At 58.6% G+C, this 57,671-nt stretch carries 54 protein-coding genes and 4 tRNA genes (1 of these 58 running past the window's edge); 29 read left to right on the forward strand and 29 right to left on the reverse strand.

What is annotated here, in order from left to right; all coding sequences use genetic code 11:
• Both EOS_RS31470 and EOS_RS31475 read right to left on the reverse strand, forming a co-directional pair.
• Positions 1–1,362, reverse strand: a 1,362-nt coding sequence (locus tag EOS_RS31470; protein WP_047896117.1) for a chloride channel protein, incomplete at its 3' end; no start/stop codon positions are given.
• 312 nt (positions 1,363–1,674) lie between these two features.
• A complete protein-coding gene (locus EOS_RS31475) occupies positions 1,675–1,854 on the reverse strand; it encodes a hypothetical protein (protein ID WP_047896118.1) in 180 nt (59 codons plus the stop codon).
• A gap of 196 nt (positions 1,855–2,050) precedes the next feature.
• Between EOS_RS31475 and EOS_RS31480 the strand changes: the two genes are divergently transcribed.
• Entirely contained in the window at positions 2,051–3,184 is a 1,134-nt protein-coding gene (locus EOS_RS31480; RefSeq protein ID WP_047896119.1) for an OpgC domain-containing protein, read from the forward strand.
• Positions 3,185–3,237: 53 nt separating this feature from the next.
• Here the strand turns inward: EOS_RS31480 and EOS_RS31485 are convergent, their stop codons facing one another.
• The 8 genes from EOS_RS31485 to drt3a all read right to left on the reverse strand — a co-directional run bounded on the left by EOS_RS31485 (position 3,238) and on the right by drt3a (position 12,215).
• Positions 3,238–4,554 carry an MFS transporter gene (locus EOS_RS31485; RefSeq protein WP_047896120.1) on the reverse strand — a complete coding sequence of 439 codons (1,317 nt, stop codon included), beginning with the start codon at positions 4,552–4,554 and terminating at the stop codon, positions 3,238–3,240.
• 297 nt (positions 4,555–4,851) lie between these two features.
• The gene (locus tag EOS_RS31490) at positions 4,852–5,334 is read right to left on the reverse strand and encodes an energy transducer TonB family protein (RefSeq protein WP_047896121.1); all 483 of its coding nucleotides are present in this window, start codon (positions 5,332–5,334) and stop codon (positions 4,852–4,854) included.
• 716 nt (positions 5,335–6,050) lie between these two features.
• Positions 6,051–6,425: a type II toxin-antitoxin system death-on-curing family toxin gene (locus EOS_RS31495; RefSeq protein WP_047896122.1), complete on the reverse strand. Its 375-nt coding sequence runs from the start codon at positions 6,423–6,425 to the stop codon at positions 6,051–6,053.
• Positions 6,426–6,605 carry a hypothetical protein gene (locus EOS_RS31500; protein ID WP_047896123.1) on the reverse strand — a complete coding sequence of 60 codons (180 nt, stop codon included), beginning with the start codon at positions 6,603–6,605 and terminating at the stop codon, positions 6,426–6,428.
• Between the two features lie 454 nt (positions 6,606–7,059).
• Positions 7,060–7,392, reverse strand: a complete 333-nt coding sequence (locus tag EOS_RS47790) for a hypothetical protein (protein ID WP_200908725.1) — start codon at positions 7,390–7,392, stop codon at positions 7,060–7,062.
• Complete coding sequence (locus EOS_RS31510) at positions 7,389–7,583, reverse strand: hypothetical protein (protein ID WP_047896124.1); 195 nt, start codon at positions 7,581–7,583, stop codon at positions 7,389–7,391. The genes EOS_RS47790 and EOS_RS31510 overlap by 4 nt, the downstream gene beginning before the upstream one ends.
• Positions 7,584–8,986: 1,403 nt before the next feature.
• Complete coding sequence (drt3b, locus tag EOS_RS31515; protein WP_235443023.1) at positions 8,987–10,912, reverse strand: antiviral reverse transcriptase Drt3b; 1,926 nt, start codon at positions 10,910–10,912, stop codon at positions 8,987–8,989.
• A 43-nt stretch (positions 10,913–10,955) separates the two neighbouring features.
• A complete protein-coding gene (drt3a, locus tag EOS_RS31520) occupies positions 10,956–12,215 on the reverse strand; it encodes an antiviral reverse transcriptase Drt3a (protein WP_047896125.1) in 1,260 nt (419 codons plus the stop codon).
• Positions 12,216–12,636: 421 nt separating this feature from the next.
• Here drt3a and EOS_RS31525 point away from each other — a divergent pair, with 421 nt between their 5' ends.
• The 13 genes from EOS_RS31525 (at position 12,637) to EOS_RS31585 (ending at position 22,512) form a co-directional block, all read left to right on the forward strand.
• Complete coding sequence (locus EOS_RS31525) at positions 12,637–12,936, forward strand: hypothetical protein (protein ID WP_047896126.1); 300 nt, start codon at positions 12,637–12,639, stop codon at positions 12,934–12,936.
• Positions 12,933–14,051: a HigA family addiction module antitoxin gene (locus EOS_RS31530; protein ID WP_047896127.1), complete on the forward strand. Its 1,119-nt coding sequence runs from the start codon at positions 12,933–12,935 to the stop codon at positions 14,049–14,051. Before EOS_RS31525 ends, EOS_RS31530 begins: the two co-directional genes overlap by 4 nt.
• 9 nt (positions 14,052–14,060) lie before the next feature.
• The gene (locus EOS_RS31535; RefSeq protein WP_047896128.1) at positions 14,061–14,555 is read left to right on the forward strand and encodes a hypothetical protein; all 495 of its coding nucleotides are present in this window, start codon (positions 14,061–14,063) and stop codon (positions 14,553–14,555) included.
• 126 nt (positions 14,556–14,681) lie between these two features.
• Entirely contained in the window at positions 14,682–15,020 is a 339-nt protein-coding gene (locus EOS_RS31540) for a hypothetical protein (RefSeq protein WP_047896129.1), read from the forward strand.
• A gap of 126 nt (positions 15,021–15,146) precedes the next feature.
• Positions 15,147–16,016 (forward strand): hypothetical protein, encoded by an 870-nt coding sequence (locus EOS_RS31545; protein ID WP_047896130.1) that lies wholly within the window; start codon positions 15,147–15,149, stop codon positions 16,014–16,016.
• A gap of 142 nt (positions 16,017–16,158) precedes the next feature.
• Positions 16,159–16,377 carry a helix-turn-helix transcriptional regulator gene (locus EOS_RS31550; RefSeq protein ID WP_047896131.1) on the forward strand — a complete coding sequence of 73 codons (219 nt, stop codon included), beginning with the start codon at positions 16,159–16,161 and terminating at the stop codon, positions 16,375–16,377.
• Positions 16,374–16,841, forward strand: a complete 468-nt coding sequence (locus EOS_RS43740) for a hypothetical protein (protein WP_053064094.1) — start codon at positions 16,374–16,376, stop codon at positions 16,839–16,841. Before EOS_RS31550 ends, EOS_RS43740 begins: the two co-directional genes overlap by 4 nt.
• Positions 16,838–17,149 (forward strand): hypothetical protein, encoded by a 312-nt coding sequence (locus EOS_RS31560; RefSeq protein WP_235443024.1) that lies wholly within the window; start codon positions 16,838–16,840, stop codon positions 17,147–17,149. The genes EOS_RS43740 and EOS_RS31560 overlap by 4 nt, the downstream gene beginning before the upstream one ends.
• Positions 17,150–17,547: 398 nt before the next feature.
• Positions 17,548–17,823 (forward strand): hypothetical protein, encoded by a 276-nt coding sequence (locus EOS_RS47230; RefSeq protein ID WP_047896132.1) that lies wholly within the window; start codon positions 17,548–17,550, stop codon positions 17,821–17,823.
• A complete protein-coding gene (locus EOS_RS31570; protein WP_047896133.1) occupies positions 17,816–18,163 on the forward strand; it encodes a hypothetical protein in 348 nt (115 codons plus the stop codon). The genes EOS_RS47230 and EOS_RS31570 overlap by 8 nt, the downstream gene beginning before the upstream one ends.
• 12 nt (positions 18,164–18,175) lie before the next feature.
• Positions 18,176–18,718 carry a hypothetical protein gene (locus EOS_RS31575; protein ID WP_047896134.1) on the forward strand — a complete coding sequence of 181 codons (543 nt, stop codon included), beginning with the start codon at positions 18,176–18,178 and terminating at the stop codon, positions 18,716–18,718.
• Between the two features lie 158 nt (positions 18,719–18,876).
• A complete protein-coding gene (locus tag EOS_RS31580; protein WP_200908726.1) occupies positions 18,877–21,720 on the forward strand; it encodes a DUF927 domain-containing protein in 2,844 nt (947 codons plus the stop codon).
• 120 nt (positions 21,721–21,840) lie between these two features.
• Positions 21,841–22,512 carry a hypothetical protein gene (locus EOS_RS31585; RefSeq protein WP_047896136.1) on the forward strand — a complete coding sequence of 224 codons (672 nt, stop codon included), beginning with the start codon at positions 21,841–21,843 and terminating at the stop codon, positions 22,510–22,512.
• Positions 22,513–23,830: 1,318 nt separating this feature from the next.
• Here EOS_RS31585 and EOS_RS31590 read toward each other — a convergent pair.
• The 6 genes from EOS_RS31590 to rph all read right to left on the reverse strand — a co-directional run bounded on the left by EOS_RS31590 (position 23,831) and on the right by rph (position 29,282).
• The gene (locus EOS_RS31590) at positions 23,831–25,093 is read right to left on the reverse strand and encodes a tyrosine-type recombinase/integrase (protein ID WP_047896137.1); all 1,263 of its coding nucleotides are present in this window, start codon (positions 25,091–25,093) and stop codon (positions 23,831–23,833) included.
• Between the two features lie 156 nt (positions 25,094–25,249).
• Positions 25,250–25,339: transfer RNA gene (locus EOS_RS31595), tRNA-Ser, on the reverse strand.
• A 112-nt stretch (positions 25,340–25,451) separates the two neighbouring features.
• Positions 25,452–26,642 carry an MFS transporter gene (locus tag EOS_RS31600; protein WP_047896138.1) on the reverse strand — a complete coding sequence of 397 codons (1,191 nt, stop codon included), beginning with the start codon at positions 26,640–26,642 and terminating at the stop codon, positions 25,452–25,454.
• 39 nt (positions 26,643–26,681) lie between these two features.
• A complete protein-coding gene (hemW, locus tag EOS_RS31605; protein ID WP_047896139.1) occupies positions 26,682–27,929 on the reverse strand; it encodes a radical SAM family heme chaperone HemW in 1,248 nt (415 codons plus the stop codon).
• Positions 27,926–28,543, reverse strand: coding sequence for an RdgB/HAM1 family non-canonical purine NTP pyrophosphatase (gene rdgB, locus EOS_RS31610; protein WP_047896140.1), 618 nt, complete (start codon positions 28,541–28,543; stop codon positions 27,926–27,928). The genes hemW and rdgB overlap by 4 nt, the downstream gene beginning before the upstream one ends.
• Complete coding sequence (rph, locus tag EOS_RS31615; protein ID WP_326972958.1) at positions 28,536–29,282, reverse strand: ribonuclease PH; 747 nt, start codon at positions 29,280–29,282, stop codon at positions 28,536–28,538. Before rph ends, rdgB begins: the two co-directional genes overlap by 8 nt.
• A gap of 325 nt (positions 29,283–29,607) precedes the next feature.
• Between rph and EOS_RS31620 the strand changes: the two genes are divergently transcribed.
• The 5 genes from EOS_RS31620 to EOS_RS31640 all read left to right on the forward strand — a co-directional run bounded on the left by EOS_RS31620 (position 29,608) and on the right by EOS_RS31640 (position 34,589).
• Complete coding sequence (locus EOS_RS31620; RefSeq protein WP_047896142.1) at positions 29,608–30,540, forward strand: YicC/YloC family endoribonuclease; 933 nt, start codon at positions 29,608–29,610, stop codon at positions 30,538–30,540.
• 7 nt (positions 30,541–30,547) lie between these two features.
• Positions 30,548–31,213, forward strand: a complete 666-nt coding sequence (gmk, locus tag EOS_RS31625; protein WP_047896143.1) for a guanylate kinase — start codon at positions 30,548–30,550, stop codon at positions 31,211–31,213.
• A 57-nt stretch (positions 31,214–31,270) separates the two neighbouring features.
• Entirely contained in the window at positions 31,271–31,474 is a 204-nt protein-coding gene (gene rpoZ / locus EOS_RS31630) for a DNA-directed RNA polymerase subunit omega (protein ID WP_047896144.1), read from the forward strand.
• A gap of 75 nt (positions 31,475–31,549) precedes the next feature.
• On the forward strand, positions 31,550–33,970 hold the full coding sequence (locus EOS_RS31635; RefSeq protein ID WP_087882025.1) for a RelA/SpoT family protein: 2,421 nt from the start codon (positions 31,550–31,552) through the stop codon (positions 33,968–33,970).
• A 127-nt stretch (positions 33,971–34,097) separates the two neighbouring features.
• Positions 34,098–34,589: a phage protein NinX family protein gene (locus EOS_RS31640; protein WP_047896145.1), complete on the forward strand. Its 492-nt coding sequence runs from the start codon at positions 34,098–34,100 to the stop codon at positions 34,587–34,589.
• 133 nt (positions 34,590–34,722) lie between these two features.
• Here the strand turns inward: EOS_RS31640 and EOS_RS31645 are convergent.
• A tRNA-Arg gene (locus EOS_RS31645) sits at positions 34,723–34,799 on the reverse strand.
• Between the two features lie 77 nt (positions 34,800–34,876).
• Positions 34,877–34,953, reverse strand: a tRNA-Arg gene (locus tag EOS_RS31650).
• A 139-nt stretch (positions 34,954–35,092) separates the two neighbouring features.
• On the opposite strand from EOS_RS31650, the gene greB reads away from it, so the two are divergent.
• Positions 35,093–35,653, forward strand: a complete 561-nt coding sequence (greB, locus tag EOS_RS31655) for a transcription elongation factor GreB (protein WP_047896146.1) — start codon at positions 35,093–35,095, stop codon at positions 35,651–35,653.
• A 95-nt stretch (positions 35,654–35,748) separates the two neighbouring features.
• Here greB and EOS_RS31660 read toward each other — a convergent pair whose 3' ends face one another.
• Together EOS_RS31660 and EOS_RS31665 are read right to left on the reverse strand one after the other, a co-directional pair.
• Positions 35,749–36,903 (reverse strand): porin, encoded by a 1,155-nt coding sequence (locus EOS_RS31660; RefSeq protein WP_047896147.1) that lies wholly within the window; start codon positions 36,901–36,903, stop codon positions 35,749–35,751.
• 549 nt (positions 36,904–37,452) lie between these two features.
• Positions 37,453–37,707: a hypothetical protein gene (locus EOS_RS31665; protein WP_047896168.1), complete on the reverse strand. Its 255-nt coding sequence runs from the start codon at positions 37,705–37,707 to the stop codon at positions 37,453–37,455.
• A gap of 404 nt (positions 37,708–38,111) precedes the next feature.
• Here EOS_RS31665 and EOS_RS31670 point away from each other — a divergent pair, with 404 nt between their 5' ends.
• Positions 38,112–39,257 carry a 3'-5' exonuclease family protein gene (locus EOS_RS31670; RefSeq protein ID WP_047896148.1) on the forward strand — a complete coding sequence of 382 codons (1,146 nt, stop codon included), beginning with the start codon at positions 38,112–38,114 and terminating at the stop codon, positions 39,255–39,257.
• On the opposite strand, the gene EOS_RS31675 is transcribed toward EOS_RS31670, so the two are convergent.
• The 5 genes from EOS_RS31675 to pepN form a co-directional block, all read right to left on the reverse strand.
• The gene (locus tag EOS_RS31675) at positions 39,254–39,871 is read right to left on the reverse strand and encodes a chorismate mutase (protein WP_075645420.1); all 618 of its coding nucleotides are present in this window, start codon (positions 39,869–39,871) and stop codon (positions 39,254–39,256) included. The two genes, EOS_RS31670 and EOS_RS31675, sit on opposite strands and share 4 nt — an antisense overlap.
• A 226-nt stretch (positions 39,872–40,097) precedes the next feature.
• On the reverse strand, positions 40,098–40,247 hold the full coding sequence (locus tag EOS_RS47235; protein WP_160312545.1) for a hypothetical protein: 150 nt from the start codon (positions 40,245–40,247) through the stop codon (positions 40,098–40,100).
• Positions 40,248–40,878: 631 nt separating this feature from the next.
• Positions 40,879–40,954 (reverse strand) — tRNA-Thr (locus tag EOS_RS31685).
• Positions 40,955–41,008: 54 nt separating this feature from the next.
• The gene (locus tag EOS_RS31690) at positions 41,009–42,034 is read right to left on the reverse strand and encodes a class 1 fructose-bisphosphatase (protein ID WP_047896149.1); all 1,026 of its coding nucleotides are present in this window, start codon (positions 42,032–42,034) and stop codon (positions 41,009–41,011) included.
• Positions 42,035–42,210: 176 nt separating this feature from the next.
• Entirely contained in the window at positions 42,211–44,919 is a 2,709-nt protein-coding gene (gene pepN / locus EOS_RS31695; RefSeq protein ID WP_047896150.1) for an aminopeptidase N, read from the reverse strand.
• Positions 44,920–45,172: 253 nt separating this feature from the next.
• Here pepN and EOS_RS31700 point away from each other — a divergent pair, with 253 nt between their 5' ends.
• The 8 genes from EOS_RS31700 to EOS_RS31735 all read left to right on the forward strand — a co-directional run bounded on the left by EOS_RS31700 (position 45,173) and on the right by EOS_RS31735 (position 53,355).
• Complete coding sequence (locus tag EOS_RS31700; protein ID WP_082163581.1) at positions 45,173–45,916, forward strand: DUF4136 domain-containing protein; 744 nt, start codon at positions 45,173–45,175, stop codon at positions 45,914–45,916.
• Between the two features lie 205 nt (positions 45,917–46,121).
• A complete protein-coding gene (locus EOS_RS31705; protein ID WP_047896151.1) occupies positions 46,122–46,820 on the forward strand; it encodes a CDP-alcohol phosphatidyltransferase family protein in 699 nt (232 codons plus the stop codon).
• Positions 46,817–47,635, forward strand: a complete 819-nt coding sequence (locus EOS_RS31710; protein ID WP_167348976.1) for a 2OG-Fe(II) oxygenase — start codon at positions 46,817–46,819, stop codon at positions 47,633–47,635. Before EOS_RS31705 ends, EOS_RS31710 begins: the two co-directional genes overlap by 4 nt.
• Positions 47,632–48,639 carry a flippase-like domain-containing protein gene (locus EOS_RS31715; RefSeq protein WP_047896152.1) on the forward strand — a complete coding sequence of 336 codons (1,008 nt, stop codon included), beginning with the start codon at positions 47,632–47,634 and terminating at the stop codon, positions 48,637–48,639. Before EOS_RS31710 ends, EOS_RS31715 begins: the two co-directional genes overlap by 4 nt.
• Before the next feature lie 21 nt (positions 48,640–48,660).
• Positions 48,661–49,428, forward strand: a complete 768-nt coding sequence (locus EOS_RS31720) for a phosphocholine cytidylyltransferase family protein (RefSeq protein WP_047896153.1) — start codon at positions 48,661–48,663, stop codon at positions 49,426–49,428.
• Positions 49,425–51,125 carry a phosphoenolpyruvate mutase gene (gene aepX / locus EOS_RS31725; protein ID WP_047896154.1) on the forward strand — a complete coding sequence of 567 codons (1,701 nt, stop codon included), beginning with the start codon at positions 49,425–49,427 and terminating at the stop codon, positions 51,123–51,125. Before EOS_RS31720 ends, aepX begins: the two co-directional genes overlap by 4 nt.
• Positions 51,122–52,291, forward strand: a complete 1,170-nt coding sequence (aepY, locus tag EOS_RS31730) for a phosphonopyruvate decarboxylase (RefSeq protein WP_047896155.1) — start codon at positions 51,122–51,124, stop codon at positions 52,289–52,291. Before aepX ends, aepY begins: the two co-directional genes overlap by 4 nt.
• 5 nt (positions 52,292–52,296) lie before the next feature.
• Positions 52,297–53,355, forward strand: a complete 1,059-nt coding sequence (locus EOS_RS31735; RefSeq protein WP_047896156.1) for an aminotransferase class V-fold PLP-dependent enzyme — start codon at positions 52,297–52,299, stop codon at positions 53,353–53,355.
• Positions 53,356–53,430: 75 nt separating this feature from the next.
• Here the strand turns inward: EOS_RS31735 and EOS_RS31740 are convergent, their stop codons facing one another.
• From EOS_RS31740 to EOS_RS31755, 4 genes are all read right to left on the reverse strand, one after another.
• A complete protein-coding gene (locus EOS_RS31740) occupies positions 53,431–53,871 on the reverse strand; it encodes a hypothetical protein (RefSeq protein WP_047896157.1) in 441 nt (146 codons plus the stop codon).
• A 335-nt stretch (positions 53,872–54,206) separates the two neighbouring features.
• Positions 54,207–55,538 (reverse strand): guanine deaminase, encoded by a 1,332-nt coding sequence (gene guaD, locus EOS_RS31745; protein ID WP_047896158.1) that lies wholly within the window; start codon positions 55,536–55,538, stop codon positions 54,207–54,209.
• Positions 55,539–55,565: 27 nt separating this feature from the next.
• Positions 55,566–56,927: an NCS2 family permease gene (locus tag EOS_RS31750; RefSeq protein WP_047896159.1), complete on the reverse strand. Its 1,362-nt coding sequence runs from the start codon at positions 56,925–56,927 to the stop codon at positions 55,566–55,568.
• 11 nt (positions 56,928–56,938) lie between these two features.
• Positions 56,939–57,671, reverse strand: the 3' portion of a protein-coding gene (locus EOS_RS31755; protein ID WP_047896160.1) for an adenosine deaminase. 296 nt of this gene lie beyond the right edge of the window; the window shows 733 of its 1,029 coding nt (coding positions 297–1,029); the start codon falls outside the window, past its right edge; it ends in the stop codon at positions 56,939–56,941.

Below are 57,671 nucleotides of genomic sequence, written 5' to 3' on the forward strand. Positions count from 1 at the left end.
CACTGGCGCTTCGTTCTCGGCGGGCGTTTCGGGCACTTCCGGCGATGCCCTGGGCACAGGCAACGGCAGCGGTGTCATGTAGCGCTCGGCCAGTGCCTCATAAAGCGGCGGCGCGAAGAAGCGCGACACCCGGCTCGCAATCAACGCCGTCGCCATGAGCGAAATCACCAGCGCGTGGCCGTTGATCATTTCCATCACGATCACAAACGACATGATCGGCGACTGCGTGACGGCCGCGAGATAACCGACCATGCCGAGCGCGATCAGCATCGACAACTGCATATGGCTGAAGACCATGTGCAGCACGTTGCCGAAGCCGGCACCAATCGATAGCGACGGCGCGAAGATCCCGCCGGGAATGCCGGGCAGATACGAGCCGATCATCGAGACCATCTTGAGCAGCGGATAAAAGAGCGAGAGTTGCTCATGTCCTTCGAGCAGGCCGCGCGCCTCGGCGTAGCCGCTGCCAAAGGTGGTGCCGCCCGACACAAGCCCGACCACGGCGATGATCAGCCCGCAGAGCATGGCGAACACGACCGGCCGCGACGCATGCATTTCGCGCAATCGCGCCGGAATCCACCTGGACGTATTGAGCAGCAACCAGCAAAACAGGCCGCCTGCGATGCCCGTTACGACGGCCGTGAGCACCACCGCAATGGCAAGCAGACTGGGGAAGTGCGTGCCGATTTCGATCGTGCCGAAATAGGTGTAGTTGCCGTTCAACCCGAGCGCGACGATCCCCGCGAGGATGATGCCCGTGATCAGCACGCCGCTTGTGCGCGCTTCGAAACTGCGCGTGAGCTCTTCGATTGCAAACACGATGCCGGCAAGCGGCGTGTTGAACGCCGCCGATAACCCCGCCGCCGCGCCAGCCAGCACGAGTTGCCGTTCGATACGGGCGTTCGAGCGCGGGAACAGGCGCCGCAGGTTGTACATCAGCGCTGCACCGACCTGGACAGTCGGACCTTCGCGGCCGATGGTGAAGCCGCCCAGGATCGCGAGAAACGAGATGCCCATCTTGGCGATCAGAATGCCCGGCGACAGCAGTCGCGCGCCGAGTCCCGGCGGACTGTGCAATACGGCGATGACTTGTGGAATACCGCTGCCTTCCGAGCCGCGAAAGAACGTTCGCGTGAGCCAGACAGATAAGGCGGCGACGGCCGGCGTCAGGATCAGCGGCAACCAGACGTGCTCGTGCTGAACCGAGCGAAACGCGTTATAGCCCCAGTCGATGAGCCTCGCGTACAACACCGCGACCAGCCCGACCGCAATTGCGCCTACCCAGAAAATACCGTAGCGATGCCAGAGGCTGCGCGCACGTCGAAGCGTAAATCGGGGAAGAGAGCGTAGCGCGCGAATCATGTGCAGTGAGCCATGCGACCGGCCGTCGGCAAAGGCGTGATTATACCGATTCGGCTTAATAATTAATCTGATCAGGCGCGCATTAACGTACCTCGAACCCGCCCCCGAAAAAGAAAACGGGGCGCGGCTTATTGAGCCGGCGCCCCAAAACACTCTCGTCGGGGTGGCGAGAGCGGAGAGAAGAACGTAATGAATGAGTAATATTTTATTCAGCATTTTGAATGACGCGCAAACGTTTCAACGATAGTCCAGGGAGAATGAAAGTTTTATCGACTACTGTGATTAGTTGTGACGTGGAGCGCTTACTGAAGATCAGGTTGTTATTACTTCGAAAGCGACTACGGCGGCAATGGCGCCAGCATTTGCAATCAGCGCCTGGAACACAATCCCGCGCCAGCTCGTTGTCCGGAAACGCACGGCCAGCATGAGCGCGGTGAATAACGCAATGGCGATTATGGCAACGACATCGGCACTTTGAAGATGAATGCGCATGACGCTCGCCTCACGATTGTTCACTGTTTGTTGAGTATAGACAGGACGTACCGGTACGCAAGTTGCACAAAAATCGGCAATGGCGTTGTTGTCACGATTATTGAATGATCTGACGGGAATTTTCCAAACGCTGCTAGTACTAACCCGATCTGGTGTTTTCCCGAGCAGGGCACGCTTTATCCACGGAGCTGCATCTATGAATTCCCCGAATCGCCGTTCTCTGGAAGTGGATTTCTTTCGGGGAGTCGTGCTGCTGGTGATTGCCGTAGATCACATTTCGGGAAGCGTCTTATCCAGATTTACACTCCACAGTTACGCGTTCTGCGATTCCGCAGAGGTTTTCGTGTTCCTGGGTGGATATGCGTCGGCGGCCGCTTATACAACGCTGGAAGCGAACCGGAGCCACGCGGCCGCGTGTCGTCGCTTTCTGAAACGCAGTTGGGAAATCTATCGCGCTTATCTCTTCACGGCCGTCATGATGCTGCTGGGCGGGGCGTTGTTGATGTGGCTGCGTATCGATACCCCCATGCTGCAGGTGACCGAATGGCCGTCGTTCCTGGCCCGGCCGATCGGCCTGACGCTTGATATCGCGACCTTGCGGCATCAGCCGTATTTGTCGGCGGTATTGCCCATGTACGCCATGTTCGCGCTCGCTGTGCCGTTCGCCGTGCCGTTGGCCGAACGTAAGCCGGTTGTCGTGCTGTTCGGCAGTCTCGGCATATGGCTGTTCGCTTCGCAGCTCGCGCAATGGTTGCCGTCGGCTTATGCGGAAGGGTGGTCGTTCAACCCGTTCGCGTGGCAATTGATGTTCGCGCTCGGCATGCTGGCGCGCGTGCAGCCGATCAGCGCCGAATTCCACAATTCGAAAACCGCCCGCTGGTTGACGCGCGGCGCGATTGTCGTGTTCCTGACGTTCGCGTTCGCGAAGCTTTTCCTCGAGACGCAGGCGCCCCCGGGATACATGAAGCAGAACCTCGCGAGCCTGCGCATTGTGAGTTTTGTCGTGATCGCGTGGTTGTTTGCGCAAGCGGTGCACGCCGGCTGGATCAGAGAGCTGGCGAAGAGCCTGCCGAGCGTGGTCAACATCGGCAAGCAGGGTCTGGTCTGTTTTATCGCGGGCGCGTGCATGTCGCTGGTCATCGATACCACCTTGCGGGTCGTTTCGCTCGGACACTACCAGTGGATAGCGGGGCTGACCGGGGACGCCATCGCGATCGGTGGCCTGATCCTGCTTGCAGCGTTCTGGCGCGATCGCAAGGAAGCGCAGCGGGCGCGGCTGCCGAAACGGCCACCGGTACCGGCGCATGCGGCTAACCAGCGCGATAGATGAAGGGAAACAATGTGCCACGCGTGCGCCTCACCGGCGCGCGTGGCACGTAAGCGCTAAGAAAGCTTGATGTTCCGCGTTTCTCGCATGCACAGCACGCCGATCAGACTGATCGCCGCCGCGATCGACACGTACCCGCCAACCCACGCCAGACCGCCGCGATTCGCCAGTAATTGCGCGATGTACGGCGCCACCGACGCTCCCAGGATCCCGCCCATGTTGTACGCCACGCCAGCTCCGGTATAACGCACGTTGGTCGGGAACAACTCGGGCAGCAGCGCGCCCATCGGGGCAAAGGTCACGCCCATCAGGAATAGTTCGATGGTGAGAAACAGCGCGACCGCATAGGTGTTGCCGCTGCCGAGCAGAGGCGCCATCGTGAAGCCGGACAGGATCGCCGCGATGCAACCGACGATCAGCACCGGCCGGCGGCCGAATTTATCGCTGGCCAGCGCGGAAATCGGCGTCGCGATAGCCATGAAAAGCACCGCAAAACACAGCAAGCCGAGAAATTTTTCGCGCGTGAAATGCAGCGTCGAGACGCCGTACGACAGCGAGAAAACCGTGGAGATGTAGAAGAGCGTGTAGCAGACAATCATCGCGATCGCGCCAAGCAGCGTGGGCTTGAGATATTGGCTGAGCAGCGTTGCGATCGGCACCCGCACGCGCTCCTTTTTCTCCAGAGCCGCGCGGAACGCCGGCGTCTCCGCAATCTTCAGGCGCACGTAAAGTCCGAGCGCCACCAGCACGGCACTCACGATGAACGGCACGCGCCAGCCCCAGCTGCGGAACTGTTCGTCGGTCAGAGAGAGCGCCAGGCCGAAGAACAATCCATTCGATGCCAGGAATCCGACCGACGGCCCGAGTTGCGGGAACATGCCGAACCAGCCGCGCTTGCCTTGCGGCGCGTATTCGGTGGCGAGCAGCGCTGCGCCTCCCCATTCACCGCCGAGCCCGATGCCCTGGCCGAAGCGCAGGATGCACAGCAGCACCGGCGCGAGGCTGCCGATGGACGCGTAGCCGGGCACGAAGCCGATCAGCGTGGTGGAGACGCCCATCACGAGCAGCGACGCGACGAGCGTCGATTTACGGCCGATCCGGTCGCCGAAATGGCCAAAGATGAACGAGCCGATCGGCCGCGCGATGAACGCGATGCCAAACGTGACAAACGCCGACAACGCCTGCGCCGCGGGCGAGCTGTGCGGGAAAAAGACCGGGCCGATGACCAGCGCGGCGGCCGTGGCATAGACATAGAAATCGTAGAACTCGATCGCCGTGCCGATAAAACTCGCAAAGATCACGCGGGAAGTGCTCATTTTCGCGTCGCTTGCGGGCGAGGCGGGTAATGAGCCCGATGGTGAGGCTGATGACATGGCATCTCCGGGTTCGCCCTTTGGACGCGTTTAAACGCGTGTCAGGACACTTTGTATTGAACGTGCAATGTGCAACGGGCGTCGGCCGCTCGAGGCGGTGTACGGCGTAGAAAACGAACGGCGTCCGACTGCGCGGGTGTGTCGCGGCGTTGACCGGTCAGGCGCGTTGCGCCAGGCGCTGGGTGGGCGACGGCGACGGCCTTGCCGGCATGGCCGGCGCGGGGTGTCGAAAATTATAACGACCGTGCGCTGCGGCCAGCAAGGAAACCATGCCGACAAAAGCACCAATCGTTCCGTTCAATCGATGGTGGTTGCCTGTGGCGAGTGGACGCTGCGCAGCTGGAACCGGCCGTTGTCGTTGAAGAGCCAGTCTTCGAACAGTTCGAGCTGACCGTTGCCGTCGAGCAGGCGTGCAGGCGGCGTGGGCAACGGCGACGCGTGCCGCAGCGACGCGAGGGCGGTGGCTTCGGCTTCATCGTCGCCATTGGTGCGGTACACCGACGAATGGATCACGCGGCCGCTGCGGTCCACCGTGAACGCGACCACGACTAGTGAGCGCAGCATCGCTTGCGGCGTGCCTTTGAGCACCAGCGACGGATTGCGATCGAAGATTTGCTGCGCGACGCGCACCTTGTACTGATCGAGCGTCGCGCTGTTTAGGGCGGCGGCCGGCTTCGGCGTTTCCAGCGCGCTGGGCGGCGGGGTGATCGTGCAGGCGGCGATGGTTGCTGCGATCGATAAGGCCAGCGCGATGCGCGAAATTTTAAGGTTGGAGGTCATGGTCGACGAGGCTCCGCGAATTCATTGAACTCATGCTTAACAATACGCGGCTGGTCCAGGTCTTGCTGTGACTTTTTGCAAGTTCAACTGCATTTTGACGCGCAAGGAGAGGACCATGAGCAACGATCCGACTGACCTGAAAAACCCGAAGCGGGCCGAACATAGCGATAACTAGGCAAGCAAGATGCCGGATCGCGCCGATGACGACCGTAAGCAGGCCCCCAAGCGATAAACCCGAGAAGAAGCCGGCAGAGGGCGAACCGGACGTCGGATGAGGTTTGGGCGACGGCACTTGGCAAGATGAAACCCGCATAGCAGACGATGTGGGTTTTTTATCGCGGTGGATGCTTAAGACCCGCTCGCCGGAGGACTTGCCAGGTAGTGCTGCGTTACCCGCGTCGTTGCGGGCGAAGACGGGCGTTCGCGGTCCTCAAAAAGCGCCAACGAAGAGCCCGACGAACTGACGGTATGAATGGCCTGCTAGGCTGGACGGGGAATTTGAAGTGGAAGGTTGCAGGCAAGCCGGGGTGCCGTTATTGGTGGAAGCGGTGTCCCCCCGAGGATGCCCGTGCGACAATGGTTTCAGGGGAATTATTTGCGTTAATCCACCTAAGGACCCACCTTAGAGGCATTGGTGACTGGTGGAATGGATTGAGGTTTAAGGGCACTTGATATGAAAAAGCCCGCGCTCGGCGGGCTTTGGCTTTCGGGCTCAGTTAGGTGAGCCAGATCCCGTACAAGAAGGATGCGAAAGTCTCGTGGTCGATAGCACCTTTGGCAACGTCAACGACGGCATCCTCTAACTCCGGTGTGCGCGGAATTGTGATGTTTTCGCGTTCGAGGTAGGTAAGCGCGCAGGTTAGTCCCGTCCGCTTATTTGCATCATTGAAGACGTGACCTCGCGCGATGGCGACGGTGTACATCGCTGCAATGCCGAAAACGTCATTTATGCCGTTGTAATGCGCATGATTGTCGACTCGGACCAAGGCAGCTTCGACGCCGCCCTTCCCACCCGAGGCAAACCCTGGAAGACCGCCAAAATCCGCGAGAATTTCGTCATGGATTGTGATCACGTAGTCCAGGTCCAGCATTTAGCGATTTTTGAGCGCAGTAAGCACATCCCGGTGCTCGGAAATAACCTTCCGAGCAGCACGTAAAACCTCAGATTTTTGGGCAGGCGTTGCCACACTCACCGACGACTTCGGATGAATGATCTCGCGCGCCCTAAGCTGGACGCCGTACAACTCGGTGATCCGCTTTTGTTGGGTCATGATCGCACTCCATTGCGTGTTACTTCTCACTGCACTTGCTACCTTTAACGGCAATTATACGCACATGTTTAGGTTTGACTAAAACCCCCATATGTGGTGTAGGTCTCCCAGTTTGGGTCAACACGTGCGATTACAAGATTCGTGACTGCTGCTCCGAACTTTGCCCAAAAAATGCTCACTACTGCAAGGCGGCGCCCCTAGCGCCGCCTTGCAGTGAGGGTACAGTTCGCTACGAGCCTGGTCAATAAGAGTAAATTTGCCTCGTCCGAACTCGACCGTCGGATACAGGAAGACGAGGTGCCGGCAGCGGGTTATGAAGAATGTAGGCGTTGGACGGTGCCCGTGGTTGAGGACCTTGACAGTCCTCGCATCAAAAAAGGATCGAAGGGTTGACCGTTTCAGCCACCCCCCTTTGGGCTCGCCACCCCGGTAGATTTCTACCGTCACCACGTGGTCAATTGCGCTGAACACACTTGAACTGCACCTCGGCTTTCGGGGAGTTGCCAAGCAAGAAGGGCGGTTCCCCTTCGTGGGCGCTAATAACCTTCATGTCCTTCATCTGATCGGTACAGTACTGGTTTGCTTCGCGAAAGGCGTCAGCCTTAAGATTTCCAGATCCGCTGAATCCTGTTGCGGCTTGGCGCGATACCATGAAATTGTCCTGCCCCATCGAGACCACGCCTGAGTTTGCGGCGCACCCATAAATCACGGTGCAAATCGAAACGACCCATAGGGACTGGCCAGCGGCAAGTAATCGCGTTCGTTCGAAGATGTTTTTGCGGTTCACTGCTTCACCCAGCCCATGCGAGTGTATGCGTCGGAGCACGTGTCGATTTCGTGCTGCGCGATGATCGGAAAGACGCCCGGTGTCGAGGCGTTGCATTGAGCGACCTGACCTGTTTTCGGATCTTTGAACACAGCGGGTGAGGCGCATGCTGCCAGGAGGATGGCGGAGAGGACGACGAGCGCTCTCTTCATATATCGGTATCGGTCCTGTTAGATGTAGCGTGGGGCCATCTTCCGACTGCAACGCGGGTTAGCTACGGTGGATAAGGTCCAGAAAGATAGGTTTCATCTCTAATCGCCTTGAGTTGTTCGAGGATGGCGACGGCCTGACCCGACAGGGGCACCATCCGCTAAACTCACTTGGGGATATACCCCGAGAGATAGGCCCTTTTCCTTGCCGTCGCTCCAGTAGCGCATGCGCTAGTATTTGCGCCCGTCAAGGTACACCCAAAGGTATAGCCCCTCGCCATCGTGCAGCTTGCGCAGGGCCTTGCCGTCGCTGGTGGCTTTCTTTACTTCAGTTGCGGAAAGTAGGTTGGTTGCCATCGTGGTAAGTCCCGTAGTGGAACTTCAAGTTACCACGATTTTCTACCACGGTTCTGAGCTTGATTGGTTTGGAGTGGTTTGGATTCGCTTGGAGCGGTAATCCTCGCAGAGCCCTATACTTATTGAGTTTGTTGGCTCTGGAACCCTTGCTGAATATGGTGAACTGGCGGAAGCGGTGTCCGCCAACACTGCCGTATTTAAAGGGTTTACAGCGATATTTTTAGAAAAAGTACCCGATGAAGTACCCGGAAACTCAAGGCATTTCGTCAGGCAAGGGTTTGCGGGCTTCGAATCCCTCGACTCCGCCCAAATCTCCGCCTTACTCCTTATGTACTAAGGCTTTAAGGCCGGTCCACCCAGAAAGTAACCGAAAAAATACCCACCTTCCAGTCTCTCATTACATGCTCGGTTTAACGCTTTAACTACCATCCATGTGGCAGTTCGCGAGCCGCCGAAGACAAAAACCTCTGGAGACATGGAGACAGAATGCATTAGTTGGCTGAAAGCCTTGCTGCATAAGGATTCCCCTGTCTCCAAGTGTGTCTTCAAAACAACCATTTCTTGGAGACACATTTGAAGACAAAGAATCGACCACACCGTTCGATTCCTCCCGGGTGGCGTTCGCGTGCATAGATAGTTAGTTCTGACGCTTCGTCAGATCCCAGCTCTGGAACTTCCGCGCGCAAAGATTATTCTGCGCCGCCTCTCGCCGCCAAGATGCGTGCCGCCGCACCCTAATTGTTGAGCTTAGCTGTCGAGAGTACTGACGAGCACCCGCTGTAACCGCGAAATCGATCGCAGGTCTTCGAAGCCTGTTTTGGTAGCGTTGCCGTTAGGAAACTTGGCGGCCACGCAGCGAGTGCGCTCTAAGAGGAAGGTGAAGGGTGGCCGAGCCCGCTGAGTGTGTGCGGTTTTCACCGCTCATATACCGGTCTGCTTAGCGCTTCCGTATTGGAGCGGCTATATGTACCCGGTATAGAAGTACAGTTGCCCTGAACGAGCGGCTTCTGTGGAGGAGCTGGCCGCCCTTCGGCGCTGAGTCTACAGGGTTAGTAAGCACGCTTCAATTCTTTCTTTTCAAGTGAATTGAGCAGATCCACTTCCGTCCAGTTAACAAACCAATACTGTGTCGCGGCCCGCGCAATAAAATCTGCTAATTCGTCGGCCGTTGGCGCGTCGAGTTTCATCTGAGCGTAAAAGCCCTCAATCCAGCGACGCCTTTGGGTGTGATAGATGTAAGGGCAAGTTATCATATCGAGGAATAAATGTGCCTTCTCGGAATTGACAAATATATCCGTTAAATTCCTAAGTCTCGCATCAGCCGCTTTAACCAAACTTCTGCGCAATGTTCGATAGGCTGGATCTTTCCGAACGTAAAACAAACCACAAACAATATCAAAATAGGAAAATTTCCCGGTGCCCTCGAATAGACTTTTTACTGTGCTTTCGGGCAGGAGATAGTTAGCACCCAGCTCACGGACCGCTAGCAATACATTGCTTGCTTCTAACCATGTGAAACCCTCAATCGCTGCCCTACTGCCCTCGTTTCCCCGAGAAAGGAATGCATTCGCGAGATCAAATATCCGCTGCTTCACCGTTTCCTTATGAACGCCCAGATTCTTTTCGGCGAATCGTATCAGTACGATGATCGACGTCGCTAGCTTATAGGAAGAGCTTACTGAGGGTGCAACAGAATAGAGGAAAAAGAGAACATCAAGCAAGACCAGACTACTGTCTCTATAGTTAAAAAGGGTCTCCTCGTCTGACGTGGCAAGGTTGATATTAGCGAGCTTCTTAACGCGCTCGGTAAAAGTAGATATCAGGTATGACGATACATCATCATAGGTAACATCGTTATATGAGCAAACCGATTTAACGATATCAACGAAGCTTCGCGTAAGTCGCCATTGATAGTAAATTTTCTTTGGAATTAATCTGGATGCATCATCAACATCTTCGAGAAATTTATCAAAAAATTCATTGGCTTTATTGCTTACATCGCGAGTGATACGTGATTTTTTTGTAAAAAATGGGCGTGCCAGTCGAAGGGATTTGGCGGCATTTGTGTGCAGATTAAACGTTGTAAGCGTATCGCTATAGCACTCGTAGATGGTTTTTGCATCGCCTTCGTTCCGTGCGAATATAAATACGTCATCTACATATCTGCGAACTTCGTAATGGATTCCGAAAATAAGCTTATAGGACTGACTCAGACGTAAAAATGCGCGTCGATCGACGGCTTGAAATATTATTTCTGCAAAAATTCGACTTACTTCCGGGCCGATAACGATTCCATTTGTTTCATTGTGATTCGCGTTTCTCATTACTGAATCGAACGCCTGACCGAACGTTGAATCTATATCAACATGCGCTTTCGTAAACTCCTTGTCCTTTACAGCCCAAGACATACAGTGGGTGTATATGCTATCAAAGCACTTCGAGACATCTAAAGTCCACAGGAATCCGTAAGCCTTTTCTAGCTCAAGAAAATCACGTGAATCGAAAAATTTATACAGGCGATCGTGTCCGCGATATGCGAAGAAGGAGGGGCTGTACTTTGTAAATCGATCAGTTTCAGTCTCAGCAACGCTGCCGTTCTTGTATTGATTAATGTTCTCCCACGAGCTTTTTGTGTAAAAGGTTGCGGCGACTTTGTTTGGAGCGCGGATCGATGCAGGGCTAAGGGAGCAAAAGTGCAGAATAAGATTTTCGTATTTTTCATAGAACGCCTTAATTCTCCACTGAGAAGTAGGGTGTACTAACGCAAGACGTCTAAATTCAAAGGCGTTTTTTCGTATTTTGTATGAATGAGGATTGGTAGGGGAAAATTTAGGCGCAGACTCCCCGGTTATTATCCCGTCTATTAGACTCCGCATAATCCCTGTAGCCCGCTCAGCGCGCAGGACGTTATTATACAGTCCTTCGTTCGAAAAGATGATGGGCGTTTCATAGGGCAGAGTTTCGGTCGCGAGCACGCGGCAGTAATCTCGTTTGTTTATTCTTTTAGGCTTGCTCCCTTTACTCATGTGCCCAGCACCCCTGTATCGCGTGAATGTGTGTCGGATGAAAATATGCGAACGTCCGTTTTTCATGCCCTCGTTTAAAGCTCAAGGTCAAAAGCTCGCGTTTTTGCTGGACGGTTAAAAGTCCCGAGCTACGCGAGAATAACCGTCCGTTGCTTCCCCGTATGGCATCGTGCAGAAATTTATCAAGTTGATGGAGGCTGCCACCTACCTCGGTCGAGAGATGGGGGTAGTTATAGAATATTCCGGCAAGCTTGCGCCTACCTGTATTGATATCTCGAATACTGAAATTCGTTGTCAAAAATTTTAGTCGATCATAGAGCAAACTGAAGTCAGCGGTTTTCGAGAAATCTAGGAAAGCGCGGCAAATCCTCGTTTTATAGCGAGTTTTTTTATTGCTTGAGATATCTACTTTTACATCACGAAATTGCCGTTGAACACGCACCCTCTTGTCTTTGAACGGTTCTTTCACTGAAAACTCATAACCCAGGTAACTGAATGAGAATAAAATCTTCTCGATCGCGCTCGGAGTTACGCGCTCTCTGGCACATTTAACGTGTTGCTTTCCTTCATTGAGGACAAGGCCCTCGGGCAGGTTCTTAACCAACGCCTTTAAGAAACTCCGCTCGTTCTCGACTGCGTTTGTTACAACAACAATATCATCGACATATCGTGCATAAAAATACACACCGAGAGCATTGGTCGTGCTTTCGTCGAAAGCATCCATCATAAGTTCAGCCAATACGGCGCTCAACGCCAAGCCACGCGGGATTCCAGTTCCCCCTGCGGCCTCAAAGAACGCGAGAACTTTACCGATAAGGCGTTTCGTTTGAGGGCTTAACGTTTTGAAGTCGTTTATTTTTTTTATAATGTCGGCCGTTATAAACGATTCATAGAAGGCACTTATGTCCAGTCGGTATACTCTGAACGGGGTTCCTTCCGCCAAAAGATGTTTCAAGTTGGAGATAATCGATTGCCGGTCCGGCTGTCGCACCCTAGTAACGCGCCTCAGATTCAAAGTCACTTTGCGCAGAACCAGTTCGTCGGGTAGGTTCAACGTGTGATAGATGTTTTTTCCCCCTTTTGTGAACGACATCAGCGGATTGCGCCCATCGAAATCGCTATGAGCTATGTTAGACGCGGCTTGAATCCGCGCTTGCTTGACGCTGTCATCGTAGATTGTGGGGAAATCACGAAAGTCAGACTTTCGAACTAGCCGAGCGAGAGTAGCCGGACTGAAGGATTGATCGTACACCGCGTTAATTCCTCTCTGTGCGTGCTACTGCGCGATTGCGTTCCAGAAGATAGCGAAGCGATTATGCCTCGTCCGTTGGAGTGCCGCGTCGCGATAGCCGGATGGCGGTAAACGCAAGCTCAGTCGTTAGCGACCTGCGAACTCTTAACTGAACTCTTAACTTTCAACCCAACGCGTGTAAGCACGCCGCCTTCTTCGACCCGATCGAACAGCTTGGCGAACCTTGGCCTCCGATCCGCGCTCACGCGGCCCCATGTGCTCGCCGTTGCGATCCGCCGCATATCAACAGCGAACCAACGGCCTCACTTTCGCACGCTCTCAGAACACCATGTGCCAGGCGAAACGGGTCGCTATTAAAATATGCAAATATGTGTCAGGTACATATTTGCATATTTATGTTTGAGCGTTATACTTCACCGCCATGGACCTGAAATTTTTGCATGAAGCACTGGATCGCCTAGAGACCGACGCCGGGTTCGACCACGACCTGCCGCAGGCGGTTGTCCGCGCTTATAGAAAGCGACTGGCGGTTTTTCGCAGCGCCACCAGCAGACACGATTTGCTTGCGTCCCGGTCACTCGGCATGACTTGCCAAGCGGGCGGGGGCCGCTGCCGTGCGTCGCTTATAGATAATTTTGCATTGGTATTTGAAATTGTGGACGACGATAGCTTGGTCACCGTCGTTTCCATCAATTCTGTTGAATCGGAGATGTCTATATGAACACTCGCGTCCCAGCAGAGGTGTTTCCACCCGGCGAATTCCTCAAGGAGGAACTCGATGCGCGCAATTGGTCGCAAGTCGAGTTTGCCGAAATCATCGGCAAGGATACGCGCTCGGTTTATGAAATTGTCAACGGCAAACGGTCCATTACTCCCGAGACTGCTGTCATCTTCGCAGAGGCTCTCGGCACGAGCGCGCAACTGTGGATGAATTTGGAGAGCCAATTTCAGCTATCGCGGATTCGCCCAAGCTCGGATGCGATCTCGCGAAAAGCACAGTTGCACGGGAAGTTTCCTATTCGCGAAATGGCGAAGCGCGGATGGATACGGGCCACGAAAGATATCGATTCGCTCGAAAAAGCCGTGCTTGGCTTCTTTGCGGTGGATTCAATTGAAGCAGCCCCACAATTTGTGCACTCCGCCAAAAAAACCAGCTACGACGAAGCGTCTGTGCAGCAACTTGCTTGGCTATTCAGATGCAGGGAGATCGCGAGGACGTTGCTAATCGAAGCGTTTACACCGGCGAAGCTTCGCTCTTCGCTGGAACGACTGCGGGCTTTGACTAGCGCGCCGGAAGAGATTCGCCACGTTCCACGAATATTGGCGGAATGTGGAGTGCGTCTTGTCTTCGTTGAAACGCTACCGGGTTCGCGCATCGACGGCGCTTGCTTCTGGCTCGATAGCAAACGGCCGGTCGTCGCTATGTCTTTGCGGCATGACCGTATCGACAATTTTTGGTTCGTACTACGCCATGAACTTGAACACGTCCTTGAAGGTCATGGCAAAGGTGATTTCTGCATCGATCACGACATGGACTCCCGAGAGGCGGGTGCATTGTCAATCGAAGAGGAAGTGGCGAACGCTGCCGCAGCAGAATTCTGCGTACCGAAGAAGCAAATGGACGACTTCGTCGCTCGCGTATCTCCGTTCTTTTCAGATCAAAAAGTAACTTTGTTTGCTCGGCGAATTGCTGTGCATCCCGGGTTGGTTGTCGGCCAACTTCAACGGCGCTTGAACAGATACGACTTATTTAAAAAGCACTTAGTGAAGATTCGCTCGATTGCTGTATCCACTGGCGCTACCGATGGGTGGGGCCTTCAATATCCTCTCGATTAAGGATTAAACGTGTCCGCCTATTCGAACGCAGTAAAAGACTATGTTGAGCGCTACAAAAAGGAAGTGCGCAACGATGGATTGGTCGATCCCCATGATGTTGCGGCCTGGGCTTATAAAAATGGCTTGCACAAACCGAACATCAAAACCGTGATCGACGCTATCGCGGCCGACATCTCCCAAGTGTTTCGCGAAGAATATCGGACGGATCCGAGTGGAAAGCGATATCGGGCAAAACATGCGGTCAACTCGAAGGGTAAAGACAATCGGACCTTGGCCCTATGGGCGGACATTGATGACGTGAATGCTCCGCACGGTCATTTCGTGAGATCGTTTGGTCAGCGTCGGATACAGATCGTTGGCGATTGCTTCCAGTTGAAGAATGACGTGGATGTTTACAACGAAAAAGATCCGGCAAGGGAGCAGATCAATCTGGTGCTCGACTTCACTAACGACGTCGAAGAGCTCCAGCTACCGATCAAAGATAGTGGTGGGAAGGCGGCATAAATGGAATTCGCTCCTGCATGGCGATGCATGAGCGGACATCAGCTCAAGTACGAAGATCGTAAAGCGCGGTCGTCAGCCGCGCCTTGACCAACGTTGCATTTTGAGTTTTCAAGATAAGGGAAAACAATGGCGATCACTGTCAACGCTTCTAAGCCCAGTCAACTCCTAGCAGCAATAAAGAAAGCAATTGACGATAAGGAAATCGAAACCTGGAGTTACGATGGCGACGGTGATTTCACCCACACGCCGGATCAATGGAAAAACAAGGCGTGGCTTCGCCCGGTTGTTGTATCCAGTAGTCTTCGGTTTGGTCTACTCGGGCAGAAGGATATCGATATGACAAAGGTTGTGTACGGTGTGTATCACGGACGCTTCAACGAAATGCTTTTGACTCATTTCGACGAAGACTTCTCCTCGACCGTCGCAAGCGCGCAAAAGGACGCGAGCGTTGATCAATTCAACTGATTAAACGGCCTCCTTAGATCAAGCGGACAGCGACGTGCATAGTCGTCATTGTTTCGCCGATGGCGGTTACGTTCCCTCACCGGCTGTGCAGATTCCTGCCTCGAAGGGCGCATTGGAAGGCTGCGCATGAAAACCGAATTCCCCGAGTGGGTGCCGGCGACCATAACCAACGAATTGGTCCGGATCGAAGGCGCTCCCGGTATCTACACTCAAAGTGACTTGGCATGCGCGCGTCGTCTCGTGTTTAGCGAGCAGATGCGCGGCTTCTACGCGGATAGCTGGTTTCGCTGTTGGCGATCACCGGAATGCTGGAGCATTTGGTTTAACTATGCATGGCACGCTGCCAGTTATGAATACGATGCCGGTCGAGAAGCCAAGCGAAAACACATAGACGCCATGAACGCGCTTCGACAGCATTTACAAGCTGCCGCGAGAGCTATGGATGCGGTCGATGCGGCAAGAGAGGACTCTCCGCTAACGGCTCCGCTCGAATTCGCTGATGTATTTCGACTCGTGCCCATCGCAGCGCAGGAGTCTGCGCGTCGAGGCGTGGCTTACCGGTACGATTCCCATATCCGACAACGGATCGAGCGGGCTACTTCCGGCTACGATCTGCGATATGTGCCAAACGCGTCAGACCTGTTGCACGCACTTTCGTCACTCACCGAATCGTGGCTTGACAATACCGACTCCAATTGGGGTGACTCGGTTGAGCGTGCCGCCATGACCTCCCGACAAGCCATGCCCGTTCCGCAATATGTTCGATGGTTCGATGAGCAAATGGCCGGGTATGGGTGGACGCTCGAAGAGCAGCTAGCCGACGATCAATTTCCGCTCGCATCTCCCGTATTTGAAACGAACCACAAGGTACCGGATCGATTGATGGCCATTCAATACTGCGTGGCCACCGGCCTTCCGCCGATGGAAGGCTTTGTTGATCGCATCCGAAAAGCGCGCGAGGGAAGTGGTCGAGGCGCGGCCGATAACGATGTTTGACCCCGAAGTGGCTACCTCATGGCTACCGGCGGAAACTTCGAGTGACGAGCGCGGATTGAAGACTCCGTGGACCGCATGGCATAAAAATTAAAGAATGCGCCTGACTCCACAAGCCTGTTTGTGGAGGTTTACGGAGGCGCTAATGCCAGCAAAAACCGAATCTCCCGTATCACCGCAAAAGCGCATGGAGCGCATGCCGTCCGTCCTGGCGCGTGTTCAACTGAGCGAAAGCGAAGTTCGTCGGCGGATTAAGGCGGGCACATTTCCGAAGCCGGTGAAGCTCGGCCCGCGTGCTATTGCATTCAACTCGGCGCAGATCGACGCGTGGCTGGACTCCCTGACGAGCGGGAGCGACGCATGAACGCAAACGCTCTTCTGTTCGTGCTCAATCGCGGCGGCCCATACGGGCGTCGCATGGCGGATGCATCCGCTATCCGCGAAGCTGCGTACGCCGCGTGCCCGGATCAACAAGCCCGCGAGATGGCCGACAGCTTGGAGTCGGTCGAAGGCATCCTGTGGAATCGCGGCGACGCAGCCAGCCAGGTCGCAGCGCTCAGTGCAACGCTGATTGCTTGCCTGCTGCTCAGGCCTGTGAAGCTCTCCTCTCGCTCCCACGCGAGCGTTGCCAGCGCATGGGTTCAGGCGTGCGACGATGCGTTGGCGGCAGAGGACGCGCACGGCTGCGAGCGCAGCATCACGCTCGTTGACCGACTGGACAAAATCAGCGCATTGCTGTGGTGGAGGGGTGACGACAAACACGGCCGGGCCGCGATTCAGGTTCAACGCATCGCCGCACGGCTGATTGCGTTGGGAGGTGCGCAATGACGGAAAACACTTTGTCAGTTGCGCAGTCCGCTATCGAGCGCACGCAAAGCGAACGTGAAGCAGCACGCGTCGCCAAGCACGCAGCGGAATCTCGGCACTACGCTGCCGTGATTGCACGCCAGCGCGAGCGCTATAGCGCAGCCTATGGGCGCACTCACGATATGGAGGCACGCGAGGCGGCTCGCGCGATGTTCGTGGCGGCGGCCATTTTCGAGCGTGATGCAAATCGGATTCCCTCCCGCGCGAAGAAGGCCATTGATGCGCTCAAGCTCGCCGTCTTCATGCTCGACCCCAAGGCCCCGGCATGACACGCGTCCAAAGTCACTTTGCGAGCGCAGCACATTCACGCATGCGGACATTCCGCCATGCCGCTGTCGGGCTTGTTTTTGGATGCGTGTTCGCCGCGATTCCGCGTGTTGCCTCGCCTTCTGGCACGGTTTCAACGCGCCTTACGTCGCTCGTACATGCTTGCGCTGTATTGCCAATCGTCTATACTTTGAACACGGCGCTCAAAACGCCACAAACAGCGGTAAAGCCACCCCGAAAGTCAGTGGCTATTATTACGTCTATTGGTTTTGCTCCAATGGGCGGGAGTGCGGCTAATAAAAGACCCGTAAGGGGAATATGCCCGCCGTCTGTTTGCGGTTTTGAGCTCCTGCCCGCCCGTCTCAAAAACGGGTTTAGTCTCTCAAACAGGAGCAAAGCTATGCAGGCATTGTCGCGTCACGCCCGTACCGGGCAAAACCCCCTCGATCAACGTTTTCCCGCTTTTTCTTACGCCGGCAGCAGTGCGGCGGAACTGTGGCTCGCACATGCGCCGCTCAGTGCGGGCGAGTTCCGCGACCTACGCTTTCGCAACCTGATGTCAGGCTCCTTGCCTGACTTTCCGGGTGACGAATACCGCCGCCAAGCGTTCAACGACGCCTTCGCCCGCCGCATTGCCGCCGCTATCGTCGACGGGGAGGTGAGCCGTCATGGTTGATACGACGACGCGTACCGCCATTCTCGAAGGATTCGACAACGCACCTCCGTTGGATACAGGAGCACCTATCGAACTGCAATTTGCCGTCAATCTCGGCGCGATTTGCGCGGACGCGTGGCTCGAACTGAGGGGTGCGGTACGGCTGCACGAATACGCCGCGCATCAGACCGACGCGTTCTCACGCGGCATGCAAGCGGGCATGAAAGACGACGATACGTTCGACTCGCACAGACTCGCTATCAGCCGACAAGCGTTCGCGGCCGGACTCATGGGGCGCGTGCAACAGTACTTGCTCGCGGCGCTCAACATCGTCACGCGCGACGTGCGCACCACACACTAAGGGGCGCACGCCATGAACGAATCGAATAAAAGCGCAGACGGGAATGCCATTGAGGCCGAGCAGCACAACAAGCTGGAGTCAGCCAAGGCCCTCTCCGCTGATGTGCATGAGTTACGAATCGAAATTTGGGCCGGCTTGGCCGCGCGATACGAGGGAACACGCGCTCAGCTTGAGGCGGAGGGTGTCATTCCAGAAGGAACCGTGTGGCCGACCGGCACTAACCGGGTCTCGTGGGAGTCAGCCGGATGCGGATTCGTATTGCGCCGGTGTCGTGCCCCCGGTATCAGAGGGCCAAAAAAGATTTGGAGCGACGGCGATTGGTGGTGTCTCGATATTGACGATTGCATGGGCCACGACGGCATTGTCCAGCGTGAAATCACCCGCCGAACGAGGGAGCTTGAGCGGTTTAAATACCTGCAAACAGCGCGTGGCGGTGCCGAGTTCAAGGAGCAATATTCCCGCTTCCTTAAAGCCCGTCACGACAAACGCTTTCAGGCATTTAAAGCGTTGATTCCAGCCCTTGCACCACGTCGCGGCGCTCGAAAAGCGACATAACCGGGATCGTTTAGCGAATTGCACAGAGCCGCATGATTGACGTGCCGTGCTGACTGTCATGCGTTCTGTACTACTAATCGTATGAGAGCGGCGCGCGCGTCGCGGCTCGCAATGTGGAAGCGGCTCGATTACACAGAGAATCTATGAGCGATACACCAATATCGGAATTTGAGCGTGCACGAATCGCGCTCGCGTACGTCCCGCCTGATGACCGCGATACGTGGGTCAAGATGGCGATGGCGCTTAAAACGGAGTTCGGTGAAGACGGCTTCACGCTCTGGAACGATTGGGGCGCACAGGCTAAGGGTTATAACGAAAAGGATGCCCGCGACGTCTGGAAGTCCGTGAAGCTCGGCAAAACGAAGCTCGCCACGTTGTTTTTTGAAGCCAAGCGCTACGGATTTAACCCCGCTGAGCATAAGGCAACGCCGGTTGATGCAACTGAATTAGAGCGGCGACGCGCGCAACGGGCCGCGCGTGAAGTCGAGGAGCAAGCGGGTGACGCCAGCCGCCATGCCAGCGCGGCAGATTCCGCCGAGCGCATTTGGTCGGCCGCCGCTCCAGCGCCGCTCGATCATCCGTATCTTGTTCGCAAACGGATTGGTGCCGATCAGCTTCGCGTTTATCGCGGCGAGCTGGTGATCGGCAAAGTAACTTGCGACGGCGCTCTGCTCGTTCCAGCGCGTGACGAATCCGGCAAGCTCTGGACGCTTGAATTCATTCTCCTTGACGGTCAAAAGCGGTTCCTGCCGGATGGACGCAAATCGGGGTGCTTCGCATGGATTGGCGGCCCCGTGACGACCACGATACTTGTAGGCGAGGGATATGCAACGTGTGCCACGCTCACGGGCGCGACCGGCTTCCCGTCCGCCGTCGCGTTCGATGCAGGCAACCTACTCGCAGTCGCCACGCTCCTACGTGGCCGCTTTCCCGATGCCCGCATCGTTTTGTGTGCCGACGACGATTATCGAACCAAAGGTAATCCCGGCATCACGAAGGCACGTGCGGCAGCCGACGCGGTCGCGGGGTTCGTTGCGGTGCCGGACTTCGGGGACAAACGTCCTTCCTCGGGCACGGATTTCAACGATCTCGCTGCGCACCTGAATGTCGAAGCAGTGGCAGCCGCCGTGTTCGCTGCGCTGGCCGTGGGCGGCGCACAGACCGCGAGCAAGGGCAAGGTACTGCCCATCACGCCCAAGCCCGCCAAGCGCCCTAAAACGTCCCGAGCGGCCGATGGTAAGTCGCGCTTTGAGGTCGATGCAAAGGGCGTCTGGTTTTACGGCTTCAACAACCAAGGCGAAGCACTCCCGGCGCACTGGGTCAGTTCGCGTATTGACGTGATTGCGGAGACACGCAACGAAGTCAACAGCGAGTGGGGCTACCTGCTCGAATTCACCGACCCGGACGGGATCTTGAAGCGCTGGGCCGCACCTGCGGGTCTCTTTGCCGGTGACGGCGCGGAACTGCGCAAGACCTTGCTCGAAATGGGCGTAAAGGTGGGCGTGACGCAAATTGCAAAGACGCAGATTGCGAACTACATCCAGACCGCACAGCCGGACGAACGCGTGCGGTGTGTGCCTCGCGTCGGCTGGCATCACGGCGCGTTTGTATTGCCCGACCGCGTGATCGGCTCCGGCAAGGAAGCGATGATCTATCAGGCCGATACGCCGATCCACAGCCAGTTTAAAGAGAACGGCACGCTCGAAGACTGGCAACGCGAGGTTGCCGCCTACTGTGTAGGAAATAGCCGTCTCGTGTTCTGTGTATCGACGGCGTTCGCCGGGCCGCTGCTGCACTTCTCAGGCCTTCAGTCGGGCGGCTTTCACCTGCTCGGCACGACATCAAAGGGCAAATCGACGGGCGGTTTAATCGCAGCGTCAGTGTTCGGCTCAAAAGACTACGTGCGCGGCTGGAAGGCAACAGATAACGCGCTCGAAGCCGTCGCCACACAGCACAGCGATGCATTGCTCATTCTCGATGAAATCGGGCAGGTCGAACCGCGCCTTGTGGGCGATGTCATCTACATGCTCGCGAACGAATCAGGCAAGGCACGCGCGACGCGCACGGGATCAGCCAAACCGGTCATGACCTGGCGCTTGCTGTTCCTGTCGAATGGGGAAAAAGGCGTCGCGGCGTTGATGGCCGAAGCGAACAAACCCATGAAAGGCGGCATCGAAGTGCGGCTTCCGGCCGTTCCGGCCGAGGTGGGTGAAACGGGCGTGGTCGAGCGGTTGCACGACTTCCCGACGCCGGCCGCACTGATCGAGCACCTTGAGCGAAAAGCGGGTCAGCACTACGGCACGGCGGGACCGGCGTTCATCGAATGGGCGTCATCGGTGGCCGATCACCTCACCGAATCCTTGCATACGCGCGTGGCTGAACTGGTCACGCAATGGGTTCCTGACGACGCGCACTCTCAGGTCGCACGGGTGGCGAAGCGGTTCGCACTGGTCGCGGTCGCGGGCGAACTCGCGACGGCTCACGGCCTCACCGGTTGGCCGCAAGGCGAAGCCGTACATGCCGCCCGAAGTTGCTTCGATGGTTGGCTCCAGTTGCGCGGCGGGGCAGGCAATTCAGACGAAACGGAGGCTGTCAGGCAGGTTGTCCACTTCCTGATGGCGCATGGCGATAACCGTTTCGTCTGGATGCAGCGTGCGCACGACGATCACCGGCCGAACGTGCCGCATCGAGCGGGCTTTAAACGCTATGTGAAACCGGGCGTGGAGGTGACCACGAACCGGGACTACATACAGGAATACGGCGACAAGATGAGCAGCGCGGACGCTGACGTGACGGAAGTCGAGTATTGGATCGAGAAGGAAGTCTTTCGCAAGGAAGTCTGTGCGGGCTTCGATCCTAGCGCCGTTGCCAAGGCCCTCATCAAGCGCGGCGTCCTGATGCCGCGTCAGGACGGCTATCCCTATCGTCAAGAGCGCGTTCCCGGACATAGCCGTTGCATGGTGTATCGCATCCTCCCGTCCATTTTTACGCTCGATCTCTGATGTGTACAGGGGCCAAACACAGACAAATCACATGAGTTTTTCGGCATTCCGGCAGTAGCTGGGGAAGGCCGTGATAGGTGGGCAGCACATGCCCTTTTTAGTTATCCAAATGGAAAATATATGAACCTGACCAAAGTTAAAACCGCTATCCGTGAGCTTGAGCAAAACGAACAGGCTATCGCCAAGACCAAGGCCGATATCGGGCGTATCCAAAACTCGTTAGAGGCTGCCCGATCACACGCCGAACGCGTACAGGAGCTGCAAACGCGGCGCAGCGATGCGTTAGCCGATGCGCTCATCGATTCACGCCAGCCTGACGTATCGAAGATCGATGACGAGCTTCGACAGTTGGAGCGATCCAGCAAAGCCGAATTCAAGGATCTCGACGTACCAACGGCAGCCCTTGCAAAACTCAATCAGCGTCTGCTCGACCTGGAGGCAGCCGAAGCGGCGCTACGCATGGGTAAAGATCAGGCATGCCGTGAAGTGATCAACGTGGAGATTGGCGAGATCGAACAGGAAATCGATAAATGCATTGCAACCCTGAATGGACATGTTCTTCGGTGCGTGGCGTTCACGAAGGTGAAGCGCCAGTTCGTTTCGGACAACCGCGATAACCGCCACGCTATTGACGGCTTCCTTGTCGGTGCGCGTCTGGACGCCAGCGTGCGCAAGTCGAGTGTGCCCGCCGAGTTCACTTACCCCCTCGCCGGCAACAAGACCGTTCAGGCGCATTGCGAGTCGCTCACGGAGGAGTTTGAAAAGGTCGGCGCAATCAAGCGCCGGTCGTAGGCCGCGCGGTCGTGCGGGAACCCGACGGCGCTGTGTGCTCGTGCCCGCGCCGTCCATCTTTGAGCCACGTCGTTCGGCCAACACGTCCGGGCGACAAACAACCGAGGACGAGTATGGCGATACGGTACAAAGCGAGGGCGAGGGTGTCTATCCACAAACAGCGAGGAACCGGAGCAAGCGGTCGAAGGACACTCGAACGCGTCAATCGAGACAAAGAAGGCTCGTTGAGTAGTTCGCCACGGTCGCCGCGCCATGCGGAACATCGGTCGATCCCGCGTCGCACGCATCTGCTGATACAACAATTCATATTGGGCGAGGGGCGCTCGCTCGCCGGGTGTTCATCATCGAAGTGCGATAGCGCATCTGGCGAGGCGCAGCGCTCCAATAATCAATGAAATGTCGCAGCCGTGCCGTTCGGTGTCACATTGACTGAGCAGTGCGGCGGCCGACAATCAAATCAGGCAAGCGAATGATGAAAAGCTTGCCGAAACACTCATCTCAAAACCCCGGCTTGTTCGATCTTTGATGGCTCGTGCGGGCCGCGAAGAGCGGCTGCGGCGAGCGTTTCTCTGCGCGGCAAAGTGACTTTGGACGAGGTAACATAGTCACTTTGCCGCCTGTTCCAGACGAGAAGCGCATCGCATGACTTGACGCAGTTATTTCCGATGTTGCAACAATGTAGGGGCATTTGTCTTCAATGTCTTCAGCCGTCTCCAAGCCGGTTGAAGACGCGCAAAGCCTTACTGGTATTGGCTTTGCGGGATTTGTCTTCAAGTCTTCAAAAGAAAACGACTTTGAGGGAGCGCGAAACAAGGCCTCAATTCACTGCCCGTCAATTCCGGCAATGCTTCGCCGGATTTTTAACACTCTCTCAGTGACACATTCGCATCAGCTTCACTTAAACGCATTATTGCGGTGGTTGCGACAATTCGAAATGCATGACGATCAAACATCGCGCGACGATCACCGAACGAGGTGCGCGTCACGATAGGCTAGTCCTAACTCGATCCGAGAAAGATAGACCCTTCCTAAAAGTGAAAGGTACTTCCGGGGACCCCTCCAACACGGGTAATTCGAGCCCCGTAACAACCACAGTCACCGGTCTTTTTATGGGTAGCCACTTGGGTAGTCAGTAGCCACTCAGAGCATTGTTTGTTAACGGATTTTTCATCGCATGGGTAGCCACTTCGGGTAGTCAGGTAGTCATGTGGGGTAGCCAGGACTATCAAGTGCCGTTCGGCTGGTGCGGAAAGTCCGCCAGTCAACCATCAACCGCCAGCAATCCAGCCGCGCAAAAAGACTCCCGCACCGCCGCTTCTCATGCGCTGGACGCTTCGCTCGGCGCGTCGCCGTCGTCATGTAACGGAATTACGTTCGCGCCGCTCTGCTGGTCGATGTAGTCAGCCCATGCCTGCATCAGCCCGCGCCGCTTGTCGAGCAGGTCTCCGCGCCGATATGCACTCTCCGTCTTGTCGCGGATCGCGTGCGCCAATGCCATCTCTGCTACCTCGCTCGGGAATGCCGTGCACTCGGCCGCCCAGTCGCGGAACGTCGAGCGAAAGCCATGCGTGGTCAGATCATCGCGCTTCATGCGCTCCAGCAGCTTCAGCATCGCCATGTTTGATAACGGCTTGCCTTCCTTGACACCTTCGAAGACAAGACCCGCACCGCCGAACGTGGGCAACGCCTTGAGGAGCGTCACGACAGACGACGACAGCGGCACGCGGTGCTCGCGTTTCGCCTTCGTGCGTTCGGCTGGAACGGTCCACAGTGGCACGGACAAATCGAACTCGGGCCACGCGGCATACAGCGAATCGCCGGTACGAGTGGCCGTCAGGATTGTGAATTCGAGCAGGCGCGCGGAAGTAACATCGTTGGCCCGTAACTTATTGAAGAATGGGCCAATCTCGGAGTACGGCAGCGCGGCGTGGTGGCCGTCTTTCTGAACCTTTGATGGCGACGCTAGCAAGTGGTCGAGATGACCGCTCCAGCGGGCTGGATTCTCACCGACACGCAGGCCGCTCACTTTCGCCCAGTCCATGATGCTTTCTATCCGGCCACGAAGACGCGAAGCCGTCTCATTCTTCGCGAGCCAGATCGGCTGTAGCACGCGCATCACGAGATCCGTATCGATGTCCACCGGTCGCAGTGCGCCAATGAACGGATACGCGTATGTCTTTAGGGTGTTTTCCCATTGCTGGGTGTGCTTCGGATTCGCCCACTCCGTGCGACGCGCTTTGATGTAGGCCTCGGCGCATTGTCTGAATGTCAGTGAGCGGGCTGCCTCAACCTTGCTGCGAGCCTTGTCCTGCTTGCGCAGCATGGCCGGATCGTCGCCACGCGACACGGCGGAGCGGTGCTCGTTACGCGCCACCCTGGCCTTCTCCAGTGTGACCCGTGGATACGGGCCGATCTGGATCAACCCTTCGCGACCGTCTGGCTTCGTATAGCGAAATTGCCAGTACTTCAATCCGGTGGGCTTCACGTGGAGCGCGAGGCCGCCGCCGTCATTGAGGCGGTACGCGCTCGCGCGTGGCTTGGCAGCGCGGCATTGCAAATCGCGGAGAATGCTTTCAGGCATCGTCGTGAAATTGGTCTCAAAAGTACCCGAAAAAGTACCCGGGAAATTGAGGAATCTTACGACTTTTCTTGGATGCTTGTGGAGGTATCGAATCGCCGCAAAGCCTTATGGCGTTTGGTTTTGCGGGACTTTATGGAAGCTGCTGAAACGTTATTCTGGCGGAAGCGGTGAGATTCGAACTCACGGACGAGTCACCCCGTCGCTAGTTTTCAAGACTAGTGCCTTAAACCGCTCGGCCACGCTTCCACGTTTCACACACAGCAACTACGAGAAAAGTGCGTTCGACCGCACCACACCTTTCCGGCAAGGCGCGTATTGTAGCGCAACTTTCCCTGGCGTTTAAGCCAAGAGAATCACCTCATCCTTCGAGCGACCTGGTTGCCCGCAAACCCGGAAACAATCGCATCCATAACAATGCAACAACGATCGTTCCCGCACCTCCAATCAGTACGGCCGGCACCGCACCGAATAATCCCGCCGTCATCCCCGACTCGAACTCGCCCAACTGATTCGATGTCCCGATAAACAGTGAATTGATCGCGCCCACGCGGCCACGCATGTCGTCGGGAGTCTGAAGCTGAACGAGTGACATGCGTACGACGACGCTGATCACATCGGAGGCGCCGAGCACGGCCAGCGCGATCAACGAGACATATACATTGCTCGACAAGCCGAACGCGATTGTCGCCATGCCAAACGCGATCACGCCGCCGAACATCGCAGTTCCAGCCCGCTGGCGCAGCGGAAAATGCGCGAGATAAATCGATCCGGTCAACGCGCCGACCGCAGGCGCCGCGCGCAAGACCCCGAGTGCCCACGGGCCGGCGTGCAGGATGTCGCGGGCAAAGACAGGCAGCAACGCCGTCGCGCCGCCGAGCAGAACCGCGAACAGATCCAGCGATAAAGCCCCCAGGATCACCGGCTTGTGTCGAATAAAGGCGATGCCGGAGAACAGCGATTCGAGGCTCAGCGGCGTGCGCATCCGCACGACCTGTTCGATTTTTATCGATGCCAGCAGCAGCGCCGCCCCGATGAACGCCACCGATACCGCGCCATACACCGCGAGCGCCCCGAGACCGTAGAGCAGACCGCCCATTGCCGGTCCGAGGATCTGCGCGGTCTGGTTCGCGGACGTGGACCACGCGGTCGCGTACTGCAACTGGGCGCGGGAAATCAGGTTGGGCAGGAGCGCGGCCATCGACGGCGATTCGAATGCGCGTGCCGATCCGGCGATGGCGGCGATCAAATAAATCAGCCCCTGATCCGTCATCCCGCGCCATGTCGCGATGCACAGCGTCAACGCCGCCACGCCTTGAATCGCCTGGCACACGAACGCGATCGTGCGGCGGTCGTAACGGTCCGCGACATGCCCGACCACGAGCGTGAGCATGAACATCGGCAGGAATTGCGAGAGGCCGACGAGCCCGAGGGCGAACGCGCTATGGGTGATCGAATAGATCTGCCAGCCGATTGCCACCGACATCATCTGGAACGCAACCGATGACATCCCCCGCGCGCTCCAGAACAGCGCGAAGGGCCGGTGGCGCATCACGGAACCGGGCGGTAACGCAGGGGAGGAGGCGCTCAATTAACGGTCTTCCCTGAGCGTCTTTACGGCAGAGTCCTTGAGAAAGAGCGCCTGGAGATCGTTGAGAAAATCCTGGCCACGCTGCGTAGGCACGATGCGTTCGATGTCGCGCGTAATCAGGCCGCGACGTTCCGCTTCAAGCAGTCCTGGTTCGATCGCGGACATGGCAAGCCCGGTTCGTTCGTTAAACGAATGCACCGGAAATCCTTCGACGAGCCGTAACGTGTTCAGCATGAATTCGAATGGCAGGTCGCGTGGCCCGACCTCGTGTTCTTCCTGCACGGCAGCGCCGCCAAGCGCCTCGTCCATGTAGGTTCCGGGATGCTTGTAGCGCACCTGGCGCACGATTTTCTGCGGAAATGACAGCTTGGTATGCGCGCCCGCGCCAATGCCGAGATAGTCGCCGAAACGCCAGTAATTCAAGTTATGCCGGCTCTTGTTGTGTGGCTTCGCATACGCCGACACCTCGTAGCGCTCATAACCCGCGCTAGCCGTACGCTCGTGAATCCAGTCCTGCATATCGGCGGAAGCATCGTCGTCGGGAACGGGTGGCGGGTACTTCGCGAACATTGTGTTCGGTTCGAGCGTCAGGTGATACAGCGACAAATGCGGCGGCGCGAAGCTGATGGCCGTTTCGATATCCGAGCGGCATTCATCCAGCGTCTGCTTTGGCAGCGCGAACATCAGGTCGAGATTGAAGTTATCGAAGTTCTTTGCCGCTATTTCTACAGCCTGACGCGCTTGCGTTGCATCGTGAATCCGGCCGAGCGCCTTCAGATGCTGCTCGTTGAAACTTTGAATGCCTATCGATAAACGGTTCACGCCGCTCGCCCGGAACTGCGCAAACTTCGCGGCTTCGAACGTACCGGGATTGGCTTCGAGCGTGATTTCGGCGTCTGCGTCGAGCGGCAGCAAAGCGCGCGCATCGGAGAGCAGCCGATCCAGTCCTTTCGCCGACAACAAACTAGGCGTCCCGCCGCCGATAAAAATCGTATGCACCTGACGACCCCAGACCATCGGCAGCGCGCGCTCGAGATCGGCGCGCAACGCATCGAGATAACGGTCTTCGGGGAACGTCTCACCCTTCCACTCATGCGAATTGAAATCGCAATACGGGCATTTGCGCACGCACCACGGGAAGTGCACGTACAGCGACAGCGGCGGCAGCGACGTCAGCCGGATACTGCCCGGCGACGTGAACGCCTTGACCACGTTGATGGTTTGAGGACCGCTTGAGCTATTCGTCACGACACGTCCTTTAGCCGCGCGAGCAGATGGCGAAGCGCGATCGCCCGATGGCTGCTGGCGTTTTTCACCGCGGGATCGAGCTCGGCGGCGGTTTTTCCAAGCGATGGCACCAGGAAATGCGCGTCATAACCAAAGCCGTTCGCACCGCGCGGGGTATCGATGACTTCGCCGTGCCAGCGGCCTTCCGCGATCAGCGGTTCGGGGTCTGCTGCATGACGCACCAGCACGAGCACCGAGAAGAAATAGGCACGCCGATCTGATTCATGAGCGAGCTCCTTCACGAGCCGCGCATTGTTCGCGGCATCGCTTTTCTCGCCACCGTTGAGCAATTGCGCATAACGCGCCGAATACACGCCCGGCGCGCCGCGCAACGCATGCACGCACAGGCCGGAGTCGTCGGCGAGCGCCGGCAATCCCGTCGCCGCGGATGCATGCCGCGCCTTCGCCAGCGCATTCTCGACGAACGTCACATGCGGTTCCTCGGCCTCGGACACGCCCAGCTCGCCCTGCGTGATCAATTCCATGCCGGCTGTGCTCAGCAGCGCTGCGAACTCGCGCAATTTGCCGGCATTATTCGACGCAAGTACGACGCGTTTCAAGGCGGGATCAGACACTGAGCAACTCCAGCGCGACCTTCTGCTTCGCGATCAACGTTTCAATTCCACTTTGCGCCAGGTCCATCAGCGCGTTCATTTCGGCGCGCGTGAACGGCACGCCTTCGGCTGTTCCCTGTACTTCCACGAAACCGCCCGCGCCGGTCATCACGACGTTCATATCGGTATCGCACTGCGAGTCTTCGTCGTAGTCGAGATCAAGGACCGGCTGGCCGTTGTACACGCCGACCGAGATCGCAGCGACAAAGTCATTGATCGGCGATTCCGCGAGTCTGCCGGCAGCAAGCAGCTTCGCGACCGCATCGTGAGCCGCGACAAACGCGCCCGTGATGCTTGCCGTGCGCGTGCCGCCATCGGCCTGGATCACGTCGCAATCGATGTGCAGCGTGCGTGCGCCCAGCTTGTTGAGATCGAACACGGAACGCAGCGCGCGCCCGATCAAACGCTGGATTTCCTGCGTGCGCCCGGTTTGCTTGCCGCGTGCAGCTTCGCGGTCGTTGCGGGTGTTGGTTGCGCGCGGCAGCATGCCGTATTCGGCGGTGAGCCAGCCGGAATCGCGTCCACGCAAAAATTCAGGCACGCGCTCGGAGATGCTCGCGGTGCAGATCACTTTGGTATCGCCGAACTCGACGAGAACCGAACCTTCCGCATGCTTCGTGTAATGCCGCGTGATGCGCACGTCGCGCAATTGGTCCGCGCGACGGCCGCTCGGGCGGGTGAACGGGGCGGACGGGGGCAGCGTGGAGTCGGTCATGGAGGGCACAAGGTGAAGGAAATGCAATGAAAAGGAGGCCAGGCGCGAACGCAAAAAAGCCGCAGCAAAGCACAAATTTTATCCGCAATCGGGGTGAGCGTCCGGGGCAGCCTCCTGCGGCCATTGCAGCGGCAACGTATTCCCCGAGCGGGATCGGCAAAAATGGGATAATGCCAGCTTACTCGCCCGGCCAACATTGCCTGCCATTTCGCGCAGCTTCATGCCGGGCGTTTCGAAGCGAACTGGCCGTGCCGCGTTAGCAACAAGCAAGCAGCAAAAAGCGCCATGGCCTTCAATTACGGACGCAACAATGATCTACAGCATGACAGGCTACGCCAGCGCAACGCGCGAAGTAGCGTCTGACGGCGCGGGCGCCAATGGTTCGGGCGTGGGGGTATCGGTGGAATTGCGCACGGTGAATTCGCGCTTCCTCGACATGAATTTCCGCATGCCCGAAGACGTGCGCGTCTGCGAGCCGCAATTGCGCGAAATGCTGATGAACAAGCTCTCGCGCGGCAAGGTCGATATCCGCATCAACCTGAATCGCGCGGAGCAAACCACCATTGCCGGCGTGCTCAATCGTGACGCACTGTCGCAACTCGCCGCGCTCGAGCGCTCGGTGCTGGATATTTTCCCCGATGCCGAACGCATGCGCACCGGTGAAATCCTGCGCTGGCCGGGCATTTTGTCGGAGAGCGGGGTATCGGCGGAAACGTTGCGCGACGCCGTTCTGGCGTGCGGCAAGCAGGCAATCACCGAGCTCATCGATGTCCGCGCCCGCGAAGGCGCCGCGCTCGCCGCCGTGCTGATTGCGAACGTGACGGAAATGGAAGCCATCGTTGCGCGCGTCACGCCGCTCGTGCCGGAGCTGATCACGAAACATCAGCAGAAAATCGTGGAGCGTTTGCAGGACGCGCTTGGGATTGCATCGCCGGAAGGCACGCAAACCAGCATTCCGCGCGAGGAAATCGCGGAACGGATTCGCCAGGAAGTGACCATGTACGGCATCCGTATCGACATCACCGAAGAATTGCAGCGCCTCGCCGCGCATCTCGCGGAAACGCGCCATGTGCTGCAAAAGGGCGGGAAAGTGGGCAAGCGGCTCGATTTCATGATGCAGGAGCTCAATCGCGAAGCGAACACGCTCGGGTCGAAGGCGGCTGCGAAAGAACTCGCCGATTCGTCGATGACGCTCAAATTGCTCATCGAGCAGATGCGCGAGCAAGTGCAAAACCTGGAGTAACGCTTCTATGAACGACGCTCAACGCAACACTTACGCCGGGGTTTATCCGGGCAACCTGTTTATGGTCGTGGCGCCGTCGGGCGCGGGCAAGTCGACGCTCGTCAACGCGCTCCTCGCGCAAGACCCGGCGATCCGCCTGTCCGTCTCGTACACGACGCGCGAACCACGTCCGGGCGAGCAAAGCGGTGTTCAATACCATTTCGCTTCCGTCGACGACTTCATGGCGCGCCACGCCGCCGGCGAGTTCCTCGAAAGCGCGGAAGTGCACGGCAATTACTACGCTACGTCGCGCGTATGGATTGAAGAGCAGATGAAAAGCGGCCATGACGTGCTGCTTGAAATCGACTGGCAAGGTGCGCAACAGGTCAAGAAACGCTTTCGCAACGCGGTGGAAATCTTCATTCTTCCGCCGTCGCTGGATGCGCTGGAAGATCGTCTGAAGAAGCGCGGCCAGGATGCACCGAACGTGATCGTGCGCCGTTTGCTGGCTGCAGGCAGCGAGATGGCGCATGCGCCGGAAGCGGAATACGTGCTGATCAACGAGAACTTCGAGCGCGCGCTCGCTGAACTGCGGTGTCTCGTCGCGGCCACACGGCTGCGTTTCGGCTCGCAATACGCCCGTCATACGCAGTTGTTTGTCGAGTTAGGCATACACTCGCCGCACGCCGAGTGAACGGGGCTTTCCGGTCACATAAGGTAGAATGAAGAACATATCGAGAAGGAATCAACCATGGCCCGCATCACCGTCGAAGATTGTCTGAAAATGATCCCCAACCGCTTCGAGCTCGCGCTCGCAGCAACGTATCGCGCGCGTCAGCTCGCTCAAGGCCATACGCCGAAGATCGAAAGCCGCGACAAACCGACTGTTGTTGCGCTGCGTGAAATCGCGGCCGGCCATGTCGGCGTCGAGATGCTCAAGAAGGTCCCGGTCTGAGTCTCAATTCCGTAATCGGGCCCGGACGTCTACGCGCATTGTCACTAACCGCGTCAGCTAACCACGGAGGCGACCATGAATCCTGTTCCATCGTCCGTCTCTGTGGACCCGCATCACGACGTCCTCGGTACTGAGTCTCACAGCGAAAACCACGCGCACGATCATGACAACGCTCATGACGCCGATTCGCCTTCGGCAGCGCGCAAATACATCGACGCGGTCCTCGAACAATCGTTTCGCCATCTGTTCGGGCCGACCGCCACGCCGGAAAAGCCGCGCCGCCACGACGTCGTTTCCATTGCGAAACTGACCACTGAGCTCGCCGCGTATCTTTCGCCGGAAGAAATCAAGCAGGTGAAGCTCGCGTTCCATTTCAGCGATGAAGCCCATCTCGGGCAATATCGTCAGAGTGGCGAGCCGTACATCACGCATCCGGTAGCGGTCGCGGAAATCTGCGCCAGCTGGAAACTCGACGATCAATCGATCATGGCCGCGTTGCTGCATGACGTGATCGAAGATCAGGGCGTGACGAAGACCGAGATCGCGGAGCGTTTTGGGCCAAAGGTTGCGGAACTCGTCGACGGCTTGTCGAAGCTGGACAAGATGGAGTTTCGCAATCGCGAGGAAGCGCAGGCGGAAAATTTCCGCAAGATGCTGCTCGCCATGGCGCGCGATGTACGCGTGATTCTCGTGAAGCTCGCCGACCGGTTGCACAACATGCGCACGCTCGGCGCGGTGCCACCTGAAAAGCGGCGTCGCGTGGCCCGCGAAACCATCGACATTTACGCGCCTATCGCGCACCGGCTCGGGTTGAACAACACGTATCGCGAGCTGCAGGACCTGAGCTTCGCGAACTTCAATCCGCACAGGTACGCCACGCTGGAGCGCGCTGTGAAAGCCGCACGTGGCAATCGGCGCGAAGTGGTGGGCAAGATCCTGGAAGCGGTTCAGCGCACGATCGCGGACGCGAAAATCAAGGCCGACGTCACCGGCCGCGAGAAAACCATCTTCAGCATCTACAAGAAGATGCGCGACAAGCAGTTGTCGTTCTCGCAAGTGCTCGACGTCTATGGCTTTCGCGTGGTGGTGGACAGCGCGCTGGAGTGCTACACCTGCATTGGCGCGCTGCATGCGCTCTACAAGCCGGTGCCAGGCAAGTTCAAGGATTACATCGCGATTCCGAAGGTGAACGGCTATCAGTCGTTACACACCACATTGGTCGGTCCGTTCGGTGCGCCCATCGAATTCCAGATCCGCACGCGCAAGATGCATGAGATTGCGGAAGCGGGCGTGGCCGCGCATTGGCTCTACAAGAATGGCGGCGCGGACCTGAACGACGTGCAAAAGCGCGCGCATCAATGGTTGAAGTCGCTGCTCGACATTCAAAGCGAAGCCGGGGATTCGAGCGAATTTCTCGAACACGTCAAGATCGATCTGTTCCCCGATGCGGTCTACGTCTTCACGCCGAAGTCGAAAATCATGCCTCTGCCGCGCGGCGCGACGGCGTTGGATTTTGCGTATTCCATTCACAGCGACCTCGGCAATCAATGCGTCGCGGTGAAGATCAACAACGAGTTGTTGCCGCTGCGGACCGAGTTGAAGAGCGGCGATATCGTCGAAGTGATTACCGCGCCGTATTCCAAGCCGAATCCTGCGTGGCTTGGTTTCGTGCGCACCGGCAAGGCGCGTTCGGCTATTCGCCACTATCTCAAGACGATGCGGCTGAACGAATCGGTGCAGCTAGGCGAGCGGCTCGTCGATCAAAGCCTCAAGGGTTATGGCCTGGCGCTGTCGGAAGTGACGCCGGAGGTCTGGGAAAAGCTGGCGCAATGGACGGGCAACAAGAGCCGTCAGGAGATTTTCGCGGATATTGGCCTCGGCCGGCGCGTGGCCGCCGTGATGGCGAAGCGTATCGAAGTGCTGATGACTGGCCGCGACGACGACGATTCCCCGCGCGAGAGCTTCAGCACGAATACTGCGCCGCCGGTCGTGATCACAGGTACCGAGGGTATGTCGGTGCAACTGTCCGCGTGCTGCCGCCCGATTCCCGGCGACGACATCATGGGTTACATCGGCATCGGGCTGGGCATGGCGATCCACACTACCGAATGTCGCGTCGCGCAGCGGATTCACAAGCGCGATCCGGGCCGCTGGATCGACGTTGCCTGGGCGCCGCAGCCGGGCCGTCTCTTTGACGTGTCCATCAAGGTGCTCGTGAGCACGTCGAAGGGCGTGTTCGCCCGTGTAGCGGCGGATATCACGTCCGCCGATGCCAACATCGTCCACATCGCCATGGACGAGGACGTGACGCAGGAATCCACCGTGTTGCGCTTTGTGATCCAGGTCAGCGACCGTGTGCATCTGGCGAATGTGATGCGGCGCGTGCGCACGAACCCGGACGTGATGCGCATCGCGCGTGAGCGGCCGAGCGACGAGCCGCATCATCGCAACACCGAAGGCGGCATGCGGATCGATCGCGAACGCGGCGATTATTAACGTTTGACGTTTAACGTTCGACCCTTGCGTGGCGGCTGGCGAGCCTAAGTCTGAGTCTGGATCTGGGTCGTCACCGCCGGAACGCGACCTGCGTGCCTGTACCACTTTCGCGTACACAGGGGCACTTATGAAAACATCAGAGCTGGAAGGCACCGAGCTCGACTACTGGGTCGCGCGCGGGCTGCACGACTTCATCCGCGAAATCCATTTCACCGATGGCGGCCAGACGCTCGCCATCCGAGGGAATGATCGTGGCCGGGCGTGGGACGGGCGATTCCTGCCGTCGACGTCGTGGGAAGCGGCGTCGGTCGTGCTCGAGCGCGCGTGCCGGCTGGAAATGAACGACCACGGGCGCGGCGAAGCTGTGTGCAAAGCGACGTTCGGCAAGACGGGCGCAGAAGTGGAAGGGCGCGGACCGTCGCTGCGTATTGCGTTGCTGCGAGCGTTTTTGCTGCATGCGTTCGGAGACACCGTCGACGACGAATTCCCGCATCGCTCGCAAATGCTGCTTGGGGAACGGGCAGAACCGTTGGGGGAGCAGAGCGCGGCGGCATCGGTTGAAGATGCACCGATGCCAGATGGACGTATCGGCGATATTGGGTCGACTGCGCGGCAATAAGCGGGTTTGCGCTTGGCATGCCCATGCCCTCGGCAAGCCTGGCGAGCACAGGCCGCCCGTTGAGGAGAAGCATCGAACGCGTGCGCCGTGCGCAAATAAAAAAGGCCTTCCGCGAGGAAGGCCCTTCTAAAACTGGTGCGGCTGGCAGGATTCGAACCCACGACCCCTTGGTTCGTAGCCAAGTACTCTATCCATCTGAGCTACAGCCGCGCATGAAGCAGGGTAATACAAAAAGCTGATGCAGGAAACGCTTGCTTGAAACAAAAAACTAAAACGCTTTGAAGAAGTGGTGCGGCTGGCAGGATTCGAACCCACGACCCCTTGGTTCGTAGCCAAGTACTCTATCCATCTGAGCTACAGCCGCACGCGAGACCAAGAGTATAGCCAAGCTCTCCCAAAAAAGGAAGAGTTCCGCCTCGATTTCTGTAATACCGATCTCCTTCGTGTTACCTTGAAGAGGAGCTATCTCGCTCCTCTTCACGTTATTTTGAGCGGTTTGCACCATGAACAAAGCATTTGTCAAAGAATCGGACGAGAGCGACGACGATCTCGATCTCGAGCAGCCGCCGGGCGTACCTCCCGGCACCAAGAACTACATCACGCCCGCAGGACACCAGCGTCTGCGCGAGGAATTGCTGCATTTGCTAGACGTCGAGCGGCCGGATGTTGTGAAACTGCTTTCCTGGGCGGCGTCGAACGGCGACCGGTCAGAGAACGGCGACTACATCTATGGCAAGCGGCGCTTGCGGGAGATCGACCGGCGGATTCGCTTCCTGACGAAGCGGCTCGACCTGGCGGAAGTAGTGGACAGCAGCCGGCAGGAGAATCTCGACCAGGTATTTTTCGGCGCCACGGTGGATTACGCCGGCGACGATGGGGACGTGCACACGGTGACAATCGTGGGCGTCGACGAGGTGAATCTGGATGTCGGGCACGTGAGCTGGATCTCGCCCATTGCCCGTGCATTGCTCAAAGCCAAGGTCGGCGATACGGTCACGCTGCACACGCCCGCAGGCGTCCAGCAAATCGATATCCTCGATGTGCGTTATCCGCCGAAGGTCTGAGGCGCTTGACCTGAAGTACTAACGTAGGGACTCAAGACGAAAAAAAGGCGCCGCAAGCGGCGCCCTTTTCACATCGGTACAACTTCGAACAAGACTTAGAAGCGGTGACGAATACCAACCGTTGCCGAGACTTGATTCGGGGTCGACGACATGCCAACGCCGGTGATCGGAGCGCCAAGGCCGGTGCCGCCCAGGTCGGACGCGTGAACGTATTCACCTTGGAGGTACACGTCCGTACGCTTCGAGAGCGAGTACGCCGTTTGCAGGCCGACCTGTTCGAACTTGGGCTTCACGCCATCAAGGCGAGCGTCCGTGTACGTGAACTCACCAGCCAGGCTCAGGGCCGGGGTCAGTGCGTAACGGCCATTGAGCTCATAGTTGTTGAAGCGAGCGTAGTTACCAATTCCAACGCCGTTGGTCGCGCTGATTGCGCCGCCCGAGATACCAGATGCGTTTTCAAGCTTCGTTTGCGTGAACACGAAGCCAACCGTTGCCGGACCGAACGCGTAGTTCAAGCCAGCACCGAACGTGCGCTGCAGGCCTGCTACGAACGTGTTGTCGCCAGCGACAGCGCCGCCACTGTTCGACAGCGCCGCAGCGGCTCCTGCACCCGTTACTGAGTTGTTCAACTGCAAGTAAGCTGCAGCAACGTTCAACGGACCGTAGTTATACGATGCGCCGACGCTGTAAGCGCGGTTGTTCGAGAAGCCAGCAGCCTGGTTCGAGAAGCCGTACTGTGCGCCGAACTTGAAGCCAGCGTAGTTCGCGCTCTGGTACTTGACCGAGTTGTTGATACGGAACGAGTTGTCGAGGTTGTCGTTGTCGAACGGGTGTGCGAACTGCGTGCCGCCGTACTGCGTGCCGGTCAGAGCCAACGGGCCGAGGTAGTCGACCACGGAGTCGTATTGACGACCGAGCGTCACAGCGCCGTATTGGGTGCTCGACAGACCAACGAATGCCTGACGGCCGAACTCGCGACCACCTTGACCCAGCGTGCCGTTAGCAATGCTGAAGCCGTTTTCCAACGTGAAGATTGCCTTCAGGCCACCGCCGAGGTCTTCAGCGCCGCGCAGGCCCCAACGGCTGCCGTTCACCGAGCCGCTCGTCATCTTGAAGTTATGTTGGCCGCCTTGATTATTTGTGTACGTCAGGCCAGCGTCGATCAAACCATACAGCGTCACGCTGCTTTGAGCGTGAGCGGCGGTTGCAAATACGCCCGAAAGGGCGGCGACCATGAGAGTCTTTTTCATCTTTGTAACTCCGAGAGCAATTTGGGTCTGACAACCCAGGCTTGAAGGAAACCTTCACTCCGACGCGCTGCGAGAGGCGCTGTCAGGTGATTTCATGTGCCAACAGAAGACACAGTCGTTTCCGGACCAGACGAAGTGTAAAGACGGTGTTACAGCGGTGGCATTCCGATTTGCGCAATAAAGTATTCTGCGATCGGCAATGATTAATAAACGCCGTCTAAGGCTTTACCAGTAAGGCTTTGCGGGGGATTGGCGGAGGCGGGTGCAGGGTGTCAACAGCGGTTCGTTGCGCAATTGCTACATGCGGTATCGTTAAAATACAACGTCAATAATCCTGAAAACCGATTATTGACGGAACAGCAATAGATGATTGCCAGATCTGTTGATGATTGCAAGATAGTGGGCCGTTATACTTCAGATGCTGCTTTCCAAAGCAGACTTTTTCGTTGACGGAAAAGATCTCCAAACCTTGTCGGCGCGACTTCCCAGTCGCGCTTTTTTTTCGCCTGAACAGACTGCAAGCTCGATCCCGTTTCAGACACTGTTTACCTAGTCAGCCGCTTCCAGCTCTTCCTCCGGAATGGCTTCAGCTTCTTTCGCAGCTTCCGGCGACTCGGTCCCTTCGCTCTCGAAAGTCAGCGGACTCGATATTGCCCAGTCTTCCATTACGTAATGACGTGCATCCATTGGTGAGCACAGCAGGTTTTGCCAGTGATCGCCGTGCCATGCCGGATCGAAATCCAAAGCCGAATGCGATTCGAGTACTGCTCGGGGCGCTACCAACGTCCTGATCCACGAAAACATGCTTTTGAGTTCGGTCGTCACAGCAATGACCTCCTTTAAAAGTGCTTGCGGTCATCTTTTATGATGACAATAGCCCCTTTCGGTAACAAGGCTCGTAAACGCTTACGATTCTATAAGTATGGTTACAACCCAAGTAAATATTTCCTTTTGGCGAGCATGGCCAGTTTAATTCCCCATTATTACGATGGATCGCTCGCTCATTCCTGACTCGGCAGCGCATGACGGCTGCCCTTCGCAGCGTATCGCTACGTTACAGGCGGAGGGTGGGTCAGCGCACATGGTCGTCGGCGAGGCGGCGTATCTATTAGATACGCCGGTAGTCGAAGGGACGTGAGCTAAAATACTCGATCGATACGCCATCTCCAAAGCGGATCGCGCCCATTTCTCTTTTAGCGGTCAGCGCTGTGCTCCCAATCGTTGCCAATATCGTCAGTTCAGAACCACTGGTTTTCGTCGATCTCGAAACGACGGGCGGCGCCTTTGGCGTAGATCGCATCACCGAAATCGGTGTGGTCGAGGTTGGGCCGGCCGGCGTGACGCAGTGGAGTTCGCTCGTCAATCCGCAACAGCCGATTCCGTTCTTTATCCAGCAACTCACCGGTATCAGCGATTCGATGGTGTGCAACGCGCCTACGTTCGAGACCATTGCGCATGATTTGCTGGCCCGTCTTGAAGGCCGGTTGTTCATTGCGCACAACGCGCGGTTCGATCACGGCTTCCTGCGCGGCGAGTTCAAGCGTGCCGGCATCAAGTTCCAGCCCGATGTGCTGTGCACCGTGCAACTGTCGCGGGCCATCTATCCGGCGGAACGCCGGCATGGACTCGATGCGCTGATCGAACGCCACGCGCTTGTGCCGGCCGCCCGCCATCGGGCACTCGCCGACGCCGATCTGCTCTGGCAATTCTGGCAGCATCTGCACCGCGCGTTTTCCGCCGATGTCCTGCGTGACTATATAGAACAGGTTGCGCGCCGGTTCCGGCTCGCCGGTGACATCGATGAAGACACGATCGAGCAGATTCCGGCCGGCTGCGGCATCTACGTGTTTTATGGCGAGGACGACGTGCCGCTGTACGTCGGGCGAAGCGTGCGTTTGCGCCAGCGCGTGCGCGCGCATCTGTCGGGCGTGAAACGCTCGGCGAAGGATCTGCGGCTCGCGGAACTCGTGCGCCGGGTGGAGTGGACAGCGACCGGCGGCGAGATCGGCGCGATGCTGGCGGAAGGGCGCTCGGTCGCACGGCTGCGTCCCGCGCATAACCGGGTGTTCAAAGCGCGTCGCGATGACCCGAGCCACGCGCCCTGGACGTATCCGGGCGCCATCGCGATAGAAGAAACGGATGCCACGACTAGCGCGCGCGTCTGGCATGTCGTCGATGCCTGGCAGTATTTCGGCATGGCCGCGACGCTCGACGAAGCCGCGCAGTTGCGTTCGGCAGCGCCCGCGGCGCGCTTCGAGCTGTCAACGTACCGGATTCTCAGAGAACGCTTGTTGCGCGGTCTGACGGTCGTACCGCTTGCGGCCACCGCGTGCTTGTCCGGCGAGCCGGTCTAGCCGACAGCGCCCACCCCACCTGAAGCGCACACATGCGACAACGCGCGCGCGAGCGGCGCGTTCTGAGCGGAATCATAGCGGGTGAGATGTTTCCAGCGCGCGATGCTATCGGCTAGCCGCAGGGGGCAATCGTCGGCATGGCGGAGTGGTTCCACGCCAGCCAGCGCGGCGAGCAGCGCGTTCGTCACGCCATCGAGTTTCGGCCGGGTATCGCGGGCGAGGTCAGGCGGGGTCCCTTCGGGCCCGCGTGACTTGCGCCAGTTATCGAAGAGTGCGTTCTGCACGTCCTTGCTCGCCTCGATCTGGTCGCGGAAGAAAAGCTGCGCAAACGCCGGATCGATGCCAACGGCTTTCGCGCGGCTATCGATGCCTGCCAGCAGCGCGGCTTCACGGGGTTGATCGGTGATCGGTTCGTGGTGGGCCCACTTCCAGCGCGCGACCGGCTCGGCGAGCGCCAGCCGTTGCGAGGACAACGCGATGAGATTGGTGAGCGGCGTGTCGTCGCCGTCAGCAAGAGCCGCCGACGAACAAGCCATGATGACGATGAAACAAGCCGCCAGCGAAGCGATGGCGCGCAGAGCGTGCTGAATGTGCAGAAGGGAATGGCGAAGCATGGATGACCGGAGCCCGAGCGAGAAAGCGGCAGCTTAACTCATGGCAATGATGGCGATCGTGAAACGCGCGACGCGCGTGGCGTTATAAGCCTGGACCGGTCGTGCTATTAATACTTGCGTGTTGATTCAGCGTTGCTGCAAAGACATGCCGCAACGTTCACGCGTGCAGGAACCGCGACTTGCAGGACATCTGCAAACGCCGTTGGTGTACTGCTCGTTTCAGCAATTACTTCGGGTCGCACAGGTTACGCTGTTCATCGAAAAATGCCCGGACGTATTCGGGCAGCTCTGCGAGGAATTCAACCCCGACCGGTTCTTGATCCGGACATTCGACCTTGTCGGGCGTCGGGATTTTCGTCGGCTTGGCGTCCATCATTTTCTCTCCTTGTATAGGTCGATTATCAATCTCGACTCTGGCTTCGCGCTAGCGCCGAATGCGCGGTTGGAACATTTCTCCGTTCCTGTGTTGCTTTAACGGAACACCAGCAGCGTGACTTAAGGCTGTGATAATTTATTGCTCAACAACGATATTTCTCATGCATCTCGGCAGCGCTTTGCTGACCTTTTCTGCCGATTAACTCGCCGTCCATTTATTGCCGATGCTCTGTCGCACAGCAGCAAATATTTCGCAAACTGCTTCAAAGTGTTCGGCTGTCTCCCATCGCCGATTCTGTGTTCGTAGATGCGGGTCGTTGCTTAAAAACGAGTCCCCTCAATAGTGATAACGGCACGATTCAGTTGCGGTTGACTGTTTTATCTGTCTTTAAAAAAATTTAACAGTTCGCAATGTCTGAAAGCACACGTATTCATACAAATGAATGTTCGCAAATTGGGTGCAGAGAAAGCATCGGGGAAACGACGGGAAGTTTATGAATTACGCCCACTTAAAGTTTCACTTTAAGTGTATGAGCTGACCGATTGATCTTAAAGATCATTTTTGAGATGCGGCTTGAAAAGTAAAAAACCCGCGAAGCCTGGAGGCGACGCGGGTTTCTTGAAATGAAGCTTGGTGCCGGAAAGAGGAATCGAACCCCCGACCTTCGCATTACGAATGCGCTGCTCTACCGTCTGAGCTATTCCGGCATCAGAGAAACGAGATTATAAGGACCTTCCGGCGAGTTTGGCAACACCCTACGGTCAATTCTTTTCTGCGTGATAACGCGTCACGCGTTCGACCTCGTTTTTCGATCCGAGGAACACCGGTACACGCTGATGCAGGTTGGTCGGAACGATGTCGAGGATGCGCTGCGCGCCGTCGGTTGCCGCGCCGCCCGCCTGTTCGACGATGAACGCCATCGGGTTCGCTTCGTAAAGCAGGCGCAGCTTGCCTGGACGATCGGGCGTGCGCTTGTCGGCGGGGTACATGAACACGCCGCCACGGCTCAGGATACGGTGCACGTCTGCAACCATCGACGCGATCCAGCGCATGTTGAAATCTTCCTTGCGTGGACCATCCTTGCCTTCGTTCAACTCGTTCACATACTTTTGCACCGGCTCGTACCAGTGACGGCTGTTCGACGCGTTGATCGCGTACTCGTGCGTGTCAGCGGGGATTTGCATGTTGCTCTGCGTGAGCACCCACGATCCGAGCTCGCGGTCGAGCGTGAAGCAGTTCACGCCGTAGCCGGTGGTCAACACGAACACGGTTTGCGGACCGTAGACGGCATAGCCGGCCGCCACTTGAGCCGAACCGGGTTGCATGAACGCCTGTTCGCTCGGCTCCATGCCGTCCGGGCATCGCAACACTGAAAAGATGGTGCCGATGGACACGTTCACGTCGATGTTCGACGAGCCGTCGAGCGGATCGAACGTGAGCAGGTAGTTGCCCTTCGGATAGCGGTTCGGGATCGGGAAAATCTTCTCCATTTCCTCCGATGCCATTGCGGCCAGGTTGCCGCCCCATTCGTTGGCTTCGAGCAGGATTTCGTTCGACAGGATGTCGAGTTTCTTCTGCACTTCGCCCTGGACGTTTTCGCTGCCGGCGGTGCCCAGCGCTTCGCCCAACGCGCCCTTGCTCACCTGATAGCCGATCTGCTTGCATGCACGTGCGATCACTTCAATCAACAGTCGCAGGTCGGCGGGAAGGTTTTGATGTTCCCGCTGCTGCTCGATCAGATACTTGGTGAGCGTCGTGCGGCGGGAAATAGATGATGGGGTCGACATTGCGTTGGGCTCCGGGAGCGTTAGACGAATGCCTCAGATTCTACCCGCTCGGAATGTGTCTCTCGATGTCACAGGAATGCGCACGCCTCGTGCTGCCGGTTTCCTTAACGTCTGCGCATAAAAAAACCGGCGCCGAAGCGCCGGTTGCCGATGAGCCGGGATGAACGACGAGACGCTCAGCCCAGCGCTTTCTCTACGATCTCGCGTACGTCACGGGATTTCACCTTCGATGCCACCTCTTCGAGCGCCGCATGCGCCTGCTCGCGCAAGGCCGGTGTGTACCGGCGCCATTGCTCGAGCGTACGCGCAAGGCGCGCAGCGACCTGTGGGTTCATGGCGTCGAGCGCAACGACCTGTTCAGCCCAGAACGCGTAACCGGAACCGTCGGCGGCGTGGAATTGCGCCGGATTCGCACCGCAGAAGCTGAAAATCAGCGAGCGGGCGCGATTCGGGTTTTTCAGCGTGAACGCCGGATGCTGCATCAACTTGCGCACAATCTCGAGCACGTTGCGTTTCGGGCCGCCGCGTTGTGTGGCTTGCAGCGCGAACCACTTGTCGATGACAAGCGGCTCGCTCTCGAAGCGCTGGTAGAAATCGCTGAGCGCGGCATCGGCGACGGTGGTATCGACAGAACCTGACGCACCCGCCGTCAGGAGCGCGGACAATGCCGCCGACCGGTCCGTCATGTTGTTCGCGGCGTCGTACTGGGCGCTCGCGAGTTCGATGGCTCGCGTGGGGTCGTCGAGCTGGCTCAGGTAGGCGAGGGCGAGATTCTTCAGACCACGTTTGCCGGCGTCATCCGGCGTCGCGCGATATTCGCCCGGCGTGCGGTTCGCCTCGTACACGGCGAGCCACCGGTCGTGCAGTCCCGTGGCGAGCCGGCGGCTGACAAACACGCGCGCCGCGTGAACGGCAGCCGGATCCGACACAGCCATCTGCTCCGCAAGATATCCCTCCGACGGCAACATCAGCGCCAATTCCTGAAATGCCGGCGTGAGCGTGGTGTTGTCGAGTACCTGGGCAAATGCGGAAACGACTTGATCGTCGAGCGTCAATTCCTCCCCCTTGGATGCCCGATCCGCCAATGCAAGCAGCTCACGCGTGGCGAGGCGCTGGCCGGCTTCCCATCGATTGAACGGGTCGCTGTCATGAGCAAGCAGGAACGCCAGTTGTTCGTTGGTGTAGTCGTAATCGACCACCACCGGCGCCGAGAAATTGCGCAGCAACGAAGGCAACGGCTCTTCGGCGACATCGGTGAACGTGAAGGTTTGCTCCTGTTCCGTGAATTCCAGCACACGCGTCGTGCCTTGCGGCTCTTTTTCACCGTCGAGTTTCAACGGCAGGTCGGCGCCGTTCTTGCCGATCAAACCGAGCGAGAACGGAATCAGCAGCGGACCCTTTTGCGTTGCGCGCGCAGCCTCGGATGCTTCAGCGTAACCTTGCGTGAGCGTGAGCACATAGCGCTTCGTGGCCGCGTCGTAACGTGCGCGCACCGTTATGCGGGGCGTGCCAGCCTGGCTGTACCAGCGCTCGAACTGCGCCAGATCGCGGCCGTTGGCGTCCGCCATCGCGTGACGGAAGTCGTCGCAGGTCACGGCCTGGCCGTCGTGACGCTGAAAATACAGATCCATGCCACGCCGGAAACCGTCGCGACCGAGCAGCGTCTGATACATGCGCACGACTTCCGAGCCCTTTTCGTAGACGGTCATCGTGTAGAAATTGTTGATCTCCACGTAGCTTTCCGGGCGCACCGGATGCGCCATCGGACCCGCGTCTTCAGCGAACTGCATCTGGCGCAGCACACGCACGTCGTCAATCCGTTTGGTCGCACGCGCGGCGTCGCTGGCTGCGCCCGGTTCGAGTCCGGCAGCCATGTCGGCGGAAAATTCCTGGTCGCGGAACACGGTCAGGCCTTCCTTCAGGCTCAACTGGAACCAGTCGCGGCAGGTCACGCGGTTACCCGTCCAGTTGTGGAAATATTCATGGCCAACCACGGCTTCGATGTTGCTGAAATCCACATCGGTCGCCGTTTCGGGATTCGCGAGCACGTACTTCGTATTGAAGATGTTCAAGCCTTTGTTTTCCATCGCGCCCATGTTGAAGTCGCTCACCGCGACAATCATGAAACGATCCAGGTCGAGCTCGAGCCCAAAGCGGCGTTCGTCCCATTCGATGGAATGAACCAGCGAATCCATGGCGTGTTGCGTCTTGTCGAGATCGTGCGGTTCGACCCACACCTGCAGCAGCTTTTCCTTGCCCGAACCAGTTTTCATACGCTGCTCGAGCTTGACCAGCTTGCCCGCGACCAGCGCAAACAAATAGCTCGGCTTTTTGAACGGGTCTTCCCAGCGCGCGAAATGCCGGCCGTCGCCGAGATCGCCTTCTTCGATCAGATTGCCGTTCGACAACAGCACCGGGTACGCCGTTTTGTCCGCCCGCAGGGTCACCGTATACGTAGCCATGACGTCGGGGCGGTCGAGGAAATACGTGATGCGGCGAAAACCTTCGGCCTCGCACTGGGTAAAGAAGTTGCCGCCAGATACATACAGGCCCGACAACGTGGTGTTCTCGGCCGGCTTGCATGCACTTTCAATAGTTAATTCAAACGCGTCCGGAATATTGCTCACCGACAAACCGTTCTCATTGACGTGAACGTCTGCATGCGGACGGCCGTCGAGTGTTGCGCTGATGAATTCCATCTGCTCGCCCATCAGCTCCAGAGTGGCCGTGGGCGCGGCGTCCGGGTTGCGGCGCAGGCGCATGGTATTGCGCACCACGGTCCGCTCCGGGACGAGGTTGAATTCGAGCGCGACGGTATCGATCAGGAAAGCGGGCGGCGTGTAGTCGGCGCGGCGGATTACGGCAGGTGTGGTCGAATTGGACATGGCGGATCTGATTGAGTTGAGCGGGTGCCTTTGCTTTCCAGGCGGCCTTGTGTCGGATCATTGTACAAAGGCGCGCGGAATCGTGTGCTCGATTCGGGGTTGTCCGGATGGCCTATCTCCCGAACTTCACGTGCCGGCGAGGGTCTTTAAACAGGTGGAATCAGCTAATCTCCGTGCGGTGCATGCGACACTTCACGGTTACTGTTTGCGAACAACACCGCTACAAGAAATCAACAAGACAATGAGGTCGGCCATGACGTTCGGACGGTTGTACGGGGAGTGGAAGCGTGCGGTACGCGTGACCCTGGTAGCGGGGTTAGCGTTGCTGGGAGGCTGTACGACCTATGTTCAGACGCAGGTGGCAGCGTTCTCGGACTGGTCCGGGAGCGACGCTACGCGGACCTACGCGTTCGCCCGTTCGGCGCAGCAGCAAAACAGCATCGAACAGAAAACGTATGAAGCACTCGCCGCCAACGAGCTTGCCACCCATTCGTTCAAGCAGGTTCCCGATGCCAGCGCGCACTATCGCGTGGAATTGTCGTATTCCATTCGCGGCGACATGGTGACGGTGCGGCAACCCGTCTATTACGATCCGTGGCCGATGTACGGCGGCTGGTACGGCCGGCCATACGGCTGGGGTGGTTACGGACCGTGGGGCGGGTGGGACATGGGGCCAGCGGGTTACGTGGACCAAAGTTATCCGATCTTCGTCCACTCGCTGCAGATCCGCATGACCGAACGTGACAGCGGGCGCGAAGTGTACAAAGTGAGCGCAAGCAATTCAGGCGGCGAATCGTCGCTGGTCCGGGCCATGCCTTACCTGATCCGCAGCGCGCTCGCGGATTTCCCGCTGGACAACGGGACGGTGCGCACAGTGAAGATCCCGCTCGATAAAAATGGCGGTGCGAGTAATGAAGCCCCGGTTGCGGTGGGGACGAACGGGAAGGCGACCGCCCCGGCGCCCGTTCCCGCTCCTGCGCCCGTGCCTGTGCAGTAGCCCGGCAAGCCGGCGCCCGAGTCCGGACTCTGCTGCCAATTCCAGAAAAATTTACCGTCATGGCGACCGGCTGTTCGAGCCGGGCGCCATGGCCTGTTGGCGCCCGCGATTATTCCGAATTCCGAGCTCAACACTGACTTTGTTACAGGCTTGTGGCGAAGCGCCCTCGTATGCAATTAAATTCGAAACGAGATATATTCCGCAAATGACCACACCCTGCAACGCCCAACCACATGCCCTTGCCGAGCCCCCGACCTGGGACGCACGGCTCGCCCGGCGGATTGTTACACCGCTTATCGGCACCCCGGTTACACCGAATCACCTAACCACTTTACGTTTGCTGATCGGCATCGCCGGTGCGTATTACCTGTCGGTCGGCAGCTTCTGGGCGTGTAGTGTGGGTGCCGTGTTGATTGCGCTCTCCAATTTCGTCGATCACACCGACGGTGAACTCGCACGGATCAGCGGGATGTCGAGCAAAATCGGTCATTTTTACGACCTTGCGTGCGATTCCCTGGTGACCGTGCTGCTGTTCGTGGGCCTCGGGTTTTATGTGAGCGTGCACCACCCGGCCATGATCGTGCGGGCCGAATGGCTGGGTGGTATCGCGGGCGTTGCCGTCGCGCTGATCTTCTTTCTCCGGATGCGGATCGAATCGATGGCGGGCAAGAGCGGCACGAAGCAGGCATCCATGGCGGGTTTCGAAACCGAAGACGTGTTGTATCTGCTGCCGGTGGTGACGCTGCTCAACGGCATGACGCCGTTTCTGGTGGCCGCTTCTATCGGCGCTCCGTTGTTCGCGGTCTGGGTCGTCGTGGATTATCAGCGCGCGCTTCGACGTTCTACCCAGGCCATGGTGCGCAGCAAGGATACCGACGGGCAAGACTTGCAGGCTGTCCAATGAATTCATCTGTCGATTCCGTGTTCGCACGTTCGCTCGGCGAAAAGCCAGTTGAGCCCAAGGGCCATCAGGCCCTCGACGAAACGCTGGTCGCGCATCTTCAGCGCTTGTCCCCTCAGCACCATACGGCGAAGCTGCACGAGACGTTCGATAACCAGGGCGCGTTCCTGTATCTCGACGACTTCCTGCCGCGCGAGTTCACCGAGAAGCTGGTCGCGGCAGTCCATGCCGTTACGCCGGCCATCAACCGCAACTATTTGCCGGGACACAAGCAGGGCGGCAGCGTGAGCCGTCACGCGATCGACGAACTCGCGCCGTTTATCGCCGAGTTGTACCGGTCGCCGGCGTTGATCAGTTGGCTGGAGAAAATCAGCGGCGACACGCTGCAGGTGTCGCCCGCTGACGATCCGCACGCGTATGCGCTGTATTTCTACACGAAGGCGGGTGACCACATCGGCTGGCACTACGATACGTCGTACTACGAAGGCCGCCGTTACACGCTGCTACTCGGTGTGATGGACGACTCGTCGTGCCGTCTCGACTACGAGCTGCACACGCGTACGCCCGAGATCCCCGATCAACCGGGCTCGGTACAGATTCCCCCCGGCGGCCTCGTTTTCTTCGATGGCGACAAGCTGCGCCATCGCATCACGCCTGCTCGCGCGGGAGAATTCCGCGTGTCGCTGACGTTTGAATATGTCACCAATCCGAACATGCGGCCGTGGCAGCGTTTCATCTCGAACATGAAGGACTCGATCGCGTACTTTGGCTTCGGTCAGGTTTTCCGCCGCAAGGGCGGGAAGAACGGCGCAGCATGAGCCGGGCGGGAACAGTCCTTCTGTCGCTCGGCGTGGTGTTGTTCATCGCGCTGCTTGGCTGGCAGGGCTTTGGTTCCGTCGCGGCGGCGCTCGCAGCCGCGGGCTGGGGTCTGCTCGCGGTGGCGGCGTTCCACCTGCTGCCGGTCGTGATTGATGCGCTGGCTATCGAAGCGCTGTTTCCCCGCAACCAACGCGATGTGACTTTCCGCGACGCGCTGCTCGCGCGCTGGACCGGTGAATCGGTGAATAGCCTGATGCCGGCCGGACAGATCGGCGGTCCGATGCTGATGGTGCGTTATCTCGCGCAGCGCGGCATGCGCGCCCGCGACGCCGCAGCGGTCATCACCGTCAGCACGACGATGCAATCCGTCGGACAAATGGTCTTCGCCATGATCGGGCTCGCGTTGCTGAGCAGCTATGCGTCAGGCGTGGGCATGTTGCTGCCGGTGCTGATCGTGATCGTGGTGTGTTCCCTCATGGTTCTCGGTTTTTTCTTCGCGCAGCGCAAGGGTTTGTTCGGCCGCGCGACGCGCTTCGCCTCACAATTTGCCGCGCGTTTTTCGAAGAAGCGTGATTGGTCGTCGCTGGTGTCGCGCGCGCAAGCCGTCGATGCCGCCGTGCTCGAACTTTACGAAAAGCCCGGCCCCGTCGCGGCGAGTTTCGCGTTGAGTCTGCTGGGCTGGATCGTCGGCACCGGCGAGGTGTGGCTTGCGCTGCGCTTTCTCGGCTCGCCCGTCGGCTGGACCGAAGCGCTGATGCTGGAGAGTCTCGGCCAGGCAATCCGCGGCGCGGCGTTCGCCATTCCCGGTTCACTCGGCGTGCAGGAGGGCGGTTATCTGCTGCTCGCGCGCCTCATTGGTTTGCCGCCGGAAGCCGCGCTCGCCCTCTCGCTGGCCAAGCGCGCGCGGGAATTGCTGCTCGGCCTGCCGGGCATCGTTTATCTGCATTTCGCTGAAAAGGGCTGGCAGCGCCGTCGTCTCGCGCGCGTGCCGGAAATCGAATAAAGCATCACCGATAGGATCAACATGCGCGCAATTATTCTTGCAGCGGGGATGGGACTGCGTCTCGTTCAGCCCGAAGGGCTGCAAAAGCCGAAGTGCCTGCTGCGTTTTGGCGAGTCGTCGCTGCTCGAACGCCATCTGCAACTGCTGAAGTCGGCGGGCGTTAGTGAAATCGTCTTTGTGCTCGGCTTCAAGCATGAACAGGTGGAAGCGGAGCTTGCCGCGATTGACTGGAAACCGCGTACCGCAGTGGTCGTGAACCGCGAGTTTTCGCTCGGCAGCGTGCTGTCCGTGCACACGGCGGCAGAAGCGCTGACCCGCGGCGGCGACGTGCTGCTGATGGACGCCGACGTGCTCTACGACGAACGCATTCTCGAACCGCTCGTGGCGGGCGTGGGACCGGTGAACCGTCTCTTGATCGACCGCGATTTCGAAACCGGCGATGAACCCGTGAAGCTCTGCGTGGCGAACGGCGTGCCGGTGGAATTGCGCAAGCAAGTGCTGGCGGATCTGAAGTTCGACACCATCGGCGAGTCGGTGGGATTTTTCCGCTTCGACGAAACTGCTGCGCGGCGCCTGGCCGAACTCGTCGCGGGTTATGTCGCGACGGGTCGCGCGAACTTACCGCATGAAGAGGCTGTGCGCGATTTGCTGCTGGAGCGCAGCCAGGTATTCGACGTGGCCGACGTAACCGGCGCGCCGTGGATAGAAATCGATTTTCAGAACGACGTTAAACGCGCGGCCGACGAAGTCTTGCCGCAACTGCGTCAGCTAGCAGGAGCACTACGATGAACGCACCGCATCAAATACCCGTCGGCTTTTCGCGCACGCTTCGTCTGCGCGAGATGCTGCAGAGCAATCAGCTCGAATTCCTGATGGAAGCGCATAACGGCTTGTCCGCGCGCATTGTGAAAGAGGCTGGTTTCAAGGCGATCTGGGGTTCGGGACTCACGATCTCGGCGCAGTTCGGCGTACGCGACAACAACGAAGCGAGCTGGACGCAAGTGGTCGACATGCTCGAGTTCATGGCGGACGCGAGCGACCTGCCGATTCTGCTGGACGGCGACACCGGCTACGGCAACTTCAACAACGTCCGCCGGCTAGTGAAGAAGCTGGAGCAGCGCGGCATTGCCGGCGTATGTATTGAAGACAAGCAGTTTCCGAAGACCAATAGTTTTCTTAACGGTGAGCGCCAGCCGCTCGCCGAGATGGACGAGTTCTGCGGCAAGATCAAGGCCGGCAAGGACTCGCAAAGTGATCCGAATTTCTCCATCGTCGCACGCGTGGAAGCATTGATCGCGGGCTGGGGCATGGAAGAAGCATTGAAGCGTGCGGAAGCTTATCGGCAAGCCGGCGCGGACGCGATCCTGATTCACAGCAAGCTGTCCAAGCCCGACGAAATCCTCACGTTTGCACGCGAATGGGCAGGGCGTGGTCCGCTCGTGATCGTGCCGACCAAGTATTACAGCACGCCCACCGATGTGTTCCGCCAGGCCGGCATCAGCACGGTGATCTGGGCGAACCATCTGCTGCGCGGCGCGACCACGACCATGCAGGCGATCGCGAAAGAAATCCGCAGCAGCGAGACGCTGGTGAATGTGGAAGACCGCGTGGCGAGCGTGAACGAAATTTTCCGTCTGCAGGACGCTGAGGAATATTCGGCCGCCGAGAGCGTGTATCTGTCGTCGGCAACCGCTTCGCGCAATGCCGTCGTGCTCGCGGCAAGCCGGGGCGCGGGGCTGGAAGCCGTCACCGCCGATAAACCCAAGGTCATGCTGCCGATCGCGGGAAAACCGCTGTTGCGCCGTCTGGTCGAAGCCTTCAAGAAGGAAGGCATCAACGACATCACGGTGGTCGGAGGTTATCGTGCGGATGCCATCGATACATCGGGTATCCGGCTTGTCGTGAATGAAACGCACGAGCACACGGGTGAACTCGCGTCGCTGGCATGTGCGGCGAAATCGTTCACCGCGGATACCGTGATCTCCTACGGCGATCTTTTGTTCCGCAGCTACATTCTTCGCGATCTGGTGGAGTCGCACAGCGACTTCTGCGTGGTAGTGGATTCATCGCAGACGCCGGGAGCCGGCGTGGCATCAACGGACTTTGCGTATTGCTCCACCGCGGACGATCGCGCGTTGTTCGGGCAGAAGGTCTGGCTCGAAAGCGTGACGAGCTCGACGGGTCCGGCGAATCTCAACTCGCCGCAAGGTCGCTGGATGGGCCTGCTGAACGTGCGCGGCGCGGGCCGTCAACGTCTTGTCGCCACGCTCGAACAACTGCAGCAACGCCATGACTTCGCCAAGCTCGACATGGCCGCGCTGCTCAATGCGTTGATCGACGAGGGCGAACGTATTGAAGTGCACTACGTGCATGGCCACTGGCGCGGCGTGAACGACCTCGACGAGTTGCGTCAAGCCGGTGATTTCGCCCACGGACAAGCGCCGTACGGATCGAATGGTTCGGCGTCCGCGGAGGCAGGCGCGTGATCGAAGCTGCACAATTCGTTGAAGCCGCGCGCGAGCGGGGTTTCGACTGGTACGCGGGCGTGCCGTGCTCGTACCTGACGCCGTTCATCAACTACGTGTTGCAGGACGAGTCGCTGAACTATGTATCGGCGGCCAATGAAGGCGATGCGGTCGCGCTGATCGCGGGCGTGGCACTCGGCGCGTCAGGTGTGCATAAGGCGCGTCGCGGTATCTCGATGATGCAGAACTCCGGGCTCGGCAACGCGGTGAGTCCGCTGACGTCGCTGACGTGGACGTTCAGGCTGCCGCAATTGCTGATCGTCACGTGGCGCGGTCAGCCGGGCGTCGCCGATGAACCGCAGCACGCGCTGATGGGACCGGTGACACCGGCCATGCTCGACACGATGGAAATTCCGTGGGAGTTGTTCCCCACGCAAGCCGACGCGATCGGTCCCGCGCTCGATCGGGCGACCGCGCATATGGACAGCACGGGACGGCCGTACGCGCTTGTGATGCAGAAGGGCAGCGTCGCGGCGTACAAGCTGAGCAAGAAGGGCTTGAGCGGTGTGCGTCAGCGGGCTTCGAACGAGCGCGCTGAAGTCGTGTCTTTTCCTGGCGAACGCGTGTCGCGTCATACCGCTTTGCAGCGCGTAGTCGAACTAACACCGAAAGAATCGACGGTCGTGCTGGCATCGACGGGATTTTGCGGGCGGGAACTTTACGCTATCGATGACCGCGAGAACCAGGTCTATCTGGTCGGATCGATGGGATGCGCCACGCCCATGGCGCTCGGCCTCGCGTTGTCGCGGCCGGACCTGTTGGTGGTCGCGCTCGACGGCGACGGCGCCGCGTTGATGCGCATGGGCGTGTTCGCCACGCTCGGCGCTTACGGGCCGTCCAACCTCACTCACTTGCTGCTGGACAACGGCGCGCACGAGTCGACCGGCGCTCAGGCGACCGTGTCGCAAGGCGTCGAGTTTGCGCGCATCGCTTCGGCGTGCGGGTACGCGTTGGCGCTCGACGGCGACGATCTCTCCGTCATCGACCGGTTGTTCGAAGCGAAGGATATCGACGGCGTGCGTTTCGCCCGGCTATCGATCAACACAGGCACGCCCACCGACTTGCCACGCCCGTCGATCACGCCGGAAGACGTGCGTCGCCGGTTGCAAACCCACATCGGACGCTAGACACCATGCTTCTGCTGAATCCCGGCCCCGTCACGCTGACCGAACGCGTGCGAAATAGCCTGCTGCAAACCGACTTGTGCCATCGCGAGCCGGAGTTCTTCGATCTGCAGGACGAAGCGCGTTCGCGCTTGCTTGCAGCTTATGCGCTCGATCCCGCCGTCTGGACGGCCGTGTTGATGACCGGTACGGGCACGGCCGCCGTCGAAAGCATGGTCGCGGGCATGGTGCCGGAAGGCGGGCGCCTGCTGATCGTCGAAAACGGCGTGTATGGCGAACGGATCGCGCAGATTGCACGGCAGTACCGGATCGATCATGAGGTCGTGAAGTATGCGTGGATGGAAGCGCCGGATACCGACGCAATCATCCGCAAACTCGACGGCTTTACGAATGTCGCGATCATTCATCATGAGACGACAACGGGCCGTTTGAATGAGATCGACCGGCTTAGCGCGGCCTGTAAAGCGCGTGGCATCGGCTTGTTGCTCGATGGCGTGAGCAGTTTCGGCGCCGAGCATATCGACTTCGATGGCGGCGGGATTACTGCGGTCGCGGCGACGGCGAATAAATGCCTGCACGGCGTGCCGGGCGCGGCGTTCGTGATTGCAAAACGCGATGCGCTGAAGCACGCCGCGAGCCGGACGTATTACCTCGGCATCACGCGCCTCGCGAAGCTGCAGGACGAGCGCAACACGCCGTTCACACCGTCCGTGCATGCGTATTACGCGCTGGTTGAAGCGTTGCGCGAGTTCGAGGAGGAGGGCGGTTTGCCGGCGCGTCACGCTCGCTACGCGGCGCTGGCTGAGCAAGCGCGTGCGGGACTGGCTGCGTTGGGTATTGAAGGCGCGTTGCCCGCGGGTGAGTCGTCCGTCGTGTTGCGGGCATACCGGCTGCCGGCGGGAATGACTTATCCGGTTCTGCACGACAGCTTGAAAACAGAGGGTTTCGTGATCTACGCGGGACAGGGCGGACTGTCGAACGAGTTGTTCCGCATCTCGACGATGGGCGCGCTAACTACGTGCGACATCGATCGCCTGCTCGGTTCGATCGCGACGATGCTGCGCTGATCTGCCGCAATCGTTTGCTGTCGGCAAAAAGCCGTGCCAGCCGATGTCGGCGCCGCCTTTTGCCTGGTGACGCGGTCAATCGCGGTTGCAGAAAATCGCGGTGATGAAGGGCGCGACGTGATGGATCACAGCGTCGCTGCCGGCTGCCCGGACTTTTTCCTTGACGGAGTCTTCCCCGCCGATCACGACGGCGCCGTAGGCCGAATCGGCGATCGGTTCGCCGCTGCCTTGCTTGAAAATCGCGTCGTCCTTCTGATACCCAACTACCGCGAACACGCCGAAATCGAACGCCGTGAGGTGACTTCCGTGCGTTGGCTTGAACGCGTTGATGGAGTTGGATTCCACGCGCATCGGCGTGGTTTCTATGGCGTGGCTTTCCTGAAGCGGCGCGATGAACGCGTGCGCTGTCGATTTGCAGTCGAGTTGGGAATCCAGCGCGTAGGCTGAAGCGTGCGTGGACGATGCTGCAGTGAGTATGAATAAACCGATCCGGACGGCTTGTGCGAGTGACTTCATGAACGGTGGATACGCGCTCGGGCGCTGCCAAAAGGCTAGACTGTAACGGGAAGCAGGAAAGTGTGCTTAAACAAGTGCTTAGAGCCCGTCTGGAAAGGCTTCGCGCCGAGCGGGTCTTGTTTGATTTGTGATTAATCCAGCTGATAGGCAATCCTCAGCGGAATTGAGGTGAACGGCTTAACGGTTTGATAAAGCGCTTGAACCCGCTGCTTTAAGGATGGTTAAGCGAGGTTACGGCGTATCCACGCGCAAGCGACCTTCATCGGTGAAGGTCGCTTGCGTGCCAAATAGCGTGAACGACCCAAGGGGCGCTTTCTCTGCCGAACCAGCAACCCTCAAGCCGCTGCCAACTCCGGTACTGCCGCGCGCCGTGCCTCTCGCCGATGCACGCATTTCCCCGCCGCATACGTCTCGAACACGGCGCGGTCGTCGCCTAGCATCGCGAATGCGAACAGCAGTTCTTCCAGCGATTCCGCCCGCGCCGTCCGGCGTGCGAGCAGGGGTGTGCCGGCAGGGTCCAGCACAACGAAATCCGCCTCGCTGCCGGGCTTGAGCGTCCCGACCCTGTCCGACATGTCGAGCACTTGCGCCGCGCCCGTGGTCGCCAGCCAGAACATTCGTGCCGCGCTCAGGTGATGGCCCGTCAGGCGCGCGATCTTGTGCGCTTCGCCCATGGTTTGCAGCATCGAGAATGTGGTGCCGCCGCCTACGTCGGTCGCGAGCGCCACCGGCATTTTCGCGGCGCCGGCCTTCTCGATATCGAACAAACCGCTGCCGAGGAACAGGTTCGATGTCGGGCAATGCGACGCAACCGCCCCAGTTTCCGCCATGCGCTGACGATCGGTATCGTCGAGATAAATGCAGTGGCCATAGACCGCGCGCTGACGCAGCAAGTCGTAGTGATCGTAGATGTCCAGATAGCTCCGATGCCCCGGGAACAGGCTTTCGACCCACTTGATCTCGTCGGTGTTTTCCGCGACATGGCTCTGGATGTACACGTCCTGGTGCTTGCGCGCGAGTACCGCGCAGGCTTCGAGTTGCGCTTCCGTGGAGGTCGGTGCAAAGCGCGGCGTCAGCGCGTATTCCTGCCTCCCGCGACCGTGCCAGCGTGCGATGAGTTCCGCGCTGTCGTCGTAGCCGGATTGCGCTGTATCGCGGAGATACTCCGGGCAGTTGCGATCCATCAGCACTTTGCCGGCGATCATGCGCAGGTTGCGCGACTCGCTTTCGCTAAAGAACGCATCGGCGGATTGCTTGTGGACCGTGCAATACACGAGCGCCGTGGTCGTGCCGCAAGCCAGCAGTTCATCGATGAAAAAGCCCGCTGTTTCCCGCGCATAGGCCGGGTCTTCGAACTTGCGCTCGGTCGGAAACGTGTAGGTGTTCAACCATGGCAAGAGACCCGGCGCCGGCGACGCGATCATGTCGGTCTGCGGATAGTGAATGTGCGAGTCGATGAAACCCGGCACGATCAGCTTGTTGCGTAAATCTTTTATCTCGGCATCCGGCGCTATCTGGTCGCGCAAGGCCGCATACGCGCCCGCTGCCACCACGCGGCCATCTTCCACCAGCAACAGGCCGTCGGTTTCGTGCACGGCGTTATCGTCGGAGAAAGCAGGGTCGTCCCGGAAAGTGAGAAGCTGCGCGCGGTAGGCGGTCTGAGTCATGGTTGAAACGTCTCCAGTGAAGCGTATTTATAGCTGTGTCAATAACAGCAACGACAGTGCGGCGACAATCCACATCGCCGGCTTGATTTCTTTTCTGCGGCCAGTGAACGACTTGATCACGACAAATGCGAGAAAGCCGTACGCGATGCCATCGGTGATGGAATAGGTCAGCGGGATCAGGATCATCGCGAGGAACGCGGGAATGGCTTCGTCGAAGCGGCCCCATTCGATCTTCGTGATCGACTCCATCATGAACACGCCGACCAGGACGAGCGCAGGCGCGGTCGCAATGGCAGGCACCAGCGAGAGCAGCGGCGAGAGGAACAGGAAGGGCAGGAAGCACAAACCCGCCACGACCGCGACCAGCCCCGTGCGGCCGCCTGCAGAAATCCCCGCCGCCGATTCGATATACGCATTCGCCGGACTCGTGCCGAGCGGCGCGGAAACGAGCGCTGCGAACGAATCGACCATCATCGACTGGCGGATGTTGCGCGGGTTGCCGTCTTTGTCGTAGAGCTTGCCGGCTTCCGAGATCGCCATGAAGGTTGAGAGGGCGTCGAAGAACGACGTGAACAGCATCACGAAGATGAATGGCCAGTAGACCAGCTTCAGCGAGCCGAGCAGATCGAGCTGGCCGACTGCCGAAAAGTCCGGTGCGGAGAACAAGCCGTTCCAGTTCACGAGCGTTTTTGTGGCGATCGCGGCGGGCCAGTAAGCGGTTCCGTCGCCCCAGAAGCGGCCGATGGGAATCGAGATCACCGTCGTGAAAATGATGCCGAGCATCAGGGCGCCGGTCACGCGTCGCGCGACCAGGATGGTGGTCACGGCAAGGCCGATCAGAAACGTAATCACCACCGGATTCAACGATGCCGAATGCACGATCGTCACGGGATCGCTGACCACGAACTTAGCGTTGACCAATCCGATCAGGCTGATAAACAGCCCGATGCCACACGACACGGCGTGACGCAGGTTCGCAGGAATGGCATCGACGACAAGCTTGCGCGCGTTGAACGCCGCGAGCACCGCGAAGATAACACCGGCCCAGAACACGCAGCCGAGCGCTGTCTGCCAGGGCATCTTGCCGGCATGAACCATCACGAACGCGAACAGCGCGTTCATGCCCATGCCCGGCGCGACGAGAACCGGGTTGCGCGCGTACAGACCCATCGCGCAACTGCCGAGGAAACTGACAATCACGGTAGCCGTGAGCGCTGCAGGGAAGGGGACGCCCGCCTGCGACAGAATCCCCGGATTGACGACGATGATGTACATCGCCGTGAGGAAGGTCGTGATGCCCGCGACAATCTCCGTCTTGGTCCGCGAGCCCACCGAGCGGATGCCGAAGAAACGCTCGAGCGTGGTTGTATCGTTGGTAATCGTTGCCATGGCGTTCTCGCTCAAGCTGCCGCGTGCCAGTAGGCGTCGAGTTTGGCGACCATCGCATTGCGTTCGGCTTCAGTAACGAACGACGCTTCCAGGCTGTTTTTCAGCAGCGTGTAGACCTCGGCGTCGGTGAGATTGAGCGCTTCGGTGATCGCGAAGTAGTTGGCGTTCACGTAGCCGCCGAAATACGCGGGGTCGTCGGAGTTGATCATCACGGCCACGCCTTGATCCAACAGCGCTTTGAGCGTGTGTTGGGTCATGTCGTCGAAGACGCGCAGCTTCAGGTTCGACAGTGGGCAGACGGTCAGTGCGATACGAGCGTCAGCGAGACGAGCGACCAGCGCCGGGTCTTCCATGCTGCGCACGCCATGATCGACGCGATCCACTTTCAGCAGATCGAGCGCTTCGTACACGTACGCCGGCGGACCTTCTTCGCCCGCATGCGCCACGAGTTTCAACCCTTTCTCGCGCGCCTTCGCGAACACGCGTTCGAACTTCGAAGGCGGATGGCCGCGTTCCGACGAATCCAGTCCAACGCCAATCAATCGATGCTTGTATTGATCGAACAAGGGCAGCGCTTCGTCGAAGGTCTTGAGCGCATCATCTTCCGGCAGATGGCGCAGGAAACACAGGATCAGCTTGCTCGTCAAACCGCGCCGTTCACCCTCGGCCAGCGCGCTTTCGATACCCGCAACGGCCGTGGCAATCGATACACCGCGCTCGGTGTGTGTCTGCGGATCGAAGAAA

Origin of the sequence: Caballeronia mineralivorans PML1(12) (assembly GCF_001028175.1) — a bacterium.
Lineage (GTDB): Bacteria > Pseudomonadota > Gammaproteobacteria > Burkholderiales > Burkholderiaceae > Caballeronia > Caballeronia mineralivorans.

Coding starts and splice junctions, on each gene's coding strand:
- EOS_RS31550 (WP_047896131.1), top strand. CDS start 16,159: ATGCCAGCAAAAACCGAATCTCCCGTATCACCGCAAAAGCGCATGGAG.
- EOS_RS31560 (WP_235443024.1), top strand. CDS start 16,838: ATGACGGAAAACACTTTGTCAGTTGCGCAGTCCGCTATCGAGCGCACG.
- EOS_RS31620 (WP_047896142.1), top strand. CDS start 29,608: ATGATCTACAGCATGACAGGCTACGCCAGCGCAACGCGCGAAGTAGCG.
- EOS_RS31545 (WP_047896130.1), top strand. CDS start 15,147: ATGAAAACCGAATTCCCCGAGTGGGTGCCGGCGACCATAACCAACGAA.
- EOS_RS47230 (WP_047896132.1), top strand. CDS start 17,548: ATGCAGGCATTGTCGCGTCACGCCCGTACCGGGCAAAACCCCCTCGAT.
- EOS_RS31700 (WP_082163581.1), top strand. CDS start 45,173: ATGACGTTCGGACGGTTGTACGGGGAGTGGAAGCGTGCGGTACGCGTG.
- EOS_RS31485 (WP_047896120.1), bottom strand. CDS start 4,554: ATGTCATCAGCCTCACCATCGGGCTCATTACCCGCCTCGCCCGCAAGC.
- EOS_RS31665 (WP_047896168.1), bottom strand. CDS start 37,707: ATGTTTTCGTGGATCAGGACGTTGGTAGCGCCCCGAGCAGTACTCGAA.
- EOS_RS31705 (WP_047896151.1), top strand. CDS start 46,122: ATGACCACACCCTGCAACGCCCAACCACATGCCCTTGCCGAGCCCCCG.
- EOS_RS31640 (WP_047896145.1), top strand. CDS start 34,098: ATGAAAACATCAGAGCTGGAAGGCACCGAGCTCGACTACTGGGTCGCG.
- EOS_RS31575 (WP_047896134.1), top strand. CDS start 18,176: ATGAACGAATCGAATAAAAGCGCAGACGGGAATGCCATTGAGGCCGAG.
- EOS_RS43740 (WP_053064094.1), top strand. CDS start 16,374: ATGAACGCAAACGCTCTTCTGTTCGTGCTCAATCGCGGCGGCCCATAC.
- aepX (WP_047896154.1), top strand. CDS start 49,425: ATGAACGCACCGCATCAAATACCCGTCGGCTTTTCGCGCACGCTTCGT.
- EOS_RS31690 (WP_047896149.1), bottom strand. CDS start 42,034: ATGTCGACCCCATCATCTATTTCCCGCCGCACGACGCTCACCAAGTAT.
- EOS_RS31570 (WP_047896133.1), top strand. CDS start 17,816: ATGGTTGATACGACGACGCGTACCGCCATTCTCGAAGGATTCGACAAC.
- EOS_RS31530 (WP_047896127.1), top strand. CDS start 12,933: ATGAACACTCGCGTCCCAGCAGAGGTGTTTCCACCCGGCGAATTCCTC.
- EOS_RS31675 (WP_075645420.1), bottom strand. CDS start 39,871: ATGCTTCGCCATTCCCTTCTGCACATTCAGCACGCTCTGCGCGCCATC.
- EOS_RS31720 (WP_047896153.1), top strand. CDS start 48,661: ATGCGCGCAATTATTCTTGCAGCGGGGATGGGACTGCGTCTCGTTCAG.
- EOS_RS31660 (WP_047896147.1), bottom strand. CDS start 36,903: ATGAAAAAGACTCTCATGGTCGCCGCCCTTTCGGGCGTATTTGCAACC.
- EOS_RS31495 (WP_047896122.1), bottom strand. CDS start 6,425: ATGCTGGACCTGGACTACGTGATCACAATCCATGACGAAATTCTCGCG.
- pepN (WP_047896150.1), bottom strand. CDS start 44,919: ATGTCCAATTCGACCACACCTGCCGTAATCCGCCGCGCCGACTACACG.
- guaD (WP_047896158.1), bottom strand. CDS start 55,538: ATGACTCAGACCGCCTACCGCGCGCAGCTTCTCACTTTCCGGGACGAC.
- EOS_RS31750 (WP_047896159.1), bottom strand. CDS start 56,927: ATGGCAACGATTACCAACGATACAACCACGCTCGAGCGTTTCTTCGGC.
- EOS_RS31500 (WP_047896123.1), bottom strand. CDS start 6,605: ATGACCCAACAAAAGCGGATCACCGAGTTGTACGGCGTCCAGCTTAGG.
- EOS_RS31715 (WP_047896152.1), top strand. CDS start 47,632: ATGAGCCGGGCGGGAACAGTCCTTCTGTCGCTCGGCGTGGTGTTGTTC.
- rpoZ (WP_047896144.1), top strand. CDS start 31,271: ATGGCCCGCATCACCGTCGAAGATTGTCTGAAAATGATCCCCAACCGC.
- EOS_RS31735 (WP_047896156.1), top strand. CDS start 52,297: ATGCTTCTGCTGAATCCCGGCCCCGTCACGCTGACCGAACGCGTGCGA.
- EOS_RS31475 (WP_047896118.1), bottom strand. CDS start 1,854: ATGCGCATTCATCTTCAAAGTGCCGATGTCGTTGCCATAATCGCCATT.
- EOS_RS47235 (WP_160312545.1), bottom strand. CDS start 40,247: ATGATGGACGCCAAGCCGACGAAAATCCCGACGCCCGACAAGGTCGAA.
- EOS_RS31540 (WP_047896129.1), top strand. CDS start 14,682: ATGGCGATCACTGTCAACGCTTCTAAGCCCAGTCAACTCCTAGCAGCA.
- greB (WP_047896146.1), top strand. CDS start 35,093: ATGAACAAAGCATTTGTCAAAGAATCGGACGAGAGCGACGACGATCTC.
- EOS_RS31585 (WP_047896136.1), top strand. CDS start 21,841: ATGAACCTGACCAAAGTTAAAACCGCTATCCGTGAGCTTGAGCAAAAC.
- EOS_RS31480 (WP_047896119.1), top strand. CDS start 2,051: ATGAATTCCCCGAATCGCCGTTCTCTGGAAGTGGATTTCTTTCGGGGA.
- EOS_RS31635 (WP_087882025.1), top strand. CDS start 31,550: ATGAATCCTGTTCCATCGTCCGTCTCTGTGGACCCGCATCACGACGTC.
- EOS_RS31710 (WP_167348976.1), top strand. CDS start 46,817: ATGAATTCATCTGTCGATTCCGTGTTCGCACGTTCGCTCGGCGAAAAG.
- EOS_RS31600 (WP_047896138.1), bottom strand. CDS start 26,642: ATGCGCCACCGGCCCTTCGCGCTGTTCTGGAGCGCGCGGGGGATGTCA.
- EOS_RS31525 (WP_047896126.1), top strand. CDS start 12,637: ATGGACCTGAAATTTTTGCATGAAGCACTGGATCGCCTAGAGACCGAC.
- EOS_RS31510 (WP_047896124.1), bottom strand. CDS start 7,583: ATGAAGAGAGCGCTCGTCGTCCTCTCCGCCATCCTCCTGGCAGCATGC.
- gmk (WP_047896143.1), top strand. CDS start 30,548: ATGAACGACGCTCAACGCAACACTTACGCCGGGGTTTATCCGGGCAAC.
- EOS_RS31490 (WP_047896121.1), bottom strand. CDS start 5,334: ATGACCTCCAACCTTAAAATTTCGCGCATCGCGCTGGCCTTATCGATC.
- EOS_RS31590 (WP_047896137.1), bottom strand. CDS start 25,093: ATGCCTGAAAGCATTCTCCGCGATTTGCAATGCCGCGCTGCCAAGCCA.
- EOS_RS31740 (WP_047896157.1), bottom strand. CDS start 53,871: ATGAAGTCACTCGCACAAGCCGTCCGGATCGGTTTATTCATACTCACT.